This is a genomic window from Luteimonas colneyensis (genome assembly GCF_014836665.1).
GTDB classification, from domain to species: domain Bacteria; phylum Pseudomonadota; class Gammaproteobacteria; order Xanthomonadales; family Xanthomonadaceae; genus Luteimonas; species Luteimonas colneyensis.
In genome coordinates, this window is record NZ_JACSQJ010000007.1 from 1 (window position 1) to 56,504 (window position 56,504).

The 56,504-nt window shown below is 72.3% G+C and carries 52 protein-coding genes, 2 pseudogenes and 2 riboswitches (1 of these 56 running past the window's edge); of the genes and pseudogenes, 32 read left to right on the forward strand and 22 right to left on the reverse strand.

Features of this window, described 5'->3' with window-relative positions:
• The first annotated feature begins 293 nt into the window (after positions 1 to 293).
• The 15 genes and pseudogenes from H9645_RS11570 (at position 294) to H9645_RS11640 (ending at position 14,383) form a co-directional block, all read left to right on the forward strand.
• Entirely contained in the window at positions 294 to 1,124 is an 831-nt protein-coding gene (locus tag H9645_RS11570; RefSeq protein WP_225218223.1) for a type II secretion system protein N, read from the forward strand.
• A pseudogene (gene gspD / locus H9645_RS11575) lies at positions 1,121 to 3,175 on the forward strand (type II secretion system secretin GspD); the annotation flags it as partial. The gene H9645_RS11570 and the pseudogene gspD, both read left to right, overlap by 4 nt.
• A 95-nt stretch (positions 3,176 to 3,270) precedes the next feature.
• Positions 3,271 to 4,836: a GspE/PulE family protein gene (locus tag H9645_RS11580; protein ID WP_191729856.1), complete on the forward strand. Its 1,566-nt coding sequence runs from the start codon at positions 3,271 to 3,273 to the stop codon at positions 4,834 to 4,836.
• Positions 4,823 to 6,028 (forward strand): type II secretion system inner membrane protein GspF, encoded by a 1,206-nt coding sequence (gene gspF, locus H9645_RS11585; protein WP_191729857.1) that lies wholly within the window; start codon positions 4,823 to 4,825, stop codon positions 6,026 to 6,028. Before H9645_RS11580 ends, gspF begins: the two co-directional genes overlap by 14 nt.
• Positions 6,029 to 6,126: 98 nt before the next feature.
• Positions 6,127 to 6,546 (forward strand): annotated as a pseudogene (gspG, locus tag H9645_RS11590) (type II secretion system major pseudopilin GspG); the annotation flags it as partial.
• Between the two features lie 9 nt (positions 6,547 to 6,555).
• Positions 6,556 to 7,008 (forward strand): GspH/FimT family pseudopilin, encoded by a 453-nt coding sequence (locus tag H9645_RS11595; RefSeq protein WP_189494526.1) that lies wholly within the window; start codon positions 6,556 to 6,558, stop codon positions 7,006 to 7,008.
• Positions 7,009 to 7,039: 31 nt separating this feature from the next.
• Positions 7,040 to 7,462: a type II secretion system minor pseudopilin GspI gene (gspI, locus tag H9645_RS11600; protein WP_386659912.1), complete on the forward strand. Its 423-nt coding sequence runs from the start codon at positions 7,040 to 7,042 to the stop codon at positions 7,460 to 7,462.
• 62 nt (positions 7,463 to 7,524) lie between these two features.
• On the forward strand, positions 7,525 to 8,127 hold the full coding sequence (gene gspJ, locus H9645_RS11605; RefSeq protein WP_189494524.1) for a type II secretion system minor pseudopilin GspJ: 603 nt from the start codon (positions 7,525 to 7,527) through the stop codon (positions 8,125 to 8,127).
• Entirely contained in the window at positions 8,124 to 9,101 is a 978-nt protein-coding gene (gspK, locus tag H9645_RS11610; protein ID WP_191729859.1) for a type II secretion system minor pseudopilin GspK, read from the forward strand. The genes gspJ and gspK overlap by 4 nt, the downstream gene beginning before the upstream one ends.
• Complete coding sequence (gspL, locus tag H9645_RS11615; protein WP_191729860.1) at positions 9,098 to 10,189, forward strand: type II secretion system protein GspL; 1,092 nt, start codon at positions 9,098 to 9,100, stop codon at positions 10,187 to 10,189. Before gspK ends, gspL begins: the two co-directional genes overlap by 4 nt.
• Positions 10,186 to 10,677, forward strand: a complete 492-nt coding sequence (gene gspM / locus H9645_RS11620) for a type II secretion system protein GspM (protein WP_191729861.1) — start codon at positions 10,186 to 10,188, stop codon at positions 10,675 to 10,677. The genes gspL and gspM overlap by 4 nt, the downstream gene beginning before the upstream one ends.
• On the forward strand, positions 10,674 to 11,372 hold the full coding sequence (gspN, locus tag H9645_RS11625) for a type II secretion system protein N (RefSeq protein ID WP_191729862.1): 699 nt from the start codon (positions 10,674 to 10,676) through the stop codon (positions 11,370 to 11,372). The genes gspM and gspN overlap by 4 nt, the downstream gene beginning before the upstream one ends.
• Before the next feature lie 108 nt (positions 11,373 to 11,480).
• Positions 11,481 to 12,626, forward strand: coding sequence for an OprO/OprP family phosphate-selective porin (locus tag H9645_RS11630; RefSeq protein ID WP_191729863.1), 1,146 nt, complete (start codon positions 11,481 to 11,483; stop codon positions 12,624 to 12,626).
• A 79-nt stretch (positions 12,627 to 12,705) separates the two neighbouring features.
• Positions 12,706 to 13,857, forward strand: coding sequence for a glycosyltransferase family 4 protein (locus tag H9645_RS11635; protein WP_191729864.1), 1,152 nt, complete (start codon positions 12,706 to 12,708; stop codon positions 13,855 to 13,857).
• On the forward strand, positions 13,835 to 14,383 hold the full coding sequence (locus tag H9645_RS11640) for a phosphatase PAP2 family protein (RefSeq protein ID WP_191729865.1): 549 nt from the start codon (positions 13,835 to 13,837) through the stop codon (positions 14,381 to 14,383). The genes H9645_RS11635 and H9645_RS11640 overlap by 23 nt, the downstream gene beginning before the upstream one ends.
• A 12-nt stretch (positions 14,384 to 14,395) precedes the next feature.
• Here H9645_RS11640 and creD read toward each other — a convergent pair whose 3' ends face one another.
• From creD to creB, 3 genes are all read right to left on the reverse strand, one after another.
• Positions 14,396 to 15,730, reverse strand: a complete 1,335-nt coding sequence (gene creD, locus H9645_RS11645) for a cell envelope integrity protein CreD (protein WP_191729866.1) — start codon at positions 15,728 to 15,730, stop codon at positions 14,396 to 14,398.
• 93 nt (positions 15,731 to 15,823) lie between these two features.
• Positions 15,824 to 17,251 carry a two-component system sensor histidine kinase CreC gene (creC, locus tag H9645_RS11650; protein ID WP_191729867.1) on the reverse strand — a complete coding sequence of 476 codons (1,428 nt, stop codon included), beginning with the start codon at positions 17,249 to 17,251 and terminating at the stop codon, positions 15,824 to 15,826.
• Positions 17,252 to 17,254: 3 nt separating this feature from the next.
• Complete coding sequence (creB, locus tag H9645_RS11655) at positions 17,255 to 17,974, reverse strand: two-component system response regulator CreB (RefSeq protein ID WP_191729868.1); 720 nt, start codon at positions 17,972 to 17,974, stop codon at positions 17,255 to 17,257.
• Between the two features lie 71 nt (positions 17,975 to 18,045).
• Between creB and H9645_RS11660 the strand changes: the two genes are divergently transcribed.
• The 4 genes from H9645_RS11660 (at position 18,046) to H9645_RS11675 (ending at position 23,842) form a co-directional block, all read left to right on the forward strand.
• Complete coding sequence (locus tag H9645_RS11660) at positions 18,046 to 18,903, forward strand: 23S rRNA (adenine(2030)-N(6))-methyltransferase RlmJ (protein ID WP_191729869.1); 858 nt, start codon at positions 18,046 to 18,048, stop codon at positions 18,901 to 18,903.
• A 55-nt stretch (positions 18,904 to 18,958) separates the two neighbouring features.
• Entirely contained in the window at positions 18,959 to 19,573 is a 615-nt protein-coding gene (locus tag H9645_RS11665) for a GNAT family N-acetyltransferase (protein ID WP_191729870.1), read from the forward strand.
• 112 nt (positions 19,574 to 19,685) lie between these two features.
• Positions 19,686 to 23,198 (forward strand): transcription-repair coupling factor, encoded by a 3,513-nt coding sequence (gene mfd / locus H9645_RS11670; RefSeq protein WP_191729987.1) that lies wholly within the window; start codon positions 19,686 to 19,688, stop codon positions 23,196 to 23,198.
• Positions 23,199 to 23,287: 89 nt separating this feature from the next.
• Positions 23,288 to 23,842, forward strand: coding sequence for an outer membrane beta-barrel protein (locus H9645_RS11675; RefSeq protein ID WP_191729871.1), 555 nt, complete (start codon positions 23,288 to 23,290; stop codon positions 23,840 to 23,842).
• A 48-nt stretch (positions 23,843 to 23,890) separates the two neighbouring features.
• Here the strand turns inward: H9645_RS11675 and H9645_RS11680 are convergent, their stop codons facing one another.
• From H9645_RS11680 to H9645_RS11700, 5 genes are all read right to left on the reverse strand, one after another.
• Positions 23,891 to 24,538: a DNA-3-methyladenine glycosylase family protein gene (locus H9645_RS11680; protein ID WP_191729872.1), complete on the reverse strand. Its 648-nt coding sequence runs from the start codon at positions 24,536 to 24,538 to the stop codon at positions 23,891 to 23,893.
• Between the two features lie 4 nt (positions 24,539 to 24,542).
• Positions 24,543 to 24,932, reverse strand: a complete 390-nt coding sequence (locus H9645_RS11685) for a DUF423 domain-containing protein (RefSeq protein WP_191729873.1) — start codon at positions 24,930 to 24,932, stop codon at positions 24,543 to 24,545.
• Positions 24,933 to 25,009: 77 nt separating this feature from the next.
• A complete protein-coding gene (locus H9645_RS11690) occupies positions 25,010 to 26,173 on the reverse strand; it encodes a polyketide cyclase (protein WP_191729874.1) in 1,164 nt (387 codons plus the stop codon).
• A 98-nt stretch (positions 26,174 to 26,271) separates the two neighbouring features.
• On the reverse strand, positions 26,272 to 26,949 hold the full coding sequence (locus H9645_RS11695; protein WP_191729875.1) for a response regulator: 678 nt from the start codon (positions 26,947 to 26,949) through the stop codon (positions 26,272 to 26,274).
• Positions 26,946 to 28,175, reverse strand: coding sequence for a sensor histidine kinase (locus tag H9645_RS11700; protein ID WP_191729876.1), 1,230 nt, complete (start codon positions 28,173 to 28,175; stop codon positions 26,946 to 26,948). Before H9645_RS11700 ends, H9645_RS11695 begins: the two co-directional genes overlap by 4 nt.
• A 171-nt stretch (positions 28,176 to 28,346) precedes the next feature.
• On the opposite strand from H9645_RS11700, the gene H9645_RS11705 reads away from it, so the two are divergent.
• From H9645_RS11705 to H9645_RS11730, 6 genes are all read left to right on the forward strand, one after another.
• Positions 28,347 to 28,943, forward strand: a complete 597-nt coding sequence (locus tag H9645_RS11705) for a GNAT family N-acetyltransferase (protein WP_191729877.1) — start codon at positions 28,347 to 28,349, stop codon at positions 28,941 to 28,943.
• A complete protein-coding gene (gene minC / locus H9645_RS11710) occupies positions 28,943 to 29,731 on the forward strand; it encodes a septum site-determining protein MinC (protein WP_191729878.1) in 789 nt (262 codons plus the stop codon). Before H9645_RS11705 ends, minC begins: the two co-directional genes overlap by 1 nt.
• Before the next feature lie 23 nt (positions 29,732 to 29,754).
• Entirely contained in the window at positions 29,755 to 30,564 is an 810-nt protein-coding gene (minD, locus tag H9645_RS11715) for a septum site-determining protein MinD (protein ID WP_191729879.1), read from the forward strand.
• A 3-nt stretch (positions 30,565 to 30,567) separates the two neighbouring features.
• Positions 30,568 to 30,831 (forward strand): cell division topological specificity factor MinE, encoded by a 264-nt coding sequence (gene minE / locus H9645_RS11720; protein ID WP_189494102.1) that lies wholly within the window; start codon positions 30,568 to 30,570, stop codon positions 30,829 to 30,831.
• 105 nt (positions 30,832 to 30,936) lie between these two features.
• Positions 30,937 to 31,440 (forward strand): hypothetical protein, encoded by a 504-nt coding sequence (locus H9645_RS11725; protein ID WP_425490244.1) that lies wholly within the window; start codon positions 30,937 to 30,939, stop codon positions 31,438 to 31,440.
• Positions 31,441 to 31,519: 79 nt separating this feature from the next.
• On the forward strand, positions 31,520 to 33,538 hold the full coding sequence (locus H9645_RS11730; protein WP_191729880.1) for a M2 family metallopeptidase: 2,019 nt from the start codon (positions 31,520 to 31,522) through the stop codon (positions 33,536 to 33,538).
• 93 nt (positions 33,539 to 33,631) lie between these two features.
• Here the strand turns inward: H9645_RS11730 and H9645_RS11735 are convergent, their stop codons facing one another.
• Positions 33,632 to 34,882: a multidrug effflux MFS transporter gene (locus tag H9645_RS11735; RefSeq protein ID WP_191729881.1), complete on the reverse strand. Its 1,251-nt coding sequence runs from the start codon at positions 34,880 to 34,882 to the stop codon at positions 33,632 to 33,634.
• A gap of 165 nt (positions 34,883 to 35,047) precedes the next feature.
• Positions 35,048 to 35,143: riboswitch (glycine riboswitch) on the forward strand.
• Positions 35,144 to 35,234, forward strand: a riboswitch (glycine riboswitch).
• 53 nt (positions 35,235 to 35,287) lie between these two features.
• On the opposite strand from H9645_RS11735, the gene gcvP reads away from it, so the two are divergent.
• The 4 genes from gcvP to egtD all read left to right on the forward strand — a co-directional run bounded on the left by gcvP (position 35,288) and on the right by egtD (position 42,650).
• Positions 35,288 to 38,173 carry an aminomethyl-transferring glycine dehydrogenase gene (gene gcvP / locus H9645_RS11740; RefSeq protein WP_191729882.1) on the forward strand — a complete coding sequence of 962 codons (2,886 nt, stop codon included), beginning with the start codon at positions 35,288 to 35,290 and terminating at the stop codon, positions 38,171 to 38,173.
• A 77-nt stretch (positions 38,174 to 38,250) separates the two neighbouring features.
• Positions 38,251 to 40,419 carry a catalase gene (locus tag H9645_RS11745; protein WP_191729883.1) on the forward strand — a complete coding sequence of 723 codons (2,169 nt, stop codon included), beginning with the start codon at positions 38,251 to 38,253 and terminating at the stop codon, positions 40,417 to 40,419.
• A gap of 78 nt (positions 40,420 to 40,497) precedes the next feature.
• Positions 40,498 to 41,691 carry an ergothioneine biosynthesis protein EgtB gene (gene egtB, locus H9645_RS11750; protein ID WP_191729884.1) on the forward strand — a complete coding sequence of 398 codons (1,194 nt, stop codon included), beginning with the start codon at positions 40,498 to 40,500 and terminating at the stop codon, positions 41,689 to 41,691.
• A complete protein-coding gene (egtD, locus tag H9645_RS11755; protein WP_191729885.1) occupies positions 41,688 to 42,650 on the forward strand; it encodes an L-histidine N(alpha)-methyltransferase in 963 nt (320 codons plus the stop codon). The genes egtB and egtD overlap by 4 nt, the downstream gene beginning before the upstream one ends.
• Before the next feature lie 69 nt (positions 42,651 to 42,719).
• Here egtD and H9645_RS11760 read toward each other — a convergent pair whose 3' ends face one another.
• Both H9645_RS11760 and H9645_RS11765 read right to left on the reverse strand, forming a co-directional pair.
• Positions 42,720 to 43,334 (reverse strand): hypothetical protein, encoded by a 615-nt coding sequence (locus H9645_RS11760; protein WP_191729886.1) that lies wholly within the window; start codon positions 43,332 to 43,334, stop codon positions 42,720 to 42,722.
• Positions 43,335 to 43,427: 93 nt separating this feature from the next.
• Entirely contained in the window at positions 43,428 to 43,958 is a 531-nt protein-coding gene (locus H9645_RS11765; protein ID WP_191729887.1) for a hypothetical protein, read from the reverse strand.
• 159 nt (positions 43,959 to 44,117) lie between these two features.
• Between H9645_RS11765 and arsC the strand changes: the two genes are divergently transcribed.
• Positions 44,118 to 44,480 (forward strand): arsenate reductase (glutaredoxin), encoded by a 363-nt coding sequence (gene arsC / locus H9645_RS11770; RefSeq protein ID WP_189494091.1) that lies wholly within the window; start codon positions 44,118 to 44,120, stop codon positions 44,478 to 44,480.
• A 182-nt stretch (positions 44,481 to 44,662) separates the two neighbouring features.
• Here the strand turns inward: arsC and H9645_RS11775 are convergent, their stop codons facing one another.
• Entirely contained in the window at positions 44,663 to 46,768 is a 2,106-nt protein-coding gene (locus H9645_RS11775; RefSeq protein ID WP_191729888.1) for a TonB-dependent copper receptor, read from the reverse strand.
• 69 nt (positions 46,769 to 46,837) lie between these two features.
• Positions 46,838 to 47,236, reverse strand: a complete 399-nt coding sequence (locus tag H9645_RS11780) for a DUF2946 family protein (RefSeq protein WP_191729889.1) — start codon at positions 47,234 to 47,236, stop codon at positions 46,838 to 46,840.
• A 198-nt stretch (positions 47,237 to 47,434) separates the two neighbouring features.
• Here H9645_RS11780 and nirK point away from each other — a divergent pair, with 198 nt between their 5' ends.
• Both nirK and H9645_RS11790 read left to right on the forward strand, forming a co-directional pair.
• Positions 47,435 to 48,811, forward strand: a complete 1,377-nt coding sequence (gene nirK, locus H9645_RS11785; RefSeq protein WP_191729890.1) for a copper-containing nitrite reductase — start codon at positions 47,435 to 47,437, stop codon at positions 48,809 to 48,811.
• A 135-nt stretch (positions 48,812 to 48,946) separates the two neighbouring features.
• A complete protein-coding gene (locus tag H9645_RS11790) occupies positions 48,947 to 49,507 on the forward strand; it encodes a hypothetical protein (protein WP_191729891.1) in 561 nt (186 codons plus the stop codon).
• A 22-nt stretch (positions 49,508 to 49,529) separates the two neighbouring features.
• Here H9645_RS11790 and H9645_RS11795 read toward each other — a convergent pair whose 3' ends face one another.
• The 9 genes from H9645_RS11795 to H9645_RS11835 form a co-directional block, all read right to left on the reverse strand.
• Entirely contained in the window at positions 49,530 to 49,883 is a 354-nt protein-coding gene (locus tag H9645_RS11795; RefSeq protein WP_191729892.1) for a thioredoxin family protein, read from the reverse strand.
• Entirely contained in the window at positions 49,883 to 50,290 is a 408-nt protein-coding gene (locus H9645_RS11800; RefSeq protein ID WP_191729893.1) for a host attachment family protein, read from the reverse strand. The genes H9645_RS11795 and H9645_RS11800 overlap by 1 nt, the downstream gene beginning before the upstream one ends.
• An 82-nt stretch (positions 50,291 to 50,372) precedes the next feature.
• Positions 50,373 to 51,710 (reverse strand): MATE family efflux transporter, encoded by a 1,338-nt coding sequence (locus tag H9645_RS11805; RefSeq protein WP_225218217.1) that lies wholly within the window; start codon positions 51,708 to 51,710, stop codon positions 50,373 to 50,375.
• 7 nt (positions 51,711 to 51,717) lie between these two features.
• Complete coding sequence (gene ygiD / locus H9645_RS11810; RefSeq protein ID WP_225218218.1) at positions 51,718 to 52,581, reverse strand: 4,5-DOPA-extradiol-dioxygenase; 864 nt, start codon at positions 52,579 to 52,581, stop codon at positions 51,718 to 51,720.
• Between the two features lie 30 nt (positions 52,582 to 52,611).
• Complete coding sequence (locus tag H9645_RS11815) at positions 52,612 to 52,920, reverse strand: hypothetical protein (protein ID WP_191729895.1); 309 nt, start codon at positions 52,918 to 52,920, stop codon at positions 52,612 to 52,614.
• Between the two features lie 25 nt (positions 52,921 to 52,945).
• Positions 52,946 to 53,287, reverse strand: a complete 342-nt coding sequence (locus H9645_RS11820) for a DUF3325 family protein (RefSeq protein ID WP_191729896.1) — start codon at positions 53,285 to 53,287, stop codon at positions 52,946 to 52,948.
• Positions 53,280 to 54,950 carry a PepSY-associated TM helix domain-containing protein gene (locus H9645_RS11825; protein WP_191729897.1) on the reverse strand — a complete coding sequence of 557 codons (1,671 nt, stop codon included), beginning with the start codon at positions 54,948 to 54,950 and terminating at the stop codon, positions 53,280 to 53,282. Before H9645_RS11825 ends, H9645_RS11820 begins: the two co-directional genes overlap by 8 nt.
• Positions 54,951 to 54,964: 14 nt before the next feature.
• Positions 54,965 to 55,276, reverse strand: coding sequence for an iron uptake protein (locus H9645_RS11830; protein WP_189494080.1), 312 nt, complete (start codon positions 55,274 to 55,276; stop codon positions 54,965 to 54,967).
• Positions 55,276 to 56,504, reverse strand: the 3' portion of a protein-coding gene (locus tag H9645_RS11835) for a TonB-dependent siderophore receptor (RefSeq protein ID WP_191729898.1). It continues 958 nt past the right edge of the window; only the last 1,229 of its 2,187 coding nucleotides appear in the window; the start codon falls outside the window, past its right edge; the stop codon is at positions 55,276 to 55,278. The genes H9645_RS11830 and H9645_RS11835 overlap by 1 nt, the downstream gene beginning before the upstream one ends.

Sequence of the window (56,504 nt, forward strand, 5' to 3'; positions counted from 1 at the left end):
GCGGAGATGCCGGGGGAGCACACCCCCTGTGTGCGCGACGGGCCGCGTACACCACCACGGAGCCGACTTGCATCACGCCCCAACCCCGCAAGCATCTCCGGCCGTAACAGACGCCGATCCAACATCACCCCAGTCAGTTCGACCGCGAGAGCCTCTTCCCCTCACTTGGGAAGAAGAACCCCTTTTTTCCGGTTCTGCGACCGGAATGTGTCAACTGAAACCCGGCTGTCACGAAACCTTCGCATGCTGTCGCGGCGGCGCACCTCCCGCGCCTGGACGACCTGCCCGTGCCCATGCTCGACGCCTTCCGCGATCCCCGCTTGCTGCTGGCCAGGCCCGGCGGCGTGGACGGGCTGCGGCGCGCCGCCGAGCTGGCCATCGTGCTGCTGCTCGGCGTCCAGGCGGCGCGCCTGGCCTGGCTGCTGCTGCCGCCCGCGAGCCTGGGCACCCTGCCCTTCGATGCGCCGCCGGACCTGCCGGTGCAGCCCGCGCGCCTTGCCATCGACGCCTTCCATCCGCAGCGCGGCCCTATCGCCAGCGCCGACGCATCGGGCCTGCACCTGTTCGCGGTCCGTCCCGCCACGGGCGGTGGCAGCGCCATCCTCGCCACCGCCGATGGCCCGCAGCGCTCCGTCGCCGCCGGCACGGAGGTGACGCCGGGCATGGTGCTGGCGGAGGTGTTGGGGGACCACGTCGTACTCGACAGCGGCGGGCGTCGCAGCGAGCTGCGCTTCAGCCGACCCGACGCGGCACCGGTGGCGAGGACCGCCACGCGCGCACCGGCCGCGGCAGCCGCACCGGCGGCGGCACCTTCCGCAGCGGCCCCCAGCGCGGAGGTCCCGGTGGTCGACCCCGCCAGGCTCCTCGCCGGCATGGGCCTCGCGCCCGAAGAGGCCAATGGCCGCATCACCGGCTACACCGTCATTCCCCGCGGCAACGACGTCGTCCTGCGCCAGGCCGGGCTGCAGGCCGGCGACGTGCTGCTGTCGGTCAACAACGAAGCGCTGGATCCCGAGCTCCACGCCGCCCTCGCCGAGACCCTCGCCGGGGCCGACACCATCACCTTCACCTTCCGCCGCGACGGCCAGATCCGCAGCGCGACCCTGCAGACCAAGAATCCGTGAACCACCGACTCCTCGCCGCCGCCCTCGTCCTCGCGCTCACGGCCCAGCCCGCGCCCTTCGCCTTCGCCCAGGCCGGTGCCGGAGTGACCGCGCAGGACGCCGACATCCGCGCCTTCATCCAGGACGTGGCGCGCGCCACCGGCACCACCTTCATCATCGACCCGGCCGTGCAGGGGAGCGTCAGCATCACCCGCGACGTCGCCATGGACGAGTCCGAGCTGCTGGGCGTGCTGCTGGCGGTGCTGCGCGCCAACGGCCTGGTGGCGGTGAGCGCCGGGCCCGGCGCCTACCGCGTGGTGCCCGACGCCCAGGCCGTGCAGTCGCCCGGCGGCGGCCATGGCGCTTCGGCCTTCACCACCCAGGTGCTGCCGCTGTCGACGGTCGACGCGCGCATCGCCGCGGAGACGCTCAAGCCGCTGGTCGGCCGCGGCGGCGTGGTGATCCCGACGCCGCAGGGCAACGCGCTGCTGGTCGCCGACTACGCCGACAACATCCGCCGCATCCGCGGCCTGGTGGCGCAGATCGACAGCGACACCGCCGGCATCGACACGGTGACGCTGCGCAACAGCTCGGCGCGCGAGGTCGCGGCGACCGTCAACCAGCTGTTCGGGGGCGGCGATGGCCGCGGCGGGCAGCTCTCGATCCAGGCCGTCGAAGGCAGCAATTCGATCGTCGTGCGCGGCGCGCCCAGCGCGGTGCAGCGCGTGGTGCAGACCATCCTCGAGCTCGACCGCCGCGCCGAGCGCACCGGCGGCGTGCGCGTGGTGCGCCTGCAGCACGCCAGCGCCGAGCAGCTGCTGCCGGTGCTGCAGCAGCTGGTCGGGCAGACGCCCGATGGCGAGGACGCTGGCGGCACCGTGGCCGCCAGCGCGGCCGGTGCCGCCGAGGCCACCACCGCGCAGGTGATCAGCGCGGTGCCGGGCAAGCGGCCCACGATCGTGCGCTACCCCGGCGCCAACTCGCTGATCATCAACGCCGATCCCGAGACCCAGCGCCTGCTGGTCGACGTCATCACCCAGCTCGACACCCGCCGCGAGCAGGTGCTGGTGGAGGCGATCGTGGTCGAGATCTCCGACAACGCCGCCAAGCGCCTGGGCGCGCAGCTGCTGGTGGCCGGGAAGGAAGGCAGCAACGTGCCCTTCCTCGCCACCCAGCATCCCGGCGCGGGCACCGGGATCATGCCGATCGCCGGCGGCTGGTATGCCGAGCAGCAGCGCCGCGACGGCAACGACGACGACGGCGTACTCGACCTCGCGCGCCAGGCCGCGGTGCAGTCGCTGCTAGGCATCAACGGCGCGCTCGGCGGCATCGCCGGCAGCAACGACAACGCCACCTTCGGCCTGATCATCGACGCGGTGAACAGCGACACCGCGTCCAACCTGCTGTCCACGCCCTCGATCCTGACGCTGGACAACGAGGAGGCGCGGATCCTGGTCGGCCAGGAAGTGCCGACCACCAGCGGCGAGGTGCTGGGCGACAACAACAGCAATCCTTTCCGCACCATCGAGCGCCAGGACGTCGGCATCCAGCTCGAGGTCACGCCGCAGATCAACGCCGGCGGCGGCATCACCCTCACCCTGCGCCAGGAGGTGTCGTCGATCGCCGGGCCGGTGAGCGAGGACTTCTCGGAGCTGGTGCTGAACAAGCGCGAGGTGGAGACGCGGGTGCTGGTGGACGACGGCGAGATCGTCGCGCTCGGCGGCCTGCTCGACCAGAACGACCGTAACACCGTGTCCAAGGTGCCGCTGCTGGGCGACATCCCGATCGTCGGCCAGCTGTTCAAGCACCGCTCGCGCTCGCGCGACAAGACCAACCTGATGGTGTTCATCCGCCCGACCATCGTGCGCAGCACGGCGGACGCGCAGGCGATGAGCGCCGGGCGCTGGGACTACATGCGCGGCCAGCTGCCGGTGATGGGCGAGCGCGAGAACGCACTCGACGAGCTGGTGCGCGACTACCTGCGCACGAATCCGCCGGCGATGCCGGTGCCGGGCGCCGGAACGACATCAGCCCCGGTGCCCGCGTCGCGCCAGACCGAACCGGCCATGCCCACCACGCCGGCCGCGGGCCCGGCCGACACCACGGCCACCCCGGCTGCGGACATGGGCGTGGACAACGCAGCCGCCACCGGCGCCGACGCCGCCCGATGAGCGGACCCCTGCCCGCTTTCGCCTACGCGTTCGCCAAGCACCAGGGCGTGGTGCTGCTGGGCGTGGACGACGCGACCGGACGCGCACGGGTCGGCCTGCGCGAGGACGCCGATCCCGCCGCGCTGCTGGAGGCGAGGCGCAGCCTCGGCATCGGACTCGACGTGGAGCTGCTGCCGCGCACGGCCTTCGACCGCCGCCTGTCCGAGCTCTACGCCGACGCCGCGCTCGCCGGCGGCGCCGACGACCTTGACCTTCCCGGCGATCTCGACGCGCTGGCCGGCGACATCCCCGCCACCGCCGACCTGCTCGATGCGCAGGACGACGCGCCGGTGATCCGCCTGATCAACGGCCTGATCGCCGAGGCCGCGCGCATCGGCGCCTCGGACGTGCACATCGAGCCCTTCGAATCCGCGCTGGTGGTGCGCATGCGCGTGGACGGCGTGATGCGCGAGGCGCTGCGCCTGCCCGGGCGCATCGCGCCGCTGCTGGTGTCGCGCGTGAAGGTGATGGCGCGCCTGGACATCGCCGAGAAGCGGCTGCCGCAGGACGGCCGCATCGGCCTCGCCATGGGCAGCAAGGCGCTGGACGTGCGCGTGTCCACACTGCCCGCGCGCGGCGGAGAGCGCGTGGTGCTGCGCATCCTCGACAAGGACCAGGGCACGCTGTCGCTCGAAGGCCTGGGCATGCAGCCGGGCGTGCTGGACGCGCTGCAGCGCGCGCTGCGCGTGCCCAACGGCATCGTGCTGGTGACCGGGCCCACCGGCGCCGGCAAGACCACCACGCTCTACGCCGCGCTCGCCGCGCTCAACGACGGCCGCCGCAACATCCTCACCGTCGAGGACCCGGTGGAGTACGCCATCGACGGCGTCGGCCAGACCCAGGTCAACGCGCGCGTGGGCATGAGCTTCGCCGCCGGCCTGCGCGCGATCCTGCGCCAGGACCCGGACGTGGTGATGGTGGGCGAGGTGCGCGACCCGGAAACCGCGCAGATCGCGGTGCAGGCCAGCCTCACCGGCCACCTGGTGCTGTCGACCGTGCACACCAACGATGCGCCGGGCGCGGTCACGCGGCTGCGCGACATGGGCATCGAACCCTTCCTGCTGGCGTCCAGCCTGCGCCTGGTGCTGGCGCAGCGGCTGCTGCGGCGGCTGTGCACGGCCTGCCGCAAGCCACTGGTCGGCGACGGCCTCCGCTCCGCGCTGGCGCTGCTGGGACAGGGCGCGAACGATGCCGCCAACCATGCCGGACCCGCGGCCGGTGGCGGCGCCACGGCCACGGGCGCAGCGACGGTCGCCACGCTGTACCGCGCCACCGGCTGCGCGCAGTGCAGCCACACCGGCTATGCCGGCCGCCTCGGCATCCACGAGGCGCTGGAAGTCGACGAGCGCCTGCGCCACCTGATCGGCGCCGGCGCCGACGAGGACGCGCTGGCCGATGCCGCCTTCGCCCGCGGCGGCCGCCTCGGCGACGCCGCGCGCGCCGCGGTGCTGCGCGGCCACACCACGCTCGAGGAAGCCATGCGCGTCACCCGCCAGGAGCTGCAGGACCATGGCGTCGTTTGAGTACTCCGCGCTCGACGTCCAGGGCCGCAGCCGCGACGGCGTGATCGATGCCGGCAGCGCCGCCGATGCGCGCCGCCTGCTGGAGGGCCGCCGCCTGCTGCCGGTGCGCGTGGAACCGGCCACCGCGCGCGCGGAACAGGCCTCGCGCAGCCGCGGCCGCTTCAGCGGCAAGGACCTCACCCTGCTGACCCGCCAGCTCGCCACCCTGGTGGCGGTGGCGCCGCTGGAGGAGGCGCTGCGCACCATCGGCAGCCAGTCCGAACGCGCGCCGGTGCGGCGCGTGGTCATGGCCACCCATGCGCGCGTGGTCGAAGGCTTCCGCCTGTCCGACGCCATGGCGCGCGAGCCCCGCGCCTTCCCGCCGCTGTACCGCGCCATGGTCGCCGCCGGCGAGGGCACCGGCGCCCTGCCCGCCATCCTCGAACGCCTGGCCGACCTGCACGAGCGCGACCAGCAGGTGCGCGGCAAGCTGGTCTCGGCGCTGGTGTACCCGGCCGCGCTGGCGGTCACCGCAGTGCTGGTGGTGATCGCGCTGATGGTGTTCGTGGTGCCGAAGGTGGTGGAGCAGTTCGAATCCATGGGTCGCGAGCTGCCGCTGCTCACGCGCATCGTCATCGGCGTCTCCGACGCGCTGGTGGCGTGGTGGCTGCCGCTGCTGGTGCTGCTGGCGGCGCTCGCCTTCGCCACCACGCGCCTGCTGCACCGCCCCGCCCTGCGCCGCCGCTTCGACGCCGTACTGCTGCGCCTGCCGCTGCTGGGCCCCCTGCTGCGCGACGTCCACGCCGCGCGCATGGCGCGCACGCTCGCGACCATGTCCGACAGCGGCCTGCCGCTGATCGAAGGCCTGGCGATCACCGCACGCACGGTCGGCAACACCGTGCTGCGCGAGGCCACGGAATCGATGGTCGAGGTCATCCGCGAGGGCGGCAGCCTGTCCAGCGCGATGAAGCGCGCGGCGGTGTTCCCGCCGACGCTGCTCTACATGGCCACCAGCGGCGAGGACAGCGGCCGGCTGGCGCCGATGCTCGACCGCGCCGCGGACTACCTCGAACGCGAATTCAACACCTTCACCACGGCGGCGATGAGCCTGCTCGAACCCCTGATCATCATCGTGCTGGGCGCGATGGTGGCGGTGATCGTGCTCGCCATCCTGCTGCCGATCCTGCAGTTCAACGCCCTCGTGGCCGGCTGATGGAGGCCCACATGCAAGACCGCACCGCTCCCCGATCCACCGCCCCGCGACACGCTGCGGCTCCCGGCGCTGCCAGGCCTCGTCCATCCGGCAGGCGGCGGCGCCATGCCCGCGGCTTCACCCTGGTCGAGCTGATGGTCGCGATCGTGATCATCGGCCTGCTGTCGACGGTGGTGATGATCAACGTCATGCCCAGCCAGGACCGCGCCATGGCCGAGAAGGCGCGCGCCGACATCTCGGTGCTGGAGCAGGCGCTGGAGACCTACCGCCTGGACAACCTGGCCTATCCGACCACGGCGCAGGGACTCGACGCGCTGCTTGAAGCGCCGTCCGGCCTCGCGCGCCCCGACCGCTACCGCAAGGGCGGCTACATCCGCCGCCTGCCCGAGGATCCGTGGGGCCAGGCCTACCAGTACCGCCAGCCGGGCCGCAGCGGCGGCTTCGACGTGTTCTCCTTCGGTGCCGACGGCGCCGAGGGCGGCGACGGCGACAACGCCGACATCGGTAACTGGCGCTGAGCCACGGCCATGCGGCGCGCGCGCGGGTTCACGCTGGTCGAGCTGATGGTGGCGCTGGCCGTCATCGGCCTGGCGGGCGCCGCCGTGGCGCTGACCCTGCCGTCCACCGACGACGCGCTGGTGAAGGAGACACAGACGTTCGCGGCGCGGCTGGCGCACGCGCGCGACGAGGCCATCCTCGGCATGCGCACGGTGGAAGTGGCGGTGACTGCGCGCGGCTACGGGTTCTCGCGCCGTCGCTTCGACGGTTGGCAGCCGCTGGACGGCCGCGCCTTCGCCGCCGTCGACTGGGCGCCCGGCACGCAGCCGCAGCTGCCGCGTCGCGATGCGCGCATGAGCTTCCGCTTCGACCCCACCGGCGCCGCCGAGCCCGGCAGCCTGGTACTGCTGCGCGAAGGCCGCCGGATGCAGGTCACGGTCGACGACGGTGGCGAAGTGACAGTCGATGGCCGCGCGCGCTGAAATCTCCGCCCAGCGTCGTGTCGAGGCATGCGTGCAGACGCTCCGCCGGGGCATCGCCGCACGCCGTGCGAAGGGCACGGGGCCACGGCACTGGAGCGATGCCGGCTTCTCGCTGATCGAGATGCTGGTCGCGCTGGCGGTATTCGCGCTGGCCGTGCTCGGGCTGCTCAACCTTTCGGGCGAAAGCACGCGCACTGCGGTCGCGATCGAGGAGCGCGTGCTGGCCGCGGTGGTCGCCGACAACGTCGCGGTCGAGGCCGCCACCCTGGACGTGCGCGAACTCGCCGACCAGGCGGCCGGCAGCGAAGAGGCCGGCGGCCGCGACTGGCGCTGGACCCGCAGCACCGCCCCGACTGCCGATCCCTCGCTGCTGCGCGTGGACATCCGCGTCTCGCCACCGGGCGAGTCGCGGGTGGCGGCGGAAGTCTCGCTGTTCCGGAGCGTCGCGCAGTGAACCAGGCCACGGCGACGCGCACGACGCTCACGAAGCGCACGACGGCACGCGCGCACACGGCCATGCACGCACGCGATGCGCTGCGTGGCTTCACCCTGCTCGAAGTGATGGCCGCACTGGCCATCTTCGGCGTAATCGCCGCCGCCGGCGTCGCGGTGATGGCCCATGCCGCCGACAGCCAGGGCGTGCTGCGCGAGCGCATGGACCGCCTGGGCGAATTCCAGCGCGCCCGCGCCCTGCTCCGCGCCGACCTTTCGCAGGCGGCTGTGCGCCTGGTGCGCAGGGCCGATGGCAGCAACACCCGCCATGCCTTCATCGGCGGCCGCCCGGGCGAGTCGGGCCCGCTGTTCGCCTTCGTCCGCCGCGGCCACGAGAATCCCGAAGGCCTGCCGCGCGCCTCGCTGGAGTACGTCGAGTACCGCATCGTCGACGGCCGCCTGGAGCGCAGCGCGCGCGCGGCCGTGGACGGCGCCGCGCCGCCGCCGGCGCGGGTGCTGATCGACGGCGTCAACGCCGCGCGCGTGGCCTACCTCGACGAAGGCCGCTGGAACGACGGCTGGCTCGGCGGTGCCGACTCGCTGCCCGAAGCGGTCGAACTGGAGCTCGAGCTCGACGCCATCGGCCATGTGCGCCAGCGCTTCCTGCTGCCCGGGGTCACGCCATGACCGGCGCGCACGAACGCGGCGCCGCGCTGCTCACCGTGCTGCTGCTGGTGGCGGTGATGACCGTGCTGCTGGTCGCGGTGATGGACGACATCCGCTTCGGCCTGCGCCGCACCGGCAACGCCCAGGCGCTGGCGCAGGCGCAGTGGTACGCGCTGGGCAGCGAGGAGCTGGCGCGCGCGCGCATCCACCAGCTCGACCGCGGCGACGGCCGCACCACCCTGGAGGGAGGCTGGAACGGCCGCCCCTTCGTGTTCCCGATCGACGGCGGCGTGATGCGCGTGCGCCTGGACGACGCCAGCGCCTGCTTCAACCTCAACAGCGTGGTCGAGGGCGCGCCCAACCAGTGGATCCGGCGCGAAGCGGGCGTGCGCCAGTACCGGGCCCTGCTGCAGGCGCTCGACTTCACCCCCGGCCAGGCCGCGGCGATGGCCGATGCGCTGGTCGACTGGATCGACCGCGACCAGGTTCCCGGCCCCTCCGGCGCCGAGGATCCCGCCTATGCCTCGCGCGGCCCGGGCTATCGCACCTCGGGCGCGCTGCTGGCCGAGGTCAGCGAGCTGCGCGCCATCGCCGCGTACGACGCCGAGGCCTACGGGCGCCTGCGTCCCCACGTCTGCGCGCAGCCCGACAACGCGCTGTCGCCGATCAACCTCAACACGCTCGAGGACGACGACGCCCTGCTGCTGAGCATGCTCAGCGACAACGCCCTGGACCCGGCGGCGGCGCGGCGCGTGATCGCCGCCCGCCCCGCGCATGGCTGGCGGCAGCTGCATGAATTCTTCAGCCTCGATGCGATCCGCGCCGCCGGCCTCGGCGACGACGCGATGCAGCAGGTCCGCCTGGCCACCCGCTATTTCTCGCTGCGCACCGAAGTCGAATACGACGGTACCGAAGTGGTGCTGAGCGCACTGCTGGACAGCGATTCCCATGGTCCCGTGCGCCTGGTCGCGCGGCGATGGACACACGACGAATGAGCAAGCGCATCCTGTTCCTCCCTGCCGACCCGGCGGCGCCGGCCACCCTGCTGGACGTGGACGACGGCGGCCGCGTGCTGTCGCGGCGGAGCCTGCGGGCCGGCGACTCCGCCGCCACCGGCGCCGGGCCCGTGCACGGCGTGCTGGTGGTGCCCGGCGACGCCGTGCGCATCGACACCATGGATCTGCCCGCGCACAGCGCGGCGCAGGCGCAGGCGGCGGCCGCTGCGCTGCTGGCCGCGCGCCTGGCCCGGCCGGCCGCGCTGCACGTGGCCCTGGATCCGGCCGGCACCTCCACCCGGCGCACCGCGGCCGCGGTCGACCCCGCCCTGCTCCGCGCCTGGCTCGAACGCGCGACGGCGTCCGGCTTCATACCCGATGCCGCCGTGCCCGAGCAGCTGTTGCTGCCCGCCCCGGACGACGACGCCCCGGCGAACCTGCTCGACGCCGGCGACCGCTGGCTGGCGCGCGGCCCGGGGCTCGCCTTCGCCGCGGAGCCGGCGCTGGCGGCGCAGGTGCTCGGCACCCGCCCGGTGTCGCGGATCGAGGGCGGACTCGATGCGCTGGCCGGGCATGCCTTGGCCCCCGAGCTCGACCTGCTGCAGGGCGAGTTCGCCCCCGCGGCCAAGCGCGCGCGCCCGGCCAACCGGCGGCGCCTCGCCTGGCTGGCGGCGGCGCTGCTCGCGTCGCCGCTGCTGCTGGTGGCGGCCCAGGCGCTGCGCCTCGAGTTGGCCGCGCGCGCGCTGGAGTCGCGCGCGGCGGCGACCCTGGACGCCGCCCTGCCCGGAAGCGGCGGCGACGCGGCCGGGCTGGACCACCGCCTCCAGGCCGCGCGCGCCCCACGCGAGTTCGCGGCGGCGAGCGGCGCGCTGTTCGCCGCCGTAGACGCGCGCCCCGGCACGCACCTGGTCGACCTCGAATACGCCCGCGGCGACCGCCTGCGCGCGCGGCTGTTCCATCGCGACGCGGCCGACCTGGAGGCCCTGCGGGGCAGCCTCGCCGCCGACGGCTGGCGGCTGGTGGAAGGCGGCAGCACGGAGGTGGCCGGCGGCCTGCACACCGGCCTGGCCCTGGAGCCCTCGGCATGAACGACATGATCACCGCACTGCGCCGCTGGTGGCAGGGACGCGAACCGCGCGAGCGCGCGATGCTGGCCACCATGGCCGCGATGCTGGCCGCGTTCGCCTGGTGGTACGGCCTGCTGTGGCCGCTGCGCGCGCTGCACGAACAGGCCCAAGCCCGGCACGCGCACGCCGTGGCGACGCTCCATGCGGCCGAGGCCGCGGCGGCCACGCTCGGCAACTCCGCCGCGGCAAACGCGCAGCCGCACGGCGGCGAGGCCCTGCAGCGTTTGCTGCTCGACAGCACGCGCGAGGCGGGGCTGGCACCCAGCCGCCAACGCACGGCGCCCGACGGCAGCATCGTGCTGGAGTTCGAGCGGGTCGCGTCGCCGGCGCTGTTCGGCTGGCTGGGCGGGCTGGTGGACACGCACGGCATCGCACCGGCATCGCTGCGCGTCGAGCGCGCCGACGGCCAGCTGCGCGTCGAGGCCGGCTTCGCCGGAGCCGCACCGTGAGCGGCCGCCGGCTGGCGCTGTGGTTCGCGGGCGCGTTCGCGCTGGGCCTGCTGCTGGCCGCGCCGCTGCAGCTGGCCACGGCGCGGCTGGCATTGCCACAGGAGCTGTCCGCGGCGGGCGTCGACGGCAGCGTGTGGCACGGGCGCCTGCGACAGGCGCGGTGGCGGGACGTCGCGATCGGCGACGTGCGCATGGGCCTCTCGCCGCTGCCGCTGCTGCTCGGGCGCCGCCAGCTGTGGTTCCACACGCCGCAAGCGGCGCTGGCGCTGCACGCCGGGCGCGTGCGCGGGCTGTCCCGCGCGGACGGCGTGCTGCCGCTGCCGTCACCGCCGGGCCTGGCCCTGCGCGCCTCGCTGAAGGACGCCCGGCTGCTGTTCGACGACGAGGGCTGCCGCGAGGCCGGCGGGCGCGTCCGGGTGGAAATGACGCTGGCGGACGGGGCGCTGCCGCCGCTGCTGCTGGCGGGAACGCCCGCCTGCGAAGGCGGCGCGGGACGGCTCGCGCTGGTGCCCGAGGACGCGACGGCTCCGCTGTGGCTGGAAGCCACGCTCACCGTCGAGGCCGATGGCCGCCGCTCGCTGCAGGCCTCCGCGCGCACCGACGACCCCGGGCTGCGCGCCGCGCTGGTCGCGCACGGCTTCCAGGACGCGCCAGGCGGGCTCAGCCGGGTGGTCGAACTCGGCGCGCGGCGCTGACCCGCCGCCATCCGTTCAGCTGTCGGGGAAACGCACTGTCCCCGGGAGCGACCGTCCCCGCGCGATAGACTTCGCGGTCCCCCCGTATGACAGCCCCGCGACGATCCCATGAAATCCCTGTTGCCGCCGATCGCCCTGCTCGCCGCCGCGTGCCTGTTCCCCGCCCGAGCCGAGGTGCCGCTGGGCACGGTGGCCGGCTCCGAGGTGTCCTTCGAGGGCATGTTCCAGGTCGACGGCTACTGGTTCGACAATGACGTCCTCGACCTGGACGCCCGCGCCGACGGCCGCGACCGCGCCACCGGCATCCGCCGCTTCGAGCTGGCGCTGAAGGGCAAGGGCCCCGGTGGCCTCGGCTGGGCGCTTGGCTACGACGTCCACAACGAGACCTACCTCGACAACAACGTGTCCTGGACCTTTGGCGGCGACGGCGCGACGAAGCACACGCTCCTGTTCGGCCAGTACAAGCAGCCCAACAGCCTCGAGGAGCTGTCCTCGTCGCGCAACAACGACTTCATCGCCAAGGCCGCCGCCACGTCGACCTTCGCCGTCGGCCGCAGGCTCGGCGCGTCCTGGGGCTACGACGCCGGCAGCCACGGCGCCAGCCTGGGCTGGTTCGGCCGCAACCTGGACGACGATGCCGGCGGCGCCGGCTACGGCGCACGCGCCTGGTGGGCCCCGCTGAAGGAGGACGGCCGCGTGCTGCACCTCGGCCTGAGCCACGTCGACCGCGACACCGACGCCAACGCGCTGCGCCTGCGCGCGCGACCCAACGCCGACATGGCGGCGGTGCGCGTGGTCGACACCGGCGCCTTCGCCGACGTCGACCGCCTGGCCACCACCGGCGTCGAGGCGATGTGGATCCAGGGCCCGCTGAAGCTGCAGGGCGAGTACTTCCTCGCCAGCGCCGACCGCATCGGCCACCCCGGCTTCGACGCGACCGGCGGCTACGCCAGCGCGCTGTGGACCCCCGGTGGCGGCACCTGGGGCTACCGCGGCGGCCTGCCGCGCACCAGCGTGGCCGAGGCCGGCCTGTGGCAGCTCGGCCTGCGCTACGATCAGCTCGACCTCGACGACGGCCCGGTGCGGGGCGGCCGCATGGAGGCCTGGACGGTGGGCGTGAACTGGTACTGGCGCAGCAACACCAAGCTGATGCTGAACTACGTCGACGTCGCCAGCAGCCGCACCGATGCCAGCGGCGCCCGCATCCACGACGACCCCTCGATCCTGGAAGCGCGCGTGCAGCTGCACTGGTAGGCGCGTCACACGGGCGTCAACAAAACGCCATACGGGCGACACCCCGCGCCGGCAGGCTTCGGTAAAACCGGAGCCGTCCATGCGCTACGCCATCGTCACCGAGACCTATCCGCCGGAAGTCAACGGCGTCGCGCTGACGGTGCGCGAACTGGAGCGCGGCCTGCGCGAGCGCGGCCACGAGGTCGAGCTGGTGCGTCCGCGCCAGCATCGCCAGGACCAGGCCGGCCCGGGCGGCATGCTCACCGCCGGCGTGCACCTGCCACTGTACGCGGGCCTGCGCTTCGGCCTGCCCGCGGCCACGCGACTGCGCCGCGCGTGGCGCCGCCAGCGCCCCGACGCCGTCTACATCGCCACCGAGGGCCCGCTGGGCTGGTCGGCGATGCGCGCCGCGCGTGCGTTCGGCATCCCCGTCGCCTCCGGCTTCCACACCCGCTTCGACCACTACATGCGCGACTACGGCCTGCCGCTGCTGGAGCCGCTGGCGCTGGCCTGGATGCGGCGCTTCCACAACCGCTCCGCCGCCACCCTGGTGCCGACCCGCGAACTGCGCACCGGGCTCGAGGGGCTCGGCTTCCGCCACGTGGTGCACCTGCCGCGCGCGGTCGACACCCGGCGCTTCGACCCGGCGCAGCGCGACGATGCGCTGCGCGCGCGCTGGGGCCTGGGTGCGGACGACCTCGCCGTCATCCACGTCGGCCGCATCGCCGCGGAGAAGAACCTCGGGCTGGCGATCCGCGCGTTCCGGGCCCTGCAGGCGCTGCGCCCCGATGCGCGCTTCGTCTGGGTCGGCGAAGGTCCGGAGCAGGCCGCGATCCGCGAGGCCAACCCGGACTTCATCTACTGCGGGCTGCAGCTCGGCGAAGCGCTTGCCCGGCACTTCGCCAGCGCCGACCTGTTCCTGTTCCCGAGCCTGTCGGAAACCTTCGGCAACGTGACCATCGAGGCCATGGCCAGCGGCGTGGCCACCGTGGCCTACCGCTATGGCGCCGCCGCCGAGCACCTGCGCCACGGCTTCCACGGCGCCGCGATCACGCTGCACGACGAGACCGGCTTCATCGACGCCGCCTGCCGCCTCTCGCTGGAGGACGCCTCGCGCCGCGGCATGGGCGCGGCGGCGCGGGCGGCGGTGCAGTCGCTGCGTCCGGCCCAGGTCGCCGCCGATTTCGACGCCGTCCTCGCCGGCATCGCCCACCGCAGGAGCCACGCCGATGTCCACGCTGCCCTCGCATAGCCGCTTCGCCGCCGACCGCCTGCTCTGCCTGCGCACCAACGCCTGGTGCGCGCGCAACGGGGTGCTGAAGGTCTTCGCCACCGTCAGCCGCCTTGGCGACGGCGTCGCCTGGTACGTGCTGATGGCGGCGATGGTGCTGGTCGACGGCATGGACGGCCTGCGCGCCTCGGCGCACATGGCTGCCACCGGCGCCATCGCGCTGCTGCTGTACAAGGCGCTCAAGCGCTGGACCCGGCGCCCGCGGCCGTTCGCCGCGGACGTGCGCATCCGCGCCTGGATCGCGCCGCTGGACGAGTTCAGCTTCCCCTCGGGCCACACCCTGCACGCGGTCTCCTTCACCATCGTCGCCCTGGCCCACTATCCGCAGCTGGCCTGGTTGCTGGTGCCGTTCACCGCGATGGTCGCGCTGTCGCGGGTGGTGCTGGGGCTGCACTGGCCCAGCGACGTGCTCGCCGCCACCGTGATCGGCACGGTGCTCGGCGGCAGCACGCTGTGGCTGGGCCAGCATCTCCCGGGCCTGTCCTGAGCCGCGCCGGCCTCAGCGCCCCATCGCCGGCAGGCCGGCGCCCACGCGGTACCAGTCGACCCGGCGGGTGATCACCATGATCGCCGCCAGCACCACGAACAGCAGGCCGGCGCCCAGCACCAGGGCATTGTCCTCGGACACCAGCAGGCCGTAGAGCGCGGCGTACAGCGTTGCCAGCATCGCCGCGAAGCCGGCGCCGCGCAGCACGCCGCCGAGCACCGCCGACAGGTAGAAGCCGATCAGGCCGATGCAGGCCACCGCCGCGGCGAGATAGGCCAGGCCGAAGGGGATGTGCTCGCCCAGGCTGACCAGCAGCAGGAAGAAGATCGCGATCGCCATCCCCACCAGCCCGTACTGGATCGGGTGGATCGGCTGCTGCCGGATCAGTTCGAACATGAAGAAGGCGATGAAGGTCAGCAGCACGAACAGCAGGCCGTACTTGGTGGCACGCTCGGTCTGCAGGTAGGCGTTGACCGGATCGACCAGGGTGACGCCGGCGGCGTCGGGATCCATTCCGCCATGGCCCGTGTGCACCGGCGATGCGTCGCGGAGATAGCGTGACTGGGCCCCGGTCGCCAGCGAGGCGACCTGCCACTGCGCGTTGAATCCGGCGGCATCGATGTCGTGCACCGGCGACAGGCCCTCGAAGCGAGGATGCTGCCACGAGGAGCGCAGGTGCAGCGCGTTGTCCCGCGCCAGCGGCAGCATCGCGAAGGACTCGCTGCCACGAAGCTCCAGGTCGAGGCGGCTGGCGAAGGCCATCCGGGCGCCCGCGACCGGCACCTTCAACCGCGCATGCACGCCGGGACCTTCGCGGTGGCCGATGCCCTGCGCGAGCTCGAGCGCCCGGCCGTCGAGCTGCATCCGTGGCAGCTCGCGCAAGCCACGCACGTCGGCGATGCCGAAGGCCAGCCAGGGCTCGCCGATGATGCGGTTGGCGCCTTCCGGCGCATCGTCGGGGATGCGCGCGTCGAACTTCGCCTGCACCGTGCCCTGCCACTGGTAGACGCGCACCTCGTGCAGGCCGCGCCTGCGCACCTCGGGCGCGAGCACGCCGTCCACCCGCAGCGTTTCGGGGAAGAACGTCCAGTGCCGGGTCCGACGCCGCACCGTGGTGCGCATGACGCCCAGGGCGTCGGCGGCCTGCTCGCGCACCTCTTCGCTGTAGGGCACCACCAGCACCGGCCCCGAGACCAGCTGGCGCCCACCGTAGCTGGCGGCGATGTTCGCCACCGCTTCGGCGCGCCGCGCCTGCCGTTCCTGGATCACCCCGCCAATCATCGACAGCGGCACCAGGATCGCGATCGTCATCGCCGCCACCATCAGGATCTTCAGCCACAGACGCATGTCCGCACTCCGTTGGGAAACCGCGGACAGGCTGCGCCGCGCGCATGTGCGCAGCGGGGGGCGACGGTGAAGCAGGGGTGAAGCCCGCGAGGCTCAGGCGGCGGGCAGTTCGATACCCGCCAGTGCGCCGCCGGCATCACGGTTGCGCAGCCAGGCGCGGCCGCCGTGCAGCTGCGCGACCTCGGCGACGAAGGTCAGGCCAATGCCGCTGCTGCGGCCGGCATCGTCCGGGCGCGGCAGCGAATAGAAGCGTTCGAAGACCCGGTCGAGCGCGTAGTCCGGCACGCCGGGCCCCTCGTCGGAGACCTCGATGCCGACCGTATCGCCGCGGTCGCGCAGCGCCACCGCCACCCTGCCGCCGCGCGCCGAGAACGCGATCGCGTTGTCGACCAGGTTCTCCAGCGCCTGGCGCAGCAGGAAGGCGTCGCCCGCCGGCGCGGGCAGCGGTTCGTCGGCCTCCAGCGCAAGCTCCACGCCGAACGCGCGCAGCCGCGGCGCGACGGCCTCGGCGACCTCGCGTGCCACCGCGGCCAGGTCCACCGGCACGGGCGCCTCGATGCGCTGGCGATGCTCGACCGCGGCCAGCGCCAGCAGCCGGTCGATCATCATCGCCATGCGCTCGCTCTGCGCCCCGATATTGGCGGCGAAGCGCCGGCGGTCGGCCTCGGGCAGCGGCGATTCCAGCAGCTCCGCGGAACCGCGGATCGCCGCCAGCGGTGACTTGAGCTCGTGCGTGAGCGTGTGCACGTAGCGCTCGACGTAGCGGCGGTCCTCCAGGCGCTCGCGCATGGTCTGCAGCGCGCGCCCCAGGTCGCCGAACTCCCCGGCCGAACGCGGCGGCAGCGCGCGCTCGCCGGCGGTGACCGCGTCGGCGTAGCGGCGCAGGCCACCAAGCTGCCGCGACAGCCACCAGGCCGCGAACAGCCCCACCACCAGCGCCGTACCCAGCAGCACCAGGCCCCAGCGCAGGATCACGCCCTCGCTGCGCGCGATGAAGGGCGCCATCGCGCGGTTGGGCTTGGACACCGTGAGCACGCCGGCGATGCGCGCGCCGTCGCGGATCGGCGCGGCGACGTACATCACCGAGCTGCTGTCGTCGGCGGGATCCTCCCGCGTGGAGCGGGCGCCGTAGCGGCCGCGCAGGGTCAGGTAGACGTCGTTCCAGCGCGAATGGTCGGCACCGACATCGCGGCCGGCGGAGTCGAAGACCACGATGCCGCGCGCGTCGGCCACCGTCACCCGGTAGCTGGACGCGCGCTTCTCGAAGCCCCAGATGCCGGCGCCGATGTCGCGGCCGGCCAGCGCCCGCACCCGGGTGGCGAAGGGGCCGTCATCCATGCGCCCGGCCAGGAAATCATCGGTGGCGAGCTCGGCCAGCACGTTGGCGGTGTCCACCAGGGTGTCCTCCATCGCCTGGCGCACGCCCGGCTTCACCTCGCGCAGGAACACCTGGCCCAGCAGCAGCGCCGCCAGCGCCACGATCAGGAAGTAGCCCAGCAGGATGCGGAGGCCGATGCGCATGGCTCAGCCGGCGTCGAGCGAATAGCCGACGCCGCGGTGGGTGCGGATCGGATCGGCGCCGGGATCGATGCCGCGCAGCTTGGCGCGCAGCGTCTTGACGTGGGTGTCCACGGTGCGCTCGCCGCTGTCCAGCGCGTCGTCCCAGGCGCGGTCGAGCAGCTGCGCGCGGCTGAGGATCGCGCCCGGCCGGCGCAGCAGCTCGGCCAGCAGCGCGTACTCGTAGCGGGTGAGATCCAGGTCGGCGCCGTCGAAGCGGATGCGGCGCGCTTCGCGGTCGTGTTCGAAGCGCCCATGCCTGGGCGACGCGTCGCCCTGCCCACCCGCGCCACCGGTCGCTCCGGCCGGATGCCGGCGCAGGCGCGCACGCACCCGCGCCACCAGCTCCCGCGGCGAGAACGGCTTGGCGACGTAGTCGTCCGCCCCCAGCTCCAGCCCCAGCACGCGGTCGATCTCGTCGTTGCGCGCGGTCAGGAACACCACCGGCACCGCGCTGAAAGCGCGCAGCTGGCGGCAGACCTCGAAGCCGCCGACGTCAGGCAGGCCGACGTCGAGCAGCACCAGGTCCACCCCGCCCTCGCGCACGCGTCCGGCGACGCCGTCGCCCAGCAGCCGGTGCTCGACCAGGAAGCCCTCGGCGCGCAGCGGATAGGCGATGGTTTCGGCGATCGCGGGGTCGTCCTCGACCAGCAGCACGGTGGGCGGGATGGAAGGGGCTTCAGGCATGCCGCGCAGGATAGCGCCGCCGGCCGCCGCGCCGGCATCTCCAGCGTGGCCACTGCCGGTATCCTTCCCCGATGAACTACCGCCACGCCTTCCACGCCGGCAACCACGCCGATGTCCTCAAGCACGTCGTGCTGCTGGCCCTGTGCGACGCGCTGGTGGCCAAGCCGGCGCCGCTGTTCGCGCTCGACACCCATGCCGGCCGCGGGCTGTACCGCCTGTCAGGCGCGAGCGCGCAGCGCACCGGCGAGGCCGACGACGGCATCGGTCGGCTGATCGCGGAGACGCCGCGCGATCCGCTGTTGCGCCGCTACCTCGACGCCGTCGCGGCCTGCCGCAAGGCGCACGGCGCCGACGCCTATCCGGGCTCGCCGTGGCTGCTCGCGCACGCGCTGCGCGAAATCGACCGCATCGCCTGCTGCGAGACCCAGCCCGAGGAGGCGAAGGCGCTGGCGGCCAGCCTCGCCGACGACCGCCGCGTGCGCGTGCACGAGGGCGACGGCTACGCCGCGGTGCGCGCGATGCTGCCGCCGCGCGACGGTGCGACGCGCATCGGCCGCGGCCTGGTGCTGGTGGATCCGCCCTACGAGACCCAGCTGGCCGAGTTCGACGACGCGCTGGGCGCCATCCGCGAGGGGCTGCGCCGCTTCCCGCAGGGCGTGTTCGCGCTCTGGTATCCGATCAAGCTCCGGCGCACGCTGATGCCGTTCCAGCGCCGCGCCGCCGACCTGCCGGGCAAATCGGTGCTGCTGGCCGAACTGATGGTGCGCCCCGACGACTCGCCGCTGCGCATGAACGGCAGCGGCATGTTGGTGGTCAATCCGCCCTGGCAGCTGGACGCCGCGCTGTCGCCGGCGCTTGCGTCACTGGCCACGGCGCTGGGCGAACGCGGCGCCGGCTCCCGCGTCCACTGGCTGCGCAATCCGTCCTGATCCGCGGCCGGCGTGTGCAGACGGGCTTCACCCGTGCCGTGCCAGCATCGGCCCCATGGTCGCCAGAAACCGTCTCCCCCCGTGGCACGAAGAGCTTCGCCTCCGCAACGGCCACGACGTGCTGATCCGCCCGATCCGGCCGGAAGACGCGCCGGTGCTGCGCGCGAGCTTCGAACTCCTCGAACCCGATGACACCCGCGGGCACCTGCTCGCCGGCGCCGGTGACATCGACGTCGAGCGCTCGCGCCAGCTGTCCCAGCCCGACACCCGCGGCGAATTCACCCTGGTCGTCACCGAGCAGCAACTGCCGCCCGGCGAGGCGATGATCCTGGGCCTGGCGCGCGCCGCCGTCGTGCCCGGCACCCGCGAGGCTGCGTTCGCGATCCTGGTCGGCCGCAACGTCGCCGGCATGGGCCTGGGCCGCCACCTGATGCGGCGCCTGGCGCGCTGGGCGCGGGGCAAGCGCCTGGACGCACTGACCGGCGAAGTGCCCGAGGCCAACGGCCCCCTGCTCGATCTCGCGCGCTCCATGGGCTTCGGCGTGGACGAGGACGGTGCAGCCGACCCCGGCTTCGTCCGCATCCGCCTGCCGCTGGCCAGGGCCACCCCGGTGGCCGGCGTGGGCAGCGGCGGCAGCGGGGGCACGGCCGTCTCCGGCGAATCGCGCTGACACCAGCACTCCGCAGACGCCCGGGCCGCAGCGTAGAGGCCTGCCACGCTAGACTGTGCGGCCCTGCGCCGGGTGCGGTGGAACGCATCCGGTGCTGCCGCTGTTTGTGCCGATGACCGACCAGACCCCACCCCGCGCTCCCCTTCCCGTCTCCTCCACGCCCCCGCTTCCCGGCCCTGGCCGCCCGCGCGCCTGGTGGCGCGCGCCGGCATCGCGCTCGGCGCTGGCCTGGTTCGTCGCGGCCGCGGCGCGCGCGCATGACGGCGTACTGCTGGCCGTCGCCCGCGACAACCACGCCGCCACCCAGCTCGAAGCCGACCTGCACACCCTCGTCGGCGACGACGCCGGCCTGCCGGTGCTGGCGTTCCCGGACTGGGAGACCCTGCCCTACGACCGCTTCAGCCCGCATCCGGAGATCGTCTCCCAGCGCCTGGCCACGCTGCGCCGGCTGCCGACGCTGGGCCGCGGCGTGCTGGTGGTGCCGGTGCAGACGCTGATGCAGCGCCTGCCGCCGCTGTCGTACGTGGTCGGCAACAGCTTCGACCTGGCCGTGGGCCAGCGCCTGGACCTGGACGCCGAAAAGCGCCGGCTGCAGGCCGCCGGCTACCGCAACGTGCCCCAGGTCTACGACCCCGGCGACTTCGCCGTGCGCGGCGCCCTGCTCGACGTCTATCCGATGGGCGAGGCGGCGCCGTTCCGCATCGAACTGCTGGACGACGAGATCGACACCATCCGCGTCTTCGACCCCGAGAGCCAGCGCTCGCTGGAGAAGGTCGATGCGCTGCGGCTGATGCCGGGCCGCGAAGTGCCGCTCGACGAAGCCTCGCGCTCGCGCGCGCTCGACGCGCTGCGCGAGCATTTCGACATCGACACCCGGCGCAGCGCGCTGTTCCAGGACCTCAGGGCCGGCGCCGCGCCGGCCGGCATCGAGTACTACCTGCCGCTGTTCTTCGACCGCGGCGCCACCGCCACGCTGTTCGACTACATGGGCGACGGCGCCCTGCCGCTGGTGGACGAGGGCGTGGGCGCGGCCGCCGACCACTTCTGGGCCCAGGCCGGCCAGCGCCACGAGCAGCGCCGGCATGATGTCGAGCATCCCGTGCTGTCGCCGGGCGCGCTGTGGCTGGCGCCTGACGAGCTGCGCGCGCGCTTCAACGACGCACCGCGGATCGAGGTCGCGGGCGAAGGCCATGCACGCCGCGACGAGGCCGCCAGGCTGGGCGAGCAGCCGGCGCCGGCACTGCCGGTGGCCGCCCGCCACGACGCGGCCGCGGCGCCGCTGAAGGACTTCCTCACCAGCTATCCCGGCCGCGTGCTGGTGTCGGCCGACACCGCCGGCCGTCGCGAAGCGCTGCTGGAGGTGCTCGACGCCGCCGCCCTGCGCCCGCACGTGCTGCCCGACTTCCGCGCCTTCGCTTCCGGTGACGCGCGCTTCGCGATCTCGGTCGCGCCGCTGGAGGACGGCTTCGCGCTGGACCCGGGCGTGGCGGGCGATGCGCCGCTGGCGGTACTCACCGAGCGCCAGCTGTTCCCCGAGCGCGCCGCGGCGCCGCGCCGGCGCAAGCGTGCCGGCCGCGAGCCCGAGGCGATCATCCGCGACCTCGGCGAGCTGTCCGAAGGCTCGCCGATCGTGCACGAGGACCACGGCGTCGGCCGCTATCGCGGACTGGTCACGCTCGAGGCCGGCGGCATGCCGTCGGAGTACCTCGAGATCGAATACGCCAAGGGCGACCGGCTGTACGTGCCGGTGGCGCAGCTGCACCTGATCAGCCGCTACTCCGGCGCCTCGCCCGAAACAGCGCCCCTGCATTCGCTGGGCGGCGAGCAGTGGACGAAGGCCAAGCGCAAGGCCGCGGAGAAGGTCCGCGACGTCGCCGCCGAGCTGCTGGAGATCCAGGCCAAGCGCCAGGCCCGCGCCGGACTCGCGATCGACGTCGACCGCGGCATGTACGAGCCGTTCGCCGCCACGTTCCCCTTCGAGGAGACGCCCGACCAGCACGCCGCGATCGAAGCGGTGCTGCGCGACCTGCAGTCCTCGCAGCCGATGGACCGGGTGGTCTGCGGCGACGTCGGCTTTGGCAAGACGGAGGTCGCGGTGCGCGCGGCATTCGCCACCGCGGCCGCGGGCAAGCAGGTCGCGGTGCTGGTGCCCACCACGCTCCTGGCCGAGCAGCACTACGCCAACTTCCGCGACCGCTTCGCCGACTGGCCGATCCGGGTCGAGGTGCTGTCGCGCTTCAAGTCGACGAAGGAGATCAAGGCCGAGCTGGAGAAGGTGGCCGAGGGCACCATCGACGTCATCGTCGGCACCCACCGCCTGCTGCAGAAGGACGTGCGCTTCAAGGACCTCGGGCTGGTGATCGTGGACGAGGAGCAGCGCTTCGGCGTGCGCCAGAAAGAGGCGCTGAAGGCGCTGCGCGCCAACGTGCACCTGCTGACCCTCACCGCGACGCCGATCCCGCGCACGCTCAACATGGCCATGGCCGGCCTGCGCGACCTCTCGATCATCGCCACGCCGCCGGCCAACCGGCTCGCGGTGCAGACCTTCGTCGTGCCCTGGGACGACGCCCAGCTGCGCGAGGCCTTCGACCGCGAGCTCGCGCGCGGCGGCCAGCTGTTCTTCCTGCACAACGACGTCGAGTCGATCGGCCGCATGCAGCGCCAGCTGCAGGAGCTGGTGCCGGAGGCGCGCATCGGCGTGGCCCACGGCCAGATGCCCGAGCGCGAGCTGGAGCGGGTGATGCTCGACTTCCAGAAGCAGCGCTTCAACGTGCTGCTGGCCTCGACCATCATCGAGTCCGGCATCGACATCCCCAACGCCAACACCATCATCATCAACCGCGCCGACCGCTTCGGCCTGGCCCAGCTGCACCAGCTGCGCGGCCGCGTCGGCCGCTCGCACCACCGCGCCTACGCCTACCTGGTGGTGCCGGACAAGCGCTCGATCACGGCGGATGCGAAGAAGCGCCTGGACGCGATCGCTTCGATGGACGAGCTCGGCGCCGGCTTCACGCTGGCGACCCACGACCTCGAGATCCGCGGCGCCGGCGAGCTGCTGGGCGAGGACCAGAGCGGGCAGATGGCCGAGGTCGGCTTCAGCCTGTACACCGAGCTGCTGGAGCGCGCGGTGCGATCGATCAAGCGCGGCGAATTGCCCGACGTCGACGGCACCGCCGCACGCGGCGCCGAGGTCGAGCTGCACGCCCCCGCGCTGATCCCCGAGGACTACCTGCCCGACGTGCACACGCGCCTGACGCTGTACAAGCGCATCAGCTCGGCGCGCGGCGCCGAAGCCCTGCGCGAGCTGCAGGTGGAGATGATCGACCGTTTCGGCCTGCTGCCGGAGCCGGCGAAGCTGCTGTTCGCCACCGCGGAGCTCAAGCTCCAGGCCACCGCGCTGGGCATCGCCAAGATCGACATCGGCGCCGGCGGCGGGCGGGTGAAGTTCGTCGAGAAGCCGTCGGTCGATCCGATGGCGATCATCCGCCTGGTGCAGGGCCAGCCGAAGCAGTACCGCATGGACGGGCCGGACACGCTGCGCCTGGCGCTCGAGCTGCCCGAACCGGGCGAGCGGCTGCAGGCCGCGCGCGGCCTGCTGGCGCTGCTGGCGCCGGCTGGCCGCTGAGGCGGACGCCCGTTGACAGCACCGGCCAGCCTCCGCATCCTGCGCGCCCCCGGGGAGGGGACCCTCTTTTCCAAGGAACAAGGAACACGATGAACAAGATGCTCATCCTCGCCGCCGCGCTCGCGGCCTGCGCGTCGACCCCTGCCCTCGCCGCCGACGGCCGCGGTGGCTACATCCGCGCCGAGATCGGCCAGAGCGACATCGACCTGGACTACGCCGGCGTCTCCGCGAGCGAGGACGACACCTCGTTCGTCTTCTCCGGCGGCTACTGGTTCAACCGCAACTTCGCGCTCGAAGGCCACGTCGGCACGCTGTACACCGAGTACCTGGGCGACGACCTCGACCTCGACCTGGTCAGCTTCGGCGTGGGCGTGGCGGCCAAGCACAGCTTCGGCTCCGATGGCACCGGCTTCTTCATCGGCGGCCGTGCCGGCATCGCGCGCATCACGGCGCAGCTGCGCGAGGACGACTGGGACGTGATCGACGACGAGCACTCCACCAAGCCGTACTTCGGCGCCAGCGTCGGCTACGACTTCAACCCGCGCTTCGGCCTGTCGCTGAACTGGGACCGCCGCCAGGCCGATTTCGACGGCGTCGACCTCGACATCGACACCCTCGGCATCGGCGGCGAACTGCGCTTCTGATCCATCCGGCGCGGGGCGGCCCGCCCCGCGCCTATTCCTGCGAGCGCTTCACGGGGGGGGGCGGGGGCGGCCGAGCCGCCACAGGTAGAGCGCGGCCTGGGTCCGGAACGGGCCCCAGCGTTCGCCGCGCTCCGCCAGTCCGCGCGGGGTCGGCATCGCCTCCGCGCGGTCCAGCAGCTGCGCGCCCTTGCGCACGCCGAGGTCGTCGACCGGCAGCACGTCCGGCCGTCCGAGCCGGAACATCAGCATCATCTCCACCGTCCAGCGGCCGATGCCGCGGACCGGCACCAGCGCGGCCACGATCGCGTCCTCGTCCATCACCGACATCCGCCGCAGGTCGGGGATCTCCCCGCGCGCCTCGCGGGCAGCCAGGTCGCGCAGGGCGAGCGCCTTGTTGCCCGACACCCCGCAGGCGCGCAGCGCGGCGTCGTCGATCCGGCCCAGGGTGTCGGCGTGCAGGCGCGTGCTGCCGATGGCCGCCTCGACCCGCCCGACGATGGTGGACGCGGCCTTGCCGCTCAGCTGCTGGAACAGGATCGCGCGGGCCAGCGCGTCCACGGGATCGAAGCCGCGGCGCCAGCGCGGGTCCGCGTCGATCGGCCCCAGCCGGCGGATCCAGGTGGCCAGGCGGCGATCGCGCCTGGACAGCCAGGCATCGGCCTCGGCGGTGTCGTAGCCGCGGCGATAGCGCGGCACGGCCTCAGCGCTCCCGCACCGCGGCGGCGGCGTGGAGCAGCCAGCCGAGGATCATCAGGCTCCCGCCCAGTGGCGCCAGGCGCGTCGGCAGCCCGAAGGCATGGGCCGCGACCAGCGAGCCGGCGAACAGCAGCACCCCGAGCAGCAGCGCGCCCACCGCCATCAGGCCGGTGCGGCCGGCCACGCGCGGGGCCAGGGCCGCCAGCGCCAGGCCGTGGCCGAAGCCGAACGCCGCCGCCAGGCCCAGGCGCGAACCGGCATCGGGTCCGGCGGCGTGCGAGGCGTAGGCGGCCAGGGCCACCGACAGCGCCGCCAGCACCGAGCCCGCCGCGGCCAGGCCGCCGGCAAGGCGCCGCGACACGGTGGCGGCCGGTGCCGCTGGATCGGGTGCCATCAGGATGCATCCTCCTGAAACGCGGAACGCCGCATCGGGATGCGGCGTTCCGAGGGTACTGCAGGCGAAGGCGTGGATCAGTCCTTCAGGTTCCAGAACACCTTGAACTGGCCGTCGGCGGTGAAGGCGGCATCGATGCCGTTCACGTAGTACTCGTACGGACGGCCGATGGCCTCTTCGCCCTGGGTCATGGCCCAGGCGCGGGTGGCGTTGCGGGCCACGTCGAGCTCGGCCATGTAGCCCTTGTAATCGGCGCGGGCGACGCGGGTCGGCTCGCTGCGCACGAAGGTCACCGGGCCCTGCAGCTTGACGGCGGCCTCGTCCAGCGGCTCGGACTCGGTCACCACGAAGACCGGCGCGGCCGGGGCCTCTTCGCCCTCCGCGGCCTCGTCGGCGTCGGCATCGGCGTCCGCCGCGGCGTCCGCGTCGGCACCGCCCTTGCGGCGCACGGCCTGGACGACATCGAAGGTGTAGGTGTCACGCGCGAACTCGGTGGTCACGATGCGCAGCGGGCCGACCGGCTCCAGGCCGCTCTCGTCCATCGTGCGCTTGATCCACTCGGCGTTGTCCTTCATCGCCTTCTTGACGACTTCGTTGTTGCGCTCGATCGCGCCGGCGTTGACCACCAGCAGGTTCTCGGCGGGGATCCGCGCCACTTCGAGGTTGGCGAGGTTGGAGCCCTCGACGCGGTAGTCGAAGTTCGGCACCGAGGCCAGCATGTTGGTCAGGCGGCCGAGGCCGAACTTCATGGTGTCGCCGACGTTGCGGCTGACGTACAGGCCGGCGTAGCGGCCCAGCAGGTCCCAGCCGTAGTCGACCTTGTAGTCCTGGGTGATCTCGACGTTGCGGCCACCGCGGCCGGTCGGGGTCAGGGTGATGGTGGACTGCTTGTTCGAGCCGCGCTTGTCGTCCTCGATGCGGTAGACCACGCGCGAATCCTGCTCGGACTCGATGATCTCCCAGCTGCCCTTGCCCACGCCGGAGACCTGGGAGTCGTAGTCGATGCGGGCGCCGACGCCCTCTTCGGGGCCCGAACGGTCCAGCTTGACCTGGCCCAGCGCGAAGGGATGCCAGTCGTCGAAGCGCTTGAAGCTGTTCACCGTGTCGAACACGATCGACATCTTGCGGTTGGTCTCCACGCTTTCGCTCAGGGAGCGGCTGGACGGCAGCACGACGCCGACGATCAGGAACAGCACGGCGACGATCGCCATGGAAATCAGGAGCTCGAGCAAACGGGTCATTCAGGGTTCTCCGGGACCAGGACCGGCCGAGGCCGGGGCGCAGACCGGCAATCCTAGCAAGATTGCCGGCGCCGCCGCGACCTTCCGGGGCGGGTTTTTCACACCAGCTGCAGCTCGAAGGCCTTGAGCACCGCGCGGGTGCGGTCGCGGACCCCGAGCTTGGACAGGATGTTGGACACGTGGTTCTTGATCGTGCCCTCGGCCACGCCCAGGGAGTTGGCGATCTCCTTGTTGGAAAAGCCCGAGGCCATCAGGCGCAGGATCTCGGTCTCGCGGTCGGTCAGCGGGTCCGGGCGGTCGAGGCTGACGAAGTCGTTGCGCATGTGCTCCAGCCCCGAGAGCAGGCGCTGCGTGACCGCCGGCTGCACCAGCGAGCCGCCGCCGGCCACGGTCCTGATGGCGCCCACCAGCTGCTCCAGCGACACGTCCTTGAGCAGGTAGCCCTTGGCGCCGGCCTTGAGCCCGGCCAGCACCAGCTGGTCGTCGTCGAAGGTCGTGAGGATGATCGTCGGCGGCAGCGTGCCGGCCGCGGACAGGGCCTGCAGGGCCTCCAGGCCCGACATGGCCGGCATGCGCATGTCCATCAGGACCACGTCGGGCGCCACCTCCGGGATCATCGCGACGGCTTGGCGCCCGTCCACGGCCTCGGCCACCACCTCGATCCCACCGTCGAGCGCCAGCAGGGAGCGGATGCCCTGCCGGACCAGGGTCTGGTCGTCGACCAGGCAAACGCGGATCGCCGGTGCGCCGGCCTCGCGGGGTCCATCGGTCGTCATGTCGCCTCCGTGGTGAGGGTTGCCGGCGGGCCGGATGGCTCCGCCGTGGATACCGCGATGTCGGCGACGTCGTCCAGCGGCAGCCGCAGGCGCAGGGTGAAACCCTGCCCCGGCCCCGTGTCCGCCTCGACCTCGCCCCCGTACGCCGCCAGCCGCTCGCGCATGCCGCGCAGGCCGTTGCCGGCGGTGAAGCCCTCGGCGCCGCGGCCGTCGTCGCGCGCGACCAGTCGCACCGCTCCCCGCTCCAGCGTGTACTGCAGCTGCAGCACGCTGGCCTGGGCGTGGCGGACGGCGTTGGTGATGATTTCCTGGGTGCAGCGCAGCAGCACGTGGGCGCGCTCCGGGTCCTCCATCGGGAACGGACGCGGCAGGCGCATGTCCACCTTGAGGCCGGGCACGTTGCCGGCCAGCGGCTCCAGGGTGGCGGCCATGTCGATGGTCTCGTTGCCGCGGATCTGGCTGACCGCCTCGCGCACGTCCGACAGCAGCAGCCGGGCCAGGGTGTGGGCCTGGCCCACGTGCTCCTGGGCCTTGCCCTCGGTGAGGTGGTTGGCCACTTCCAGGTTCAGGCTGAGCGCGGTCAGGTGGTGGCCCAGCAGGTCGTGCAGCTCGCGCGAGATCCTTGTGCGCTCGTTGACGCGCACGCTCTCGGCCAGGAGCGCCCGGGTGGCGCGCAGCTCCGCATTCAGGCGGCGCTGCTCGTCCCGGGCCTGGGCCTGCTGGCGCGCGACCAGGCCGGTGACGAAGGCGAAGCCGGTGAAGCCGACGTACAGGCTGGCCTGCAGCACCGCCTCCACCCAGGAGAAATCGTAGCCGCGCACGTACACCGGCACGATCACGAACTCGCACAGCACCAGCAACGCCACGCCCTGCCACACCGGCAGGAGCCACGGCAGCACGCTGGCCACCACCATCAGCAGGATGCTGCCCAGGCCGCTCTGGCTGTAGTAGCTGATGGCGATCGCGCCGCCGGCCAGGCCGGCCAGCAGCACCCCGTCGACCGCCCTCACCCGCTGCCGGCCGAGGCCGCGGGTGAGCCAGCCGTAGCTGGCGCCGAACACCGCCCAGGCGATCCAGGCCTGCAGCGCGCCGGGCGCCGCCACGCCCACCACGCCGTCGCGATCGGGCTGCGGCAGGGTCACCAGCAGCAGCGGCAGGCCGATCACCGCCCAGGTGAACAGTCCCGCGTAGCGCAGCAGCCGGTTGTGGTCGAAGCGCTGGAACATGCCGCCATGGTAGGCGCAAGCGGCACCGGGGCGACGGTCCGGAAGTCATGCCTCCGGTCACCCGCCGGATCGGCACCATGCGATAATCGCCGCCGTCGACCGCCGCGCGATGGCTGGCCCCGCCCCACCGCGCGCGACGTTGGCGTCATTGGCCACACCCCGGAGTCTGGAATGTCGATTGTCGTCCGCGACGTGCGCGAGCACGAGCTGGATTCCGTCCTTGCCCTGAACAACGCCGCCGGTCCGTCCATCCTGCCGCTCGATTCGGCGCGGCTCCGGCATTTCTTCGACACCGCCGACTATTTCCGCGTCGCCGAGCGCGACGGCACGCTCGCCGGCTTCCTGATCGGCTTCGGCTCGCGTCGCGGCCACGACGGCAGCAACTTCCGCTGGTTCGCCGAGCGCCATCCCGACTTCATGTACATCGACCGCGTGGTGGTCGCCAGCCGCCGCCGCGGCGGTGGCGTCGGCCGCACCCTGTACGCCGACATCCAGAGCTACGCGGAAGTCCGCTACCCGGTGCTGGCCTGCGAAGTGTTCGTCGAACACGACAGCGACACCGCGCGCATCTTCCACGGCAGCTTCGGCTTCCGCGAGGTCGGCCAGCACGTCATGCCCGACACCGGCATCCGCGCCTCGATGCTGACCAAGGACCTGTGCAGCTACGCCTGGGTCCGCGACCACTACGGCGACGACCTGCCCGACGTGCCCTGGCTGGCGCAGCAGCGCCCGCTCGGCGAGGCCCGCCTCGCGACGGGCACCCGGTGATGGCGAAGGCACAGGGCGCAGCGGCCGCCAGCTTCGAACCCGCGGGCGAACTCCGGATCGGACAGGTCGGCATCGCCAACCTGCGCGTCCGCACCCTCGACATCGACCGCCTAGCCGCCGAGATGCGTGACCGCGTCCAGCGCGCGCCGAAGCTGTTCGCGCGCGGCGCCGTGGTCGTCGATTTCGGCGGCCTGCCGGCGCTGCCCGACGTCGCCACCGCGCGCGCCCTGCTGGACGCGCTGCGCGAGGCCGGCGCCCTGCCGGTGGCCCTGGCCTGGGGGAGCAGCGAGAACGAACGGCTCGCGGTCGAACTCGGCCTGCCGCTGCTGGCCAAGTTCCGCGCCCAGTACGAACCCGCGGGCGGCAGCCCGGCGGCGGACGCAGGCCCTGCCCCGGCGCCCGCGCCGCGCGCGGCCGAGCCGGCGCCGGCCGCCACCGCCACCGCGGCACGCGCCGGCGAACCCGGCCTGATGCAGGCCAGCGCGGTGCGCTCGGGCCAGCAGGTCTATGCCGACAACCGCGACCTCACCGTGCTGGCCGCCGTGGGCGCCGGCGCCGAGGTCATCGCCGACGGCTCGATCCACATCTACGGCGCGCTGCGTGGCCGCGCCCTGGCCGGCGCGCAGGGCAACGCGAAGGCACGCATCTTCTGCCGCGAGTTCCATGCCGAACTCGTGGCGATCGCGGGACACTACAAGGTGCTGGAAGATCTTCCGGCCGACCTTCGCGGCAAGGCCGTGCAGGTCTGGCTGGACGGCGACCAGCTGAAAATAGCAGCGCTCGATTGAAGCGCGCACACAGGAGAGAGACTTTGGCCGAGATCATCGTAGTCACGTCCGGCAAGGGCGGCGTCGGCAAGACCACCACCAGCGCGAGCCTGGCCTGCGGGCTGGCGCGCCGCGGCAAGAAGGTCGCGGTCATCGACTTCGACGTCGGCCTGCGCAACCTCGACCTGATCATGGGCTGCGAGCGCCGCGTGGTGTACGACTTCGTCAACGTCGTCCAGGGCGAGGCCACGCTCAAGCAGGCCATGATCAAGGACAAGCGCTTCGACAACCTCTACGTGCTGGCCGCGTCGCAGACCCGCGACAAGGACGCGCTGACCCGCGAAGGCGTCGAGCGCGTGCTGAAGGAGCTGGCCGACGACGGCTTCGACTACATCGTCTGCGACTCGCCGGCCGGCATCGAGAAGGGCGCGTTCCTGGCGATGTACTTCGCCGACCAGGCGGTGGTGGTGGTCAACCCCGAGGTGTCCTCGGTGCGCGACTCCGACCGCATCATCGGCCTGCTCGACTCCAAGACCCGCCGCGCCGAGAACGGCGAGCCGGTGAAGTCGCACCTGCTGCTGACCCGCTACAACCCCGCCCGCGTCGAGACCGGCGAGATGCTGTCGATCTCCGACGTGGAGGAAGTGCTGGGCCTGAAGACCATCGGCGTGATCCCGGAGTCGGGCGACGTGCTCAACGCGTCCAACAAGGGCGAGCCGGTGATCCTGGACCTGGAGTCGCAGGCCGGCCAGGCCTATGACGACGCCGTCGCCCGCATCATCGGCGAAGAGCGCCCGATGCGGTTCACACAGCTGGAGAAGAAGGGTTTCTTCAGCAAGCTGTTCGGGGGTTGAGGCATGGGCATGTTCGATTTCCTCAAGGCGAAGAAGAACACCGCCTCGATCGCCAAGGAGCGCCTGCGCATCATCGTCGCCCAGGAGCGCTCGAGCCGCGGCGCGCCGGACTACCTGCCGCTGCTGCAGCGCGAGCTGCTTGAAGTGATCCGCAAGTACGTCAGCGTCGACGTCGACGCGGTGAAGGTGGACCTGACCAAGGACGGCGAGCACGACGTGCTCGACATCACCGTCGCCCTGACCGACGAGCGCGCGGCCACCGGCTGAGCGCAGCACGTGCCGCACGCCCCCACCGCTCCTGTAGGAGCAGCTACAGCTGCGACCGTCGCAACCCCGCTTCCCGGCGCAGGTCCGGAGACAGCTGCGGGGGGTGTGGTCGCAGCTGTAGCTGCTCCTACAGGGGAGGTGGACGAAGGCGTGGGGGTGCTCCGGCTGGGCGACATCGCGCCCGGCGATGCCGCCGCACTGCTCGCGCGCCACGGGCTCGAGCTCGTCGCCGTCGACGACGACGCGCCGATCCCCGGCAGCTACTGGGGCGCGCCCGAGGCCGGGATCATCGGCGCGCGCGTGTACGCCCGCGCCGACACGCCCGTGCACTCGCTGCTGCACGAGGCCTGCCACCTGATCGTGCTGCCGCCCGAGCGCCGCGAGCTCGTGCATACCGACGCCACCGATTCGGTGCCGGAGGAGGACGCGACCTGCTACCTGCAGATCGTGCTCGCGGATGAGCTACCGGGGGTTGGCAGCGCTCGGCTGATGGCCGACATGGACGCCTGGGGCTACACCTTCCGCCTTGGCTCCACCCGCGCCTGGTTCGAACACGACGCCGGGGATGCGCGCGCCTGGCTGGCCGAACGCGGCCTGCCCACCGGCTGACGCGACCTCACTTGCGGGTGCGCCACCCGCCTACTAGCCTGCGTGGGTTCGCGCCCCCGGGCGCCACCGGAGATGCACCGTGAAGCCACGCACCCGCCTTGCCCTCGCCGTCGCCGCCGGCCTGGTCCTTGCCGCCTGCTCCCGCGAGCCGTCCACCGCCCCCGGCCCCGACGGCGGCCCGTCGCAGGCCCAGCTGGAGAAGGAGACGGCGGACCAGTTCATCGCCCGCGTCAACGAGGAGTTCGCCCAGCTGATGCCGGAGTACACGGCATCGCAGTGGATCGCGTCGACATACAGCAACGGCGACAGCGAACTGGTCGCGTCCAAGGGCAACGAGCGCTTCCTGGCGCGCACCCAGCAGTGGGTGGAGCAGTCGCGCCGCTTCGAGGGCAAGGAGATGTCGCCGGCCACCGAGCGCGCGATCGCGCTGCTCAAGCTCGGCACGCCGATGCCGCCGCCGCGCGACCCCGCCAAACTGTCCGAGCTCACCGCGCTGGCCAGCAAGATGGAAGGCACCTACGGCCGCGGCGAGTACTGCACCGGCGAGGGCGAGGCCCGCAGCTGCCGCCAGCTCGGCCAGCTCGAGGACGTGCTGCGCAACGATCGCGACTACGACGCCCAGCTCGAGGCCTGGCAGGGCTGGCACACGATCTCGCAGCCGATGCGCGAGGACTACGTGCGCTTCGCCGCCCTGGTCAACGAGGGCGCGCGCGACCTCGGCTTCGCCGACGCCGGCGAGCTCTGGCGCGCCGGCTACGACATGACGCCGGCCGAGCTCGCCACCGAGACCGACCGCCTCTGGAACCAGGTCGAGCCGCTGTACGAGCAGCTGCACTGCTATACGCGCACGCGCCTGGAGGCCGAGTATCCCGGCAAGGGTTCGGTCAACGGCATGCTGCCCGCGCACCTGATGGGCAACATGTGGCAGCAGGACTGGAGCAACCTCTGGACGCTGCTCGCGCCCTACCCCAACGCCAGCCAGCTCGACGTCACCGGCGCGCTGGAGCGCCAGTACCAGGCGGGCCTCAACGAGCGCCTGACCCGCGAGAACGCACTGCTGCCCACCGACGGCCGCGTCGAGGTCGCGCGCGCGGCGCAGCTGGAGCACGCGAAGGCCATGACCCGCCAGGCCGAGGGCTTCTACACCTCGCTGGGCATGCCGGCGCTGCCGGAGTCGTACTGGGAGAAGACCCAGTTCATCAAGCCGCGCGACCGCGACGTGGTCTGCCACGCCAGCGCCTGGCAGATGAACGCCGACGCCAGCGACGTGCGCACCAAGATGTGCATCAAGCCCAACGAGGAAGACTTCACCACCATCTACCACGAGCTCGGGCACGTCTATTACTACCTGGCCTACGGCCAGCAGCCGCCGTTGTTCCAGAACGGCGCCCACGACGGCTTCCACGAGGCCATCGGCGACACCATCGTGCTGTCGATGACGCCGGAGTACCTGCAGTCGATCGGCCTCGCCGAAGGTGCCGCCCCCGGCCGGGAAGCGCTGATCAATGCGCAGATGCGCATGGCGCTGTCCAAGGTGGCCTTCCTGCCCTTCGGCCTGATGATCGACCGCTGGCGCTGGGGCGTGTTCGACGGTTCGATCACGCCGGACAACTACAACCAGGCGTGGTGGGACCTGAAGGCGCGCTACCAGGGCGTGGCGCCGGTGACGCCGCGCGGCGAGGAGTTCTTCGACCCGGGCGCGAAATACCACGTGCCGGGCAACACGCCGTACACGCGCTACTTCCTGTCGCACGTGCTGCAGTTCCAGTTCTACAAGGCGCTGTGCGATGCCGCCGGCCACCAGGGTCCGCTCAACGCCTGCAGCTTCGCCGGCAACAAGGCGGCGGGCGAGAAGTTCTGGGCGATGCTGTCCAAGGGCAACAGCCAGCCCTGGCAGCAGACGCTGAAGGAGCTCACCGGCGGCGAGACCATGGACGCCTCCGCGGTGCTCGAGTACTTCGCGCCGCTGCAGGAATGGCTGGTCGAGCAGAACGAGGGCAAGACCTGCGGCTGGCAGGCGCCCGTGGCGTCGGCAGCGCCCGCGGTCGACCGCGATGCGGTCGAAGGCGACGCGGCCGGAGACGCCACGGCGGGCTGACGGCCACGGCGGGCGGGCGCGTCCGCGGCCTGGACGCCCCGCGCGCCCCGGACCCTCCCGCCCGCGCGGCCTCCTTTCCCTTGGCGGCGCCGCTCAGACGTGCCCGGGCGGCTCCGGCGCCGGCGGCACGGCCTCGCCCGCCGGGAGCCGCTTCACGTGGTGGCGCTCGAGCCGCCAGACCAGCCAGCCGGCGACGGTGAACGCCGCGGCCGCGACCGCGAGCGTCGCGGTCGAGCCGCTGACCAGCGGCGACAACAGGCCCGCCACCACCGCATTCAGGGCCAGGCTGGTGAACGCCTGCAGCGACGACGCCGAGCCCCGCTGCCGCGGATACATGTCGAGGATGGCCAGCGTCAGCACCGGGAACACCATCGCCACCCCGAACGCATTGAGCGCGATCGGCAGCACCGCCCAGGGCACGGTCGGCACGTCGACCAGGAGCCCGTAGGCCACGTTCCCCAGCGCCGCCAGCCCGCAGCAGGCGAAGCCGATGTTGACCTGCGTGGCGTGCGCCACCCGCCCCGCGACCCGGCCGGAGGTGAAGGCGCCGAGCATCATCCCGCCGATCATCGGCGCGAAGAACCAGGCGAAGCTGCGCTCGTCCAGCCGCAGCAGGTCGAGCACGAAGGCCGGCGCCGACGCGATGTAGAGGAACAGCGCCGCGAAGTTGAGCGCACCGGCCGCCGCGAGGCGCTGGAAGCGCCGGTTGGCGAAGATCGACAGGTAGTCGCGCAGCATGCCGCGCGGCGCCAGCGCCCTGCGGTGCTCCGGCGCATGGGTTTCCGGCAGCCAGGCCCAGGTGGCCGCGAACAGCAGCGCGGCGAAGCCGACCAGGAACCAGAAGATGTCGTGCCAGTCGCCCCAGCCCAGGATCCAGCCGCCGATCACCGGCGCGATCGCCGGCGCGATGCCGAAGATCATCGAGACCTGGCTCATCAGTCGCTGCGCGTCGTCGCCGTGCAGCACGTCGCGGATCACCGCGCGCCCCACGATGAGGCCCACGCCCGCGGACAGGCCCTGCAGCGCGCGGAACACCAGCATCGTCGCCAGGTCGTCGGCCAGCGCGCAGCCCACCGAGGCGGCGGTGAACACGAGCAGGCCGGCCAGGATCACCCGCCGCCGGCCCAGCGCATCCGACAGCGGGCCGTGCACCAGGCTCATCGCGGCATAGGCCACGAGGTAGGCGCTGATGGTCTGCTGCATCGCCAGCTTGTCGGCGCCCAGCGAGGCGCCCATGGCCGGGAACGCCGGGAAGATGGCGTCGATCGAGAACGGGCCGAACATCGACAGGCCGGCCAGCAGCAGGGCCAGGCGGCCCATGGACTTGGGGAGGTGCGGAGGCATGGGCAAGCGCCGGCACGGAGGCCGGCGCGGACGGGGGCGGGCCGACAAGGATACCGCCCGCCCTCCTGCAGGAGGGGCCATGGCCGCGACCAGGACCCGCGGCACGGCATGTCGCGGCCATGGCCGCTCCTGCGAAGGAGCTGCGGGCTATAATCGCCGTCGCTAGACCCTCCAGCGGGAGAAGCCGCCCCCGGTCCACCGGGACGGCTGCCGAAGGCGCAACGCCCGTAATCGCTCAGGCCCACGTACCGCCGGTGGGGACAACTCTGGAGAGACCGGTCAAACCCGGCGCCGAAGGTGCATGGGACAGGCTCGCGCCCGTCCCGAACTCTCAGGCAAAAGGACAGAGGGGCGCCCCGCGTGCGTGCACGCGGCCCTCCCGCGCCCGCCAGAGTCCCGACCGCCATGTCCAAGCCCGCCTCCCTCCGCTCGCTCGAGCACCACGACGCCTTCGTCTCGCGCCACATCGGCCCCAACGACGCCGAGATCGCGCACATGCTCGGCGTGGTCGGCCACGACTCGCTCGACGCCATGACCGACGCCATCGTGCCCGGCTCGATCCGTTCGGCCGCCGCGCTCGCCCTGCCGCCGCCGATGACCGAGGTCGACGCGCTGGCGAAGATCCGCGCCGTCGCCGACCGCAACACCGTCTTCCGCAGTTTCATCGGACAGGGGTACTACGGCACCCATGTCCCCAACGTCATCCTGCGCAACATCCTCGAGAACCCGGCCTGGTACACGGCCTACACGCCCTACCAGGCGGAGATCTCGCAGGGCCGCATGGAAGCGCTGATCAACTTCCAGACCATGCTGGCCGACCTGACCGGCATGGAGATCGCCAACGCCTCGCTGCTCGACGAGGCCACCGCGGCCGCCGAGGCGATGACGCTGGCCAAGCGCTCGGCGAAGTCGAAGTCCAACGTGTTCTTCGTGTCGAAGAACGTGCATCCGCAGACGCTCGAGGTGCTGCGCACGCGCGCCGGCGGCCTGGGCATCGAGCTGCACGTGGGCGACGACGCCGACGCCGCCACCGTCGACAGCTACGGCGTGCTGCTGCAGTACCCCGACACCTTCGGCCGCATCCACGACTACCGCGCCGTGGCCGAGGCCGTGCACGCGCGCCAGGGCGTGGTGACCGTGGCCGCCGACCTGCTGGCGCTGACCGTGATCGCGGCGCCCGGCGAATGGGGCGCCGACATCGTGGTCGGCAACACCCAGCGCTTCGGCGTGCCCTTCGGCTTCGGCGGCCCGCACGCCGGCTACATGGCCTGCCGCGACGCGTTCAAGCGCTCGATGCCGGGCCGCCTGATCGGCGTGTCCGTCGACGCCGAGGGCAATCCCGCCTACCGCCTGACCCTGCAGACCCGCGAGCAGCACATCCGCCGCGAGAAGGCGACCTCCAACATCTGCACCGCGCAGGTGCTGCTGGCGGTGATGGCGTCGATGTACGCCGTCTACCACGGTCCCGAAGGCCTGACCCGCATCGCGCGCCGCGTGCACCGCTTCACCGCGATCCTGGCCGCGGCGCTGCGCCAGGCCGGCGCCACCGTCGGCGACGACTTCTTCGACACCCTGCACGTCACCGGCATCGACGCCGCGGCCGTGCACGCGAAGGCGCGCGAGGCGCGCATCAACCTGCGCGCGATCGACGCCGGCAGCGTCGGCATCAGCCTCGACGAAACCACGACCCGCGAGGACGTGGCCGCGCTGGCCGCGCTGTTCGGCGGCGCCGTGGACGACATCGACGCGCTCGACGCCGCCACTGCCGACGCCCTGCCGGCCGGCCTGCCGCGCAGCACGAAGTTCCTGACCCATCCGGTGTTCAACACCCACCACAGCGAGCACGAACTGCTGCGCTACATGCGCGCCCTGGCCGACAAGGACCTGGCCATGGACCGCACGATGATCCCGCTGGGCTCGTGCACCATGAAGCTCAACGCCACCGCCGAGATGATCCCGATCACCTGGCCGGAGTTCGGCCAGATCCATCCGCTGGCACCGGCCGACCAGGTCGAGGGCTACAGGGAACTGATCGACGGCCTGGAGGCGATGCTGGCCGAGATCACCGGCTACGACGCGGTCAGCTTCCAGCCCAACTCGGGCGCCCAGGGCGAATTCGCCGGCCTGCTGGCGATCCGCGCCTACCTGGCCTCGAAGGGCGAGGGCCACCGCGACATCTGCCTGATCCCCGAGTCCGCGCACGGCACCAACCCGGCCTCGGCGCAGATGGTCGGCATGACCGTGGTCGTGACCCGCTGCGACGCCAACGGCAACGTCGACGTCGAGGACATCCGCGCCAAGGCGGAGAAGTACTCCGACCGCCTGGCCGCGATCATGATCACCTACCCGTCCACGCACGGCGTGTTCGAGGAGGACGTGGTCGAGATCTGCGAGATCGTCCACGCCCACGGCGGCCAGGTCTATACCGACGGCGCCAACATGAACGCGCTGGTCGGCGTCGCCCGGCCCGGCAAGTGGGGCTCGGACGTCAGCCACCTCAACCTGCACAAGACCTTCTGCATCCCGCACGGCGGCGGCGGCCCCGGCGTCGGTCCCTGCGCGGTGAAGTCGCACCTGGCGCCGTTCCTGCCGCGCGCGTTCGGCGGCGAGGGCGAGGTCGGCATGGTGTCCGCGGCCACCCACGGCTCGGCCAGCATCCTGCCGATCAGCTGGATGTACATCGTGATGATGGGCGCCGAAGGCCTGCGCCGCGCCACCCAGGTGGCGCTGCTCAACGCCAACTACGTGGCGAAGCGGCTGGAGCCGCACTACCCGACCCTGTACACCGGCCGCAACGGACTGGTCGCGCACGAGTGCATCCTCGACCTGCGCCCGCTGAAGGATGCCACCGGCGTCGGCGCCGAGGACGTGGCCAAGCGCCTGATCGACTTCGGCTTCCACGCGCCCACGCTCAGCTTCCCGGTTTCGGGCACGCTGATGGTGGAGCCGACCGAGAGCGAGAGCCTGCACGAGCTCGACCGCTTCATCGACGCGATGATCCAGATCCGCGAGGAGATCCGCGCGATCGAGGACGGCCGCCTGGACCGCGAGGACAACCCGCTCAAGCACGCCCCGCACACCGCCGCCCAGGTGTCGGCCAGCGAGTGGACCCACGCCTACCCGCGCGAACTGGCCGTGTTCCCGCTGCCCTCGCTGCGCCTGCAGAAGTACTGGCCGCCGGTGGCGCGCGTGGACAACGTGCACGGCGACAAGAACGTGTTCTGCAGCTGCATCCCGATCGGCTCGGCCGAGGACCAGCCGGAGGCGTTCAGCGAGCCGGACGTGGTGTAAGCCTCCCCGCAGCTGCCGCCACGTCGGCTTTACGCCGCAGCCCACACCATGCCTGCTCCCCCGCGAAGGAGCAGCGCATGGCCAGGCCCCGTACCCCCACGACCACCCCGCCCGGCGCGCAGCCACCCACCGCGACCAAGGCTCCGAAAGCGAAACCGGCCGGCAGCGTGGGCCGGTCCGCGGGCGCGGACCCTGAATTCGATGCCCCCCGGGGCAACGGCGGCGAGTACCAGCAGCAGGCCGGCGGCAAGCGCCCGCCGCTGACCACCAACCAGGGCGTGGTCATCGCCGACAACCAGAACTCGCTGAAGCAGGGCCCCCGTGGCCCCACGCTGCTGGAGGACTTCATCCTCCGCGAGAAGATCACCCACTTCGACCACGAGCGCATCCCGGAGCGCATCGTGCATGCGCGTGGCTCCGCTGTGCACGGTTACTTCGAGCTGACGAAATCGCTGGCGCGGTACAGCCGGGCGCAGCTGTTCACCGACGTCGGCACGCGTACGCCGGTGTTCGCGCGCTTTTCCACGGTGGCGGGCGGCGCCGGTTCGGTGGATACGCCGCGCGACGTGCGTGGCTTCGCGGTGAAGTTCTACACCGCGGAAGGCAATTTCGACCTGGTCGGAAACAACATCCCGGTGTTTTTCATCCAGGACGCGATGAAGTTCCCGGACGTGGTGCACGCAGTGAAGATGGAGCCCGACCGCGCGTTTCCCCAGGCGGCCAGCGCCCACGACACGTTCTGGGACTTCATCTCGCTCACGCCCGAGTCCATGCACATGATCATGTGGGCGATGAGCGACCGCACCATCCCGCGTTCGCTGCGCATGATGGAAGGCTTCGGCGTGCACAGCTTCCGCCTGCTCGATGGCGAAGGCCGCAGCACCTTCGTCAAGTTCCACTGGCGGCCGGAGCTCGGCGTCCAGTCCACGGTCTGGGACGAGGCGGTGAAGCTGCAGGCCGCCGACAACGACTACCACCGCCGCGACCTGTTCGAATCGATCCAGGCCGGCGACTTCCCGGCCTGGACGCTGGCGGTGCAGCTGTTCACCGAAGAAGAGGCCGAGGCCTTCCCCTTCGACCACCTCGACCCGACCAAGATCATCCCCGAGTCGCTGGTGCCGCTGCAGGTGGTCGGACGCATGGTGCTCGACCGCTGGCCGGACAACTTCTTCGCCGAGACCGAACAGGTGGCGTTCTGCCCTGCCAACCTCGTGCCCGGCATCGACTTCAGCAACGACCCGCTGCTGCAGGGGCGGCTGTTCTCCTACCTCGACACCCAGCTGATCCGCCTGGGCGGCCCCAACTTCCACCAGATCCCGATCAACCAGCCGAAGTGCCCCTTTGCCAACCACCAGCGCGACGGCCACATGCAGATGCAGGTGCCGCGCGGACGGGTGAACTACGAGCCGAGCTCGCTGCAGGAGGACAGCCCGCGCGCCGACGCGCCGGCCGGGTTCCGCAGCCACGCCTCGGCCGACGATGGCGCCAAGGGTCGGCTGCGTCCGGAAAGCTTCGCCGACCACTTCAGCCAGGCGCGCATGTTCTTCCGCAGCCTGGAGGCGCCCGAACAGGCGCACCTGGCGTCGGCGCTGGTGTTCGAGCTGTCGAAGGTGGAGACGCCGAAGGTGCGCGAGCGCATGGTCGGCCAGCTGCGCCACGTCGACGAGGCGCTCGCCACCCGCGTGGCCGACGGACTGGGCATGGACGCGCTGCCGCCGGCACCCCCGGCGGCGATGCCGGCGCAGGACCTGCCCCCGGCGCCGGAGGTGCGCATCATCGGCCGCATGAAGGACACGCTGAAGGGGCGCTGCGTGGGCATCCTTTTCGACGAAGGCAGCGATGCCGCGGCGCTGAAGGCGCTGCGCAAGGCCGCGGAGGCCGCTGGCGCGACCGTCAGGCTGGTGGCGCCGAAGCTGGGCGGTGCCGTGCTGTCCGATGGGAAGAAGCAGGCCGCCGACGGCCAGCTCGCGGGCACCCCGTCGCAGGTGTTCGATGCGGTCGCGGTGCTGCTGTCCGAGGCCGCGGGAAAGAAGCTCGCGAAGGAATCCGCCGCGGTCGACTTCGTGTCCAATGCCTGGGCGCATCTCAAGGCGATCGCTTCCGATGCCGGCGCGGCGCCGCTGCTCAAGGCCGGCGGCGTCGGCCGGGACGCGGGAACCGTCGAGGCCGGCGATGCGAAGGGCTTCGTCGCCGTGGCGAAGACGCGGCAGTGGGCGCGCGAGCCGAAGCTGCGGACGCTGGCCTGAGTGGCAAGCGTGCAGGACACCATCGTGCACGCTGCCGCGCGCCCGGAAGGACCGCGCGGCAGCGCGTATGCTGCGGGCATGGCGTCCGCCCTCGCCACCCGTTACTCGCAGGTCCGTGCACGTACCCTGGCCCTGGCCGCGCCGCTCTCCCCCGAGGACGCGCAGCTGCAGTCGATGCCCGACGCCAGCCCGGCAAAGTGGCATCTCGCGCACACGACCTGGTTCTTCTCGCGCTTCGTGCTCGGCGACGCAGCCTCGGCGATGCCTGCCGGCTGGGACTACCTGTTCAACAGCTACTACGTCGGCGCCGGCGAGCGCCACGCCCGCGCCGAGCGCGGCCTGGTGTCGCGACCGACGCTGGCCGAGGTGCTCGACTGGCGCCGACGCATCGACGATCGTCTGCTCGAACGCCTGGAGCGGGACGATGTCGATGAAGCGGCGCTGGACGTGCTCCTGCTGGGCACCCACCACGAGGAGCAGCACCAGGAGCTGCTGCTGACCGACATCAAGCACGCGTTCTGGTGCAATCCGCTGCAGCCGGCCTGCTTCGATGCCGCCTCCGCGCCGGACTGCGCCCCGCCTTCCATGGACGCCCAGTCCGGCACCGGTCCGGACTGGCTGGCCCGCGACGAGGCGATCGACTGGATCGGCGCCGCGCCATGGCCGACCGCCGGCAGCGGCTTCGCCTATGACAACGAAAGCCCCCGCCACCGCGTGCTGGTGCCCGCGCACGCGATCGCCGCGCGTCCCGTGGGCAACTCGGAGTACGCCGCCTTCGTCTCCGATGGCGGCTACGGCACCCCGGCGCTGTGGCTCAGCGATGGCTGGGAGCACGCGCAGCGCGCCGGCTGGCAGCGGCCGCTGTACTGGCACGCCGACGGCACGCGCGAGTTCACCCTCGCCGGCTGGCGCGAGCGCGATCCCGACGCGCCCGTGCGCCACGTCAGCTTCTACGAAGCCGACGCCTTCGCACGCTGGGCGGGTGCGCGCCTGCCCACCGAGGCCGAATGGGAAACCGCCGCGCCCGGCCTCGCCGGCCGAGGCCGCTGCTGGGAATGGACCTCGAGCGCCTACGCGCCGTATCCCGGCTTCCGCCCCCTGCCCGGCACGCTCGGCGAGTACAACGGCAAGTTCATGAGCGGCCAGCAGGTACTGCGCGGCGGCAGCTGCGCGACGCCGCCAGGGCATGCGCGCGCGACCTACCGAAACTTCTTCGCGCCACCCTCGCGCTGGCAGTTCTCCGGCCTCAGGCTGGCAAAGGATCCCGATTGACCACGCCGCTCCGCATCACCGACCTCCATCCCAGCGACGACGACATCGCCGGCGACGTCCTGCGCGGCCTGGCCGCCACGCCGAAGCGGCTGCCGTCGAAGTACTTCTACGACCAGCGCGGCTCGGAGCTGTTCGAGGCCATCACCCGCCAGCCGGAGTACTACCCGACGCGGGTCGAGCTGGCGATGCTGGCCGAGCACGGCGCCGACATCGCGCGCGCCGCCGGCCCGCGCGTGCACGTGGTGGAGTATGGCAGCGGCAGCGGCCGCAAGACGCGCCTGCTGCTGGACGCGCTCGAAGACCCGGTCGCCTACACGCCCATCGAGATCTCGCGCTCGGCCCTGGCCGCGAGCGCGGAGCGGCTCGACCGCGAGTTCGGCGACCTCGAGGTGCTGCCGGTGCTGGCCGACTTCACCTGCCCGGTGCCGCTGCCGCCACCGGCGCGCCAGGCGGATTCGGCGCTGGTGTTCTTCCCCGGCTCGACGCTGGGCAACTTCACCCGCGAGGAGTCGGTGCGCCTGCTGTCGGCCATGCGCGACACCATGGGCACCAACGGCGCGGCATTGCTCGGGCTCGACCTCGAGAAGGATCCGGCCATCATCGAGGCCGCCTACAACGACGCCGCCGGCGTCACCGCGGAGTTCACCCTCAACCTGCTGCACCGGCTCAACCGCGATGTCGGCAGCGACTTCGACCCGGCATCGTTCGCGCACCGCGCCCGCTACCTGCGCGACGAGGGCCGCATCGTGACCACGCTCGAAAGCCTGCGCGCGCAGGTGGTCACCGTGGACGGCCGCCGCTTCGCGTTCGCGCAGGGCGAAGAGATGCACGTCGAGCAGAGCCAGAAGTACACCGACGCCCGCATCGCGGCGCTGGCCGCGGATGCCGGCCTGCGCGTGGCCGCGGCCTGGAACGATCCGCGCGACTGGTTCGGCCTGCGCCTGCTGCGTCCCGCATAGCGCGGGGACGCCTCCGGGCGCGCGGCGCGCCGGGGCCGCCAGGGTCACGGCGCGCCGCCGACATCGCCGTCAGCGCTTGCGCATCTGGTCGCGCGCGTTCTCCGCGCGCGCGGCACCGATGGCGGTTTCCACCTTCTTGACCTCCTCGGGCGGCGGCAGCACCGCCGGCAGCCCGAGCGACTTCAGCCACAGCTCCCGGCACCAGCCCTTGGTGTGGTACAGGTGATGGTCTTCCTGCTGTTCCACCTGCTCGTAGGCCTCCCTGAGCGCCTTGCCCACGTCGCCGGTGGCCTTCTTCGCGACGTAGCCGACCAGCTCCCAGTTGAGATGGTCCTTGGTTTCGGCCAGCACCACGCATTCCGCCGCGACCAGCTCGGCGGCCGCGGGGTCGCCGGCGGCCTGCGCCAGCTCCATCGCCTTCACCAGCGATTTGCCGTGGTGCGCGACCACGTCGCGCCCCGGCGTGCGGGCGGCGGGGTCGAGCCCGAGTTGCTCGAAGACCGACATCAGCACCTGCTGGTGCATGCGCGTCTCTTCGAGGTATTCGGTCCATTCCTTGCGCAGGCCGTCGTTGACCGCGCACTCGATCGCCTTCAGGTAGATCTGCTCGCCGCCGAGCTCGGTCTCGAGCCCCTGGTACAGCAGCTCGTGCAGCTGCGCCTGGTCATGGGTTCCGCGTGCCATGGTGCGTGCCCTCGTGGGTGGGAGGAGACACGATCCGACCCGGGGCGTGGCGACGCGGTGAAACGCGGGCGGCGCGGCGGCGCGCCGCCGCGTTCAGGGACCCGTCGGCCGCTGCCTCGGCACCGCGTCGGGCGCCAGCATGATCTTCGCGCCCTTGAAGTACATCATGCGCAGCTGGCGGCCGCGGGGCGACCAGCCGATGAAGTGCGCGCGCGCCTCTTCCTCGAACATGTCGCGGTAGCGCTGCGCCATCTCGTCGTTCTGCAGCTCGATCATCACCCCCACCGACTCCGGCTTCGGCAGCGAGGCGTTGTAGGCCTCGAGCGTTTCGCGGATGCAATTGAGGAAGGGCATGGTCTGCTTCAGGCCGCGCGCGCCGACGTCGAAGAACTGCCGGTACAGGTACGTCGGCTGGCCGAAGGACGGCACGATGCCCAGCACCGCGGTGCCGACGCCCCACAGCGCGCCGGTCTCCGTGTCGCGCCCGACCGCCACGGCCTGCGCCGCGCGCTCGGCCGCCTTCGTCGGATCCGGCAGCGCGCGGTTGCGCGCCCACATCGCGATCAGCTCCGAAGACAGCTCCGGCGTCACCCGCTTCCAGACCGGCACGATCTCCAGGCTCATCCGGACACCCCGTTGCACTGCATGCGATCGAACATCGGAACCCTCCTCCCAGGACTGCGCCCGATCATGGCGCAAGCGGCGACGGCGGCGCAACGCGGGCCGCGAGCGACTACATTGGCGTCCCGCGCCGCGCGGCCGTGGCGCATCGCAGGAGCCCCCATGCACGCCGTGATCTACCACAACCCCCGCTGCAGCACCTCGCGCAACGCGCTCGCGCTGATCCGCGAGGCCGGCATCGAACCGGAAGTCATCGAGTACCTGCGGACGCCGCCCACGCGTGAACGCCTGGCCGCACTCGTCGCCGCCGCCGGCATCGGCGTGCGCGACGCGATCCGCCGCAAGGAAGCGGTCTACGCCGAGCTCGGCCTCGACGATCCCATGCTCGACGACGACGCGCTGCTGGACGCGATGGTGCGCGAACCGATCCTCATCGAGCGGCCGTTCGTCGAAACCGCCCTGGGCGTGCGCCTGGCGCGTCCGCTGGAGCGCGTGCGCGAGGTCCTGCCCGCCGTGGCGGGCTGAGGCTGCGCCAGCACCCGGGAGTCGTCCCTGCGCCCACGCGCGGGACGGCGACGGCGACGCGGACACGGGCCGCGAGAGGCAGTCGTGCAGGTTGCGGAGCTCGCGCTCCAGCAGCGGCGGCAGCTCGCTGGCAGGATCGGCACGCGGCGACTCCAGCCCGCGTGCCTCCCCGCCCCGGGGCCTCACCAGCTGTAGCCCACCCGCAGCCAGGCCGTCCGGCCGGGCTCGTTGATCCGCACCGCGTCGGCCGGGTATCCGAAGTCGGCGTTGCCGGCGAGGTTGAGGTGCTCGCTGTAGGCGCGGTCGAACAGGTTGTCGACGCCGGCGGTCAGCTGCACGCCGCTGGCGAAGCGGTAGCCGGCGTTGAGCGCGAGCGTGGCGAAGCCGGCGCTGGGGCCGATGTCCTGCCCGACCACGTTGCCATAGCCCTCGGCGACGCGGTCCTGGCCGTCGACCACGCGGACCAGCGCGCCGGCCGACCAGGTGCCGTTGTCCCAGTCGGCGCTGAAGCGGCCTTCCATCGGCGGCATCTGCGGCAGCGGGCGGCCGCTGTCGCGGTCCTTGCCGCGGGCATACGCGAGGCTGCCGCCCAGCGTCCAGTCCTCGTCCGGCCGGTATTCGACGCCGAACTCGGCACCGCTGGTCTGCGCATCGATGTTGGACACCATCGACCGCTTGCCCATCATCGTGTCCATGTAGCGGAACTGGATGAAGTCGTCGACGCGCCCGGCGTAGGCCGAGATCCAGGCGTCGAAGCGCTCGCCGCGGTACTGCAGGCCGACGTCGAGCTGGGTGGTCTTCTCGGTGTCGAGGCCGGCGAAGGCGTTGGCCGCGCCCATCGGGCCCATGTTGGCCGAGAACAGCTCCCAGTAGTCGGGCATGCGCTCGGTGTGGCCGATGCCGGCGTACCAGCTCAGCGAGCTGTCGACGTCCCGCTCGAAGCGGACGAAGCCCGCCTTCAGCGTCTCCTCGCGCGACATGCCCGCGGTCGGATTCGGCATCGCCTGGCCGCCGTGCCCGCCGGCCACCGTCGTGCGTTCGTCCTCGGCGCCGGCGCGATCCACGCGCGCGCCGGCGATCCAGCGGTCGCGCTCGCCCTGGAACCAGGTGCCCTCGGCGAACACGCCGAGGTTGTCGAAGCGCGCGTCCACCGTCCACGGCACCGCCAGGTAGGCGCCGCGGCCCATCGCGCTGCGGCGGCGGTGGCGGCTGTCCATGGCGTCGATGCCGGTGACGAGTTCGAACGCGGCGCCGCGCCACGTGGCGGCGGCACGTCCACCGCTGGTGCTGCGCTCGACGTTGGAGGCCATGGGCATCGGCATCGAGCCCTGCGGGTTCGGCTCGCGCAGGCTGTAGTTGTCCATCACGTGGTCGGCGACGTTGTGGTAGACGCTGGCCTCGAGTTCCTGCAGCGCGCCCATGCCGATGTTCTCCTTCTCGAAGCGCAGGCTGTAGTTGCTGCGGTCGAACTGGCTGCCGTCCATGCCGCGCGTGGCGTAGCGCGCCTGGCCGTCGCCGATGCCGATGCCGAGCTCCAGCAGCGTGTCCTCGTCCGGGGTCCAGCCGAGCGCGAGGTCGGCGTTCCACTTCTTCCAGGCCGAGCCGACGCGGTCGCCGTTGCCGTCGTCGTAGTCGCCGGACTCGGAGCGGTTGGCGCTGATGCGTGCATAGCCCAGCGGCGCGCCGTAGGTCGCGTCGACCACCTGGTCGTTGCGGCCCCAGCTGCCGGCGAGCGCGCTGGCGGCGAGCTTCCAGGCGGGCTCGGCGTAGTACTCGCGGTCGCGCTCGAAGCGCACCGTGCCCGCCGACGCGCCCGGACCCCAGAGCACCGTCTGCGGACCCTTGGTGACCACCAGCGCGTCATAGGTTTCCGGCGCGATGTAGGACATGGCGTTGTCCATGCGCGAAGGGCAGGCACCGGGCATGGCGCCGTCGTTGGTGAGCAGGTTCAGGCGCGAGCCGAACATGCCGCGCAGCACCGGATCGCCGTTGCTGCCGCCGTTGCGCACGGTGCTGAAGCCCGGGATGGTCTTGAGGTAGTCGGCGCCGTCGCTGGCCGGGACCGGCTGGCGCGGAAGCTTCGGGCTGGTTTCCCAGGTGAGCGCGGACACCGGCGCGGCGGCGGTGACCACCATCGCATCGAAGTCGACGGTGCGCGTTGCCTCGGCCGAGGCCGCGGCATCGTCGGCGGCAAGGTCGTTGGCGGACAGGACCGGGCTGGCGAGCGCAGCCACGATGGCGAGGCAGAGGCAGGACGAGCGGATCGCGGGGCAATACGGGACCGACATGGCGGTAGCTCCATGGGACAGGGGGATTCGGGGAAGTGCGCGCGCCGTCGCCGGCGCGCGTGGCGGTCGTCAGCCGTGCAGCGGCGGACCGCGGGACCCGAGCCCGCTGGGATGCAGCCATGGAAGCCGCGGCGACGCGGGCCACGGGATCGCCGCGTGCAGCCGCGGCGGGATGTGCGCAGGGAACGGCAGCGCGACCGGCGCCAGCAGCGCCGACAGCAGCGGGCAATAGTCGCAGTCGGCGTCGCCGGGTGCCGGCCGGAGCGGTGCACGGCCGTCCGGCCGCAAGCCCTCGACGGGGAGCGCGCCGTGCGCATGGCCATGCGGGATCGTGGACGCCAGGGCGTGGACGTGGGCGGTGCCATGCGCCGCGTGCACGAAGCGCGATGCGGTCGGCACGGCCACCAGGAGCAGCAGTGCCAGCAGTGCCAGCCGTCCCGTCCAAGCCTGGAATGCACGCGCGTTCATCGTGCCCTGGATTATCCCGACAGGTGGCTCCCGGACCCCTGACGCAGGTCAAGCAGGCGGCATTTCCGTACCAGCGCGTATGCGCTTGATCCAGGTCATGGCCGCCTCTCCGGCGCGCGACTAACGTGCAGCCCATCGGCGAAGGAGCACCACCTCCGATGCCCACCAGCTCCGTTTAACCCGCTAGGAAAACACGCCATGAGAAACCTGGTACTGCTGTTCGCCCTCGCCGCCGCCGGCGGCTTCATCCCGCAGGACGTCGCCGCGCAGGGGCCGTCCTCGGTCACGCCCGTCGCCGACGTCAACTTCAGCCTCCGCACCGCCATCCAGGACGGGCAGATGGTGTTCATCGGCAACGCCGGCGCCATCAAGGACCAGGTCAACCCCGACCTGCGCGTACCCGAGGGCGCGGTGGTCGCGATCACCCTGACCAACGCCGACGGCGCCATGCATGACATCGCCGTGCCCGACTTCGGCGCCCAGTCCGACCAGGTGATCGGCGAAGGCGCCGCCACCACGATCGTGTTCCGCGCCACCAAGGGCGGCACCTTCGAGTACCTGTGCACGATCCCCGGACACAAGCTCGCGGGCATGGCCGGCAAGCTGATCGTCGGCGACGTCAAGGAAGTCGTCAGCACCGCGATCGACGTCGCCAAGGATCCGGCCCAGGTCGGCGAGCCGGTCGGCGACCGCGCGCCCAAGCACATCACCTACGACCTGCTGACCACGGAAGTGGAAGGCAAGCTCTCCGACGGCAGCACCTATCGCTACTGGACCTTCGACAACACGGTGCCTGGCCCGCTGCTGCGCATCCGCCAGGGCGACACGGTCACCATCAACCTGAAGAACGCCGAGGACAGCATCAACATCCACTCGGTCGACTTCCACTCCGTGACCGGCCCCGGCGGCGGCGCGGCGGTGACCCAGGTGCGCCCCGGCGAGACCAAGAGCTTCACCTTCAAGGCGCTGCACCCGGGCCTGTTCGTCTACCACTGCGCCACGCCGATGATCGCCCACCACATCTCCAACGGCATGTACGGGATGATCCTGGTCGAGCCCGAGGGCGGCCTGCCCAAGGTCGACAAGGAGTACTACGTCATGCAGGGCGAGCTCTACACCGCGCAGAAGCACGGCTCCAGCGGCCTGCAGGAGTTCTCGGTCGACAAGCTGCTCGACGAGAAGCCCGAGCACCTGATGTTCAACGGTTCGATGAACGCGCTGACCAAGACCTTCAACATGGAAGCCGTGGTGGGTGACGAGGTCCGCATCTTCTTCGGCGTCGGCGGCCCGAACCTGGTCTCGAGCTTCCACCTGATCGGCGAAGTGTTCGACCGGGTCTACGACCTGGCCTCGTTCACCAGCCCGCCGCTGAAGGACGTGCAGACCACGCTGGTGCCCCCGGGCGGCGCGACCATGGTGGAGTTCAAGGTCGACTACCCCGGCAAGTACATCCTGGTCGACCACGCGCTGTCGCGCGCCGAGAAGGGCCTGGCCGGGTTCCTCACCGTCACCGGCGAGGCCGACGCGACGATCTTCGACAGCAAGGAAGGCATCGACGCCTCGTCCGGCCACTGACCGGCCAGTCGATCGCGATACCGGCGGCCCCGCGAAAGCGGGGCCGTTTTTCGTGGCGCTGTCAATCGCCGTCGCACATCAGGGCGTCATGCCGCAGTCACGCCGGATGAGACGAAGACGGGGACAATAGGCGCCATGCACCAGATGATCGAACTCCATCCCGCGGCCGACGCCCTCGACGTCCTCGGCCTGCCCGCCATCCCCTATCCCGTCGCGCTGCCGGTGTTCCAGGCGGCGGTGGCCAACGACGACGGCGGGCTGCCGCTCATCGACATGCTGCGCGGCCTGCAGCTGCGGGCGGCGCAGGCGGCCGACTGGCAGCGCCTGGCGCCGGCCATGGCCCGGCTGTCCGAGCTGGTGGCGGGCGACGACGGGCGCGCGCTGGTCGCGGTGGACGGCGAAGGCTGGCGGATCGACATCGGGCCGCTCCCGGCGGCGGAAGGCGTGGTCGCGCTCGTGCGCGACGACGTGCTGCTGGCCGCGGCCGCACGCGGTGGCGACGGCGGCCTGCGCGTGGCCGCGTGGCATCCGCTCGATGCAGGCACCATCGGCCGGCTGGTGGACCTGGCCCGCACGGATCGCGATGCGGCCGGCGGCGAGGACCTGTCGCCCTGGCACGCGCAGTGGATGCAGCCGCCGCGCCGGCCGGCCTGCGTGGCCGCCGACATCGCCGCCTGGAACGCGCCGCGGGGCTGAGCCCGGGCGCGCACGAGGCCTTTCAGGGCGTGCGCGCGAGCGCGTCGCGCAGGGGCTCCAGGTCCGCATCGGCCACCGGCCGCACCACGCGCACCAGCTCCATTCCCGAGCGCACGAGCACCAGCGTCGGCCACAGCTTCACTCCGAACGAACGTCCCAGCGGGCGGCCGCGCCCGTCCTCGATCTTGAGGTGGCGGACGTTCCAGCGTCGCGACAGCAGCGCCCGCAGCGCGGGCTGCGCCGCCTGGCAGTGGCCGCACCAGGGCGCGCCGAACTCCAGCAGCAGCGTGCCCTCCATCGCGTCGAGGTCGCTGCGCACCGGCTCATCGGCGGCATAGCCGCCCTGGTAGCTGCCGGCGTCCGCGTCCGTGGCCATCAGGCCGCGGGGCCGCGCAGGGCCGCTTCGATATCGGGCAGTGGCGAGTTGGTCAGCGTCTTCGGCACCTCCAGCAGCAGGCGCTGCTGGACCTCCTTGTGCAGCAGCGGCCGCATGCGCCCGAGCGTGGTCGGATCGGCCACCAGCACCAGGTGCGCGAACGCCTGCTTCAGCGCGCCATCGTTGAGTGCCAGGGCCAGCTGCTTGGCGAAGGTGGCCTCGTCGATCTGGGCGCCGGTGGATTCGTGCGGCATGCTGCCGGCCGGACCGTCGTCGTCCATGTTCACCAGCTCGCGCAACTCCACCTGGTGCAGCGACAGCGCGCGCTCGTCGCCACGGTTGCGGAACAGGCGTGCGTTGCCGCCGTCGGCCACGACGACCAGGGCATCGTTGGGAACCATCGTCATGCAGGCGTCCTCGGAGAAATCGGGCGTCCACCTTTGCCGATGCCGGATCAATGCCGCGTGACCCGTGGCGCTGACGCCGCGCTCAGCCCGCCGGCAGCCGCGCCTGCAGCCGGCGGAGATGGGGCCAGAGCGCGACCGCGCGCGCCACGACATACGCCACGAACGCGGCCCAGAGCCCGTGGTTGCCCCAGGCCCTGGTCGCCGGCCACGCCAGCAGCAGGAACACCGTCGTCGACAGCAGCGCCGCGTTGCGCATCTCGCGCGTGCGCGTGGTGCCGATGAACACGCCGTCGAGCTGGAACGCCGCCACCGACAGCAGCACGTACAGCGCCGCCCAGGGCAGGTGCAGCGCGGCCGAATCGCGCACCGCCGGCAGGCTGGTCAGGGCGTGGACCGCCGCTCCCCCCGCCAGCAGGATGGCCAGCGAGAGCGCCAGCGCCGTCGCCAGCGCCAGTTCGCTGGTCAGTCGCATGGAGCGCCGGAATCCCGCCCGGTCGCGTGCGCCCCACGCCGCGCCCACACGCGCTTCGGCCACGAAGGCGAAGCCGTCGAGGAAGAACGCGCTGAACGACACCAGCTGCAGCAGGATGTGGTTCGCGGCCAGGGTCACGTCGCCGAAGCGCGCACCGGCGTTGGCGAACCAGCCGAAGGCCAGCAGCAGGCAGAGCGTGCGCACCAGGATGTCGCCGTTCGCGGCCATCGCCTCGCGAATGCGCTGCGGGTCGGCCACGCGCCGCCAGTCCAGCAGCGGCGCCGGATCGCGATGGCGCCAACGCAGCACGCGCAGCGCGACCACCAGCGCCACCGCGCAGGTGCCCCACTCCGCGATCGCGGTGCCCAGGCCGATGCCGCGCGCGCCCATGCCGAGCATGCCCGCGAACCAGACGTCGAGGCCCGCGTTGAGGCCGTTGAGCAGCAGCTGCACCAACAGCAACTCGCGGCTGCGTCCCAGCCCGATCAGCAGGCCGCTGACCGCGAACAGCGCCAGCGCCGCCGGAGCGCCCCAGATGCGCGCGCGGAAGTACTCGCCTGCCACCGACTCCACCGCATCGCTGCCGTCCATCAGGCCGAAATACAGCCAGGTGAGCGGCCACTGCAGCACCAGCAGGGCCGCGCCGATGCCGGCGCCGAGCAGGAGCGCGCGCGCGAACGTCGCCCGCACCTCGGCCTCGTCGCCGGCGCCGCGCGCCTGCGCCACGAAGCCGGTGGTGCCCATGCGCAGGAAGCCGAAGCTCCAGTAGACGAAGTTGAACAGCAGCGCGCCCAGCGCCAGCGCGCCCAGTCCGGTCGCGCTTCCGTAGTGGCCGATGACCGCAGTGTCGACCAGGCCAAGCGCTGGCACGGCCGCATTGGCGAGGATGATCGGCCAGGCCTGCCGGGCGACGGCGGCGCGGGTCAGCGGCTCCGTGGACCCTGCCAAGGCGGCGCTACAGGTTGGACGCGTCCGCGGACACCACGCTGGACGGCGCCGCCGCGCCGGCACCCGGCTGGTCCTGGCGCGGGCACTGCGCATCGAGCGTGTACGAGGTCATCGACAGCGAGCCGTAGGCCGGGCCTTCCACGAGCACGTCCGCGCCCTTGCCCGCCGCGGCGGCGAGGCCGGCGAGGTAGAGCAGCGGCAGGAAGTGCTCGGGCGTCGGTGCGGAGCGTGCGTAGTCGCGGTGCGAGGCCAGTGCCGCCGCGTCGCCCGGGCGCTCGGCCAGCACCCGCTTGGCCTCCGCATCGAAGCGCGCGTTCCAGTCGAAGGCCGCGTCGGGCTGGGTCCAGTCCATCGCGCGCAGGTTGTGGACCACGTTGCCGCTGCCCAGCACCAGCACGCCGCGCTCGCGCAGCGCGGCCAGGCGCGCGCCCATCGCCACGTGCCAGCCGGGCGGCTTCTGCGCGTTGATCGACAGCTGCACCACCGGGATGTCGGCGTCGGGAAAGGCGTGCACCAGCACCGACCAGGTGCCGTGGTCCAGGCCCCAGCCATCGACGTCCCGACCGACATGGTCGGGCCTGGCGAGATCGGCCACCTCCTCGGCCAGCGCGGGCAGGCCCGGCGCCGGATAGTCGACTTCGAACAGCGGCTTCGGGAAGCCGTAGAAGTCGTGGATGGTGCGTGGCCACGACATCGCCGTGACCGCCGTCGCATTGACGTACCAGTGCGCCGAGATCGCCAGGATCGCGCGCGGGCGCGGCACCGACGTGCCGAAGGCACGCCAGGCCTCGGTGTAGCGGTTGCGCTCGAGGGCGTTCATCGGGCTGCCGTGGCCAAGGAACGCGGCGGGCATCAGGGGGACGGTCGCCATCGAGCACCTCCTTGCTGCGGAGCGCCCAGTCTAGAGCCGCTCGACGGCCGTGGCCCGCACCAGCACCTCGTCCTGCCGGAAGCGCTGCTCCAGCGATTCGCGGTAGTGGCGCCACCAGGCGTGGTCGACGTGGTCGACCATGACTTCGACCAGGACCACGTCGTCGCGCTGCACGTCGCCGTCGTCGTCCTCCCACAGCCCGGTCGCCGGCGCGCGGCTGAAGGCGGTGACGCCGCCGAAGTGCCCGGTGAGCTCGGCGCGCACTCCCTCGAACAGTGCGCGGTGAACGCGCTGGCCGCTGGTGTCGTACAGCGGCAGGAACATCTGGACCAGGTGCATGCGCGACAGCGTCGGCCGCGCTGCGTCAGCGCGCGGTGAACGTGCGCTCGCGCACCCACGGCACCAGCACGCGCAGGCGCCGGGGACGGGTGGCCAGCACCATGGCGATGGCCACGGCGGCGGCCGCCAGCAACATCGTCCATACGAGCACGGCCATCGTGGCGTGGTCGGTGCGCAGGCAGCATGCCAGGGCCAACAGCAGGGCCGAGGCGCCCAGCCCGCGCAGCATCTTCAGCTGGCGCACCCGTGGCAGCCGGCCCCAGGCCTGAAGCGCATGCGTCGGCATGGCCAGCGCCAGCCAGCCCATGCCCGCGAAGGCGCAGGCGGCCGCGGCCAGCAGCCAGAGCGGGGCGCCGGGATCATGCATGGCGCGCCCCGGCGGCCGGCCCCGGCGCGTGGCGCGCGACAGCCGCGCGCCGGCCAAGCCGCTGCGCCGCGACGCCCGCGACCACGGCGACGGCCAGCAGCGCGAGATCGACGCCTGCCACCGGCCAATAGCCTTCGGACAGCGTGCGCAGCAGGTGGTCGCCGGTCGTGGCCCAGTTGAGCAGCGGCGCGGCGATGGCGAAGACGGCGATCGCCCGGACCTGCTCGCGCCAGGCCGGGTTCGGCAGGCCCCGCGCCACCGGCGCGCTGCGCCAGGCGGCATGCAGCAGCGCCAGCACCCAGGTGGCCCAGAAGGCGCGCTGCTCCCAGTCGCCGCGCGCCGGCAGGTCTTCGGGCAGCAGGCGGTTGGCGACCAGGATGCCCAGCGCGGCCAGCACCATGCCGGTGACCGAGGCCACCGCCAGCGCATCGACCACGCGCGCGCCCTGCAGGCCACGGGCGGCGTGCTGGCGCTTGCGCTTCTCGACGAAGAACACGAAACCGGTGGCGATGCAGACCGCGCCGGCCAGGCCGCCGAAGACGTACAGCCAGCGCAGCAGCCAGTGGCGGAAATGCTGCAGGTGCAGGCCGGTGAGGAATTCGGCCACTCGCCCCACCGTGGTCGGCGGCGGATCCTCCCGGATCAGCTCGCCGTTCGAGGCCGTGTAGTGGATGCCGTCGCCAACCAGGGCGATGCGGTCGGTGCCGGCGCGGTACACGCTCACGTAGCCGTTGGCGTCGCCGGGATGCATCAGCACCAGGAAGCCGACGTCGCCGGCCTTGCCGGCCTGCTCCCAGCGCGCGCGGGCGTCGGCGACCATGGCATCGACGTCGGCCAGTTCCGCCGGCACGCCGGCGCGCGCGTGCGGCAGGCCGGTCTGCTGCGCCTCGAGCGCCGCGGCGCGGTCGTGCAGCCCGTGGAGCTGGGTATGTCCCAGCGGGAAGTAGTACGTCGCCGCGAAGATCAGCAGGCCGGTGAGCGCGAAGAAGAAGTGGAACGGCAGCGCGACCACGCCGGTCAGGTTGTGCAGGTCGAGCACGCTGCGCAGGCGCTGCTTGCCCGGGCGGAAGGTGAAGAACTCGCGGAAGAGCTTCCGGTGCATCACCACGCCGCTGACCAGCGCCGCCAGCATCACCAGCGCCGAGAAGCCGACGATCCAGATGCCGAGGTTCTTCCAGTCCAGCGTCAGGCCGTAGTGCATCGGATAGAAGAAGCCGCTGCCGATCCTGAGCTGGTCGTTGGGCAGCACGCGGCCATCGCGCGGGTCAACGGTGGCCTCCGCGTAGATCTGCTCGCCGTCGTGCCTGGCGTTCGGCAGTTCCCAACCCGCGAACAGCGCCACCACCGGATCGCGGTGTGTGGTGTACGCGCTCCAGTAGGCGACGGTGTCGAAGCGCTCCGGCATGGGTCCGTCGACCTGCGGGCGCATCGCATCGATGGCCTGCGCCGTCGGCTGCATGCGCTCGAAGGCGGGACGCAGCACGGCGTCGTACGAGGGCATCGGCTGCGGCTCGATGCGCGTGGCCGGGATCGCCCAGCGGTCGAACTCGCGGTCGAACACCGACAGCGCACCGAAGAAGAACGCGGCCATCAGCACGAAGCCGAGCACCAGGCCGAACCAGGTATGGAGCCAGGCCATCGCCTGGCGGAACGTCGCGAACATCGGCTGCGTCCTCCTCAGGTCAGTGCGGCCTGCACCGCGGATCCCGCGCCGGCCAGGACCGCGCCGCCAATGACCAGCACCGTCCACACCGGCCACAGCCGCCGCGCCGAAATCGCCCACAGCAGCGCGGAGAGGCAGGCCGCCACGCCGAACAGGCTCGACAGGAACTCGGCGTCGTGGAAGCCCATGCCGCCCGCGACCATCAGGCTGGTGGCCGCGGCCACCAGTCCCCAGGCGAAGCCGTAGCCGCCGAGCACGCCGGCGGCGATGCGCGCCAGCAGTGCAAGGCGCGGTGAGCGGGCGTGCGGCATGGGCGTGGCCGACATCAGAACCGCCAGTCGACGCTGAGCGTGTAGTTGGCCGGCGCGCCGTAGTAGCCGCTGTAGCGCAGGGTGTTGATGTACTTCTCGTCGGTGATGTTGTTGGCGTTGAGGCGCAGCGTGGCGTCGGGAGCGACGTCCCAGGCCACGAACGCGTTCAGCACCGCATAGCTGTCCTGGCTGACCCGGTAGCCGCTGGCCTCGGTATTGAAGATCCCGCCCTGCCAGCGCCCACCCAGGCCCCAGGACAGCGCAGGAAGCGCCGCGACGCGTCCGCTCAGCAGCAGGTTGGCCGCGCGGCGCGGAACCCATGGATACGTGTCGCGGCCATCGAGCCCGTCGAGCCGCAGCGCCGTGTAGCCGGCCACCAGTTCGAGGTGTTCGGTCAGCCGGCCCACCGCTTCCAGCTCCACGCCCTTCGAACGCACGTCCACCGGCGCATAGATCGCCATGCCGAACTCGTTGTACCGGCCCGTCGGCGTGGCCAGGCCTTCCTGGTCGGCCTTGAACACCGCCACCGTGGTCAGCAGGCGCCCGTCGAGCCAGTCGGCCTTGATGCCGGCCTCGTAGTTCACGCCCTGGCTGGCGTCGAGGTAGCGGTCGTTCTCGTCGACCTGGTCCTGCGGCTGGTAGATGTCGGAGTAGCTGACGTAGCCCAGCACGGTGTCGCTGAAGTCGAAGGTCAGGCCGCCGTAGGGGCTGGTGTGGCGCGTGGTCTGGTCGAAGGCCAGGTCGTAGGAGCGGCCGCTGCGGCGGTAGCGCGCATGGTTGGCACCGACGATGGCCTTGAAGCGGTCGGACAGCGCGATGCGCGTGGCCGCGAAGGCGCGCGTCAGCTCCTGGTCCAGCTCGGAATACAGCGCAGGCTCGCTCCAGGCCGGCTCCGGGATCGCATCGGTGGGATAGGGGAACGGCGGCAGCGGCCCCCAGGCCGGCGACGAGAGGTCCGCCGTGCGTTCGCGGCTGTCGGTGGTGCTGCGCGCGCGGCTCAGGCCGACCATCGCCTCGTGCTCGCGGCCGAACATCCGGTAGGTGCCATTGAGCGTGGCGGTGCCGAGATGCGCCGTGGCCTCGTCGTCGCCGCCCCAGGGATAGCCGGACAGGCCCAGGCCGGTGTCCGGATCGAGCCCCGTGCCCAGACCGTCGAAGGCGTAGAACATGCGCTCGTCGCCGGTGTTGCGGCGCCAGTTGTACGAGAGCCTGAGCTGCCAGTCGTCGGCCACCTGGTGCGTGT

Coding starts and splice junctions, on each gene's coding strand:
- H9645_RS11570 (WP_225218223.1), top strand. CDS start 294: ATGCTCGACGCCTTCCGCGATCCCCGCTTGCTGCTGGCCAGGCCCGGC.
- H9645_RS11580 (WP_191729856.1), top strand. CDS start 3,271: ATGAGCGGACCCCTGCCCGCTTTCGCCTACGCGTTCGCCAAGCACCAG.
- gspF (WP_191729857.1), top strand. CDS start 4,823: ATGGCGTCGTTTGAGTACTCCGCGCTCGACGTCCAGGGCCGCAGCCGC.
- H9645_RS11595 (WP_189494526.1), top strand. CDS start 6,556: ATGCGGCGCGCGCGCGGGTTCACGCTGGTCGAGCTGATGGTGGCGCTG.
- gspJ (WP_189494524.1), top strand. CDS start 7,525: ATGCACGCACGCGATGCGCTGCGTGGCTTCACCCTGCTCGAAGTGATG.
- gspK (WP_191729859.1), top strand. CDS start 8,124: ATGACCGGCGCGCACGAACGCGGCGCCGCGCTGCTCACCGTGCTGCTG.
- gspL (WP_191729860.1), top strand. CDS start 9,098: ATGAGCAAGCGCATCCTGTTCCTCCCTGCCGACCCGGCGGCGCCGGCC.
- gspM (WP_191729861.1), top strand. CDS start 10,186: ATGAACGACATGATCACCGCACTGCGCCGCTGGTGGCAGGGACGCGAA.
- H9645_RS11630 (WP_191729863.1), top strand. CDS start 11,481: ATGAAATCCCTGTTGCCGCCGATCGCCCTGCTCGCCGCCGCGTGCCTG.
- H9645_RS11635 (WP_191729864.1), top strand. CDS start 12,706: ATGCGCTACGCCATCGTCACCGAGACCTATCCGCCGGAAGTCAACGGC.
- H9645_RS11640 (WP_191729865.1), top strand. CDS start 13,835: ATGTCCACGCTGCCCTCGCATAGCCGCTTCGCCGCCGACCGCCTGCTC.
- creD (WP_191729866.1), bottom strand. CDS start 15,730: ATGCGTCTGTGGCTGAAGATCCTGATGGTGGCGGCGATGACGATCGCG.
- creC (WP_191729867.1), bottom strand. CDS start 17,251: ATGCGCATCGGCCTCCGCATCCTGCTGGGCTACTTCCTGATCGTGGCG.
- creB (WP_191729868.1), bottom strand. CDS start 17,974: ATGCCTGAAGCCCCTTCCATCCCGCCCACCGTGCTGCTGGTCGAGGAC.
- H9645_RS11660 (WP_191729869.1), top strand. CDS start 18,046: ATGAACTACCGCCACGCCTTCCACGCCGGCAACCACGCCGATGTCCTC.
- H9645_RS11665 (WP_191729870.1), top strand. CDS start 18,959: ATGGTCGCCAGAAACCGTCTCCCCCCGTGGCACGAAGAGCTTCGCCTC.
- mfd (WP_191729987.1), top strand. CDS start 19,686: ATGACCGACCAGACCCCACCCCGCGCTCCCCTTCCCGTCTCCTCCACG.
- H9645_RS11675 (WP_191729871.1), top strand. CDS start 23,288: ATGAACAAGATGCTCATCCTCGCCGCCGCGCTCGCGGCCTGCGCGTCG.
- H9645_RS11685 (WP_191729873.1), bottom strand. CDS start 24,932: ATGGCACCCGATCCAGCGGCACCGGCCGCCACCGTGTCGCGGCGCCTT.
- H9645_RS11690 (WP_191729874.1), bottom strand. CDS start 26,173: ATGACCCGTTTGCTCGAGCTCCTGATTTCCATGGCGATCGTCGCCGTG.
- H9645_RS11695 (WP_191729875.1), bottom strand. CDS start 26,949: ATGACGACCGATGGACCCCGCGAGGCCGGCGCACCGGCGATCCGCGTT.
- H9645_RS11700 (WP_191729876.1), bottom strand. CDS start 28,175: ATGTTCCAGCGCTTCGACCACAACCGGCTGCTGCGCTACGCGGGACTG.
- H9645_RS11705 (WP_191729877.1), top strand. CDS start 28,347: ATGTCGATTGTCGTCCGCGACGTGCGCGAGCACGAGCTGGATTCCGTC.
- minC (WP_191729878.1), top strand. CDS start 28,943: ATGGCGAAGGCACAGGGCGCAGCGGCCGCCAGCTTCGAACCCGCGGGC.
- minE (WP_189494102.1), top strand. CDS start 30,568: ATGGGCATGTTCGATTTCCTCAAGGCGAAGAAGAACACCGCCTCGATC.
- H9645_RS11735 (WP_191729881.1), bottom strand. CDS start 34,882: ATGCCTCCGCACCTCCCCAAGTCCATGGGCCGCCTGGCCCTGCTGCTG.
- gcvP (WP_191729882.1), top strand. CDS start 35,288: ATGTCCAAGCCCGCCTCCCTCCGCTCGCTCGAGCACCACGACGCCTTC.
- H9645_RS11745 (WP_191729883.1), top strand. CDS start 38,251: ATGGCCAGGCCCCGTACCCCCACGACCACCCCGCCCGGCGCGCAGCCA.
- egtB (WP_191729884.1), top strand. CDS start 40,498: ATGGCGTCCGCCCTCGCCACCCGTTACTCGCAGGTCCGTGCACGTACC.
- H9645_RS11760 (WP_191729886.1), bottom strand. CDS start 43,334: ATGGCACGCGGAACCCATGACCAGGCGCAGCTGCACGAGCTGCTGTAC.
- H9645_RS11765 (WP_191729887.1), bottom strand. CDS start 43,958: ATGAGCCTGGAGATCGTGCCGGTCTGGAAGCGGGTGACGCCGGAGCTG.
- arsC (WP_189494091.1), top strand. CDS start 44,118: ATGCACGCCGTGATCTACCACAACCCCCGCTGCAGCACCTCGCGCAAC.
- H9645_RS11775 (WP_191729888.1), bottom strand. CDS start 46,768: ATGTCGGTCCCGTATTGCCCCGCGATCCGCTCGTCCTGCCTCTGCCTC.
- H9645_RS11780 (WP_191729889.1), bottom strand. CDS start 47,236: ATGAACGCGCGTGCATTCCAGGCTTGGACGGGACGGCTGGCACTGCTG.
- nirK (WP_191729890.1), top strand. CDS start 47,435: ATGAGAAACCTGGTACTGCTGTTCGCCCTCGCCGCCGCCGGCGGCTTC.
- H9645_RS11790 (WP_191729891.1), top strand. CDS start 48,947: ATGCACCAGATGATCGAACTCCATCCCGCGGCCGACGCCCTCGACGTC.
- H9645_RS11795 (WP_191729892.1), bottom strand. CDS start 49,883: ATGGCCACGGACGCGGACGCCGGCAGCTACCAGGGCGGCTATGCCGCC.
- H9645_RS11800 (WP_191729893.1), bottom strand. CDS start 50,290: ATGACGATGGTTCCCAACGATGCCCTGGTCGTCGTGGCCGACGGCGGC.
- ygiD (WP_225218218.1), bottom strand. CDS start 52,581: ATGGCGACCGTCCCCCTGATGCCCGCCGCGTTCCTTGGCCACGGCAGC.
- H9645_RS11815 (WP_191729895.1), bottom strand. CDS start 52,920: ATGCACCTGGTCCAGATGTTCCTGCCGCTGTACGACACCAGCGGCCAG.
- H9645_RS11820 (WP_191729896.1), bottom strand. CDS start 53,287: ATGCATGATCCCGGCGCCCCGCTCTGGCTGCTGGCCGCGGCCGCCTGC.
- H9645_RS11825 (WP_191729897.1), bottom strand. CDS start 54,950: ATGTTCGCGACGTTCCGCCAGGCGATGGCCTGGCTCCATACCTGGTTC.
- H9645_RS11830 (WP_189494080.1), bottom strand. CDS start 55,276: ATGTCGGCCACGCCCATGCCGCACGCCCGCTCACCGCGCCTTGCACTG.